Annotated in this window: 48 protein-coding genes and 1 pseudogene (2 of these 49 only partly in view); 24 read left to right on the top strand and 25 right to left on the bottom strand. The window is 75.5% G+C overall.

From position 1 onward, the window contains the following. Both NPS70_RS09380 and NPS70_RS09385 read left to right on the top strand, forming a co-directional pair. Positions 1-498, top strand: partial view of a GNAT family N-acetyltransferase gene (locus tag NPS70_RS09380; protein WP_256523628.1) — the 3' portion only. The gene continues 96 nt to the left of window position 1, outside the view; only the last 498 of its 594 coding nucleotides appear in the window; the start codon falls outside the window, past its left edge; it ends in the stop codon at positions 496-498. Positions 499-738: 240 nt separating this feature from the next. Continuing rightward, positions 739-2184 (top strand): PP2C family protein-serine/threonine phosphatase, encoded by a 1446-nt coding sequence (locus tag NPS70_RS09385; protein WP_256523715.1) that lies wholly within the window; start codon positions 739-741, stop codon positions 2182-2184. A gap of 170 nt (positions 2185-2354) precedes the next feature. Here NPS70_RS09385 and NPS70_RS09390 read toward each other — a convergent pair whose 3' ends face one another. Beyond that, the gene (locus NPS70_RS09390) at positions 2355-3845 is read right to left on the bottom strand and encodes a hypothetical protein (RefSeq protein ID WP_256523629.1); all 1491 of its coding nucleotides are present in this window, start codon (positions 3843-3845) and stop codon (positions 2355-2357) included. Between the two features lie 236 nt (positions 3846-4081). Here NPS70_RS09390 and NPS70_RS09395 point away from each other — a divergent pair, with 236 nt between their 5' ends. Both NPS70_RS09395 and NPS70_RS09400 read left to right on the top strand, forming a co-directional pair. Next, positions 4082-5209 (top strand): aminoglycoside phosphotransferase family protein, encoded by a 1128-nt coding sequence (locus NPS70_RS09395; protein ID WP_256523630.1) that lies wholly within the window; start codon positions 4082-4084, stop codon positions 5207-5209. A 336-nt stretch (positions 5210-5545) separates the two neighbouring features. Then, positions 5546-7744 carry a terpene synthase family protein gene (locus tag NPS70_RS09400; RefSeq protein ID WP_256523631.1) on the top strand — a complete coding sequence of 733 codons (2199 nt, stop codon included), beginning with the start codon at positions 5546-5548 and terminating at the stop codon, positions 7742-7744. Between the two features lie 73 nt (positions 7745-7817). Here NPS70_RS09400 and NPS70_RS09405 read toward each other — a convergent pair whose 3' ends face one another. After that, complete coding sequence (locus NPS70_RS09405) at positions 7818-8318, bottom strand: hypothetical protein (RefSeq protein ID WP_256523632.1); 501 nt, start codon at positions 8316-8318, stop codon at positions 7818-7820. Between the two features lie 235 nt (positions 8319-8553). On the opposite strand from NPS70_RS09405, the gene NPS70_RS09410 reads away from it, so the two are divergent. After that, the gene (locus NPS70_RS09410) at positions 8554-8937 is read left to right on the top strand and encodes a hypothetical protein (RefSeq protein ID WP_256523633.1); all 384 of its coding nucleotides are present in this window, start codon (positions 8554-8556) and stop codon (positions 8935-8937) included. 159 nt (positions 8938-9096) lie between these two features. On the opposite strand, the gene NPS70_RS09415 is transcribed toward NPS70_RS09410, so the two are convergent. After that, complete coding sequence (locus tag NPS70_RS09415; protein WP_256523634.1) at positions 9097-9630, bottom strand: VOC family protein; 534 nt, start codon at positions 9628-9630, stop codon at positions 9097-9099. Between the two features lie 261 nt (positions 9631-9891). On the opposite strand from NPS70_RS09415, the gene paaK reads away from it, so the two are divergent. From paaK to NPS70_RS09430, 3 genes are all read left to right on the top strand, one after another. Continuing rightward, positions 9892-11187: a phenylacetate--CoA ligase PaaK gene (gene paaK / locus NPS70_RS09420; protein WP_256523635.1), complete on the top strand. Its 1296-nt coding sequence runs from the start codon at positions 9892-9894 to the stop codon at positions 11185-11187. A gap of 300 nt (positions 11188-11487) precedes the next feature. After that, the gene (locus NPS70_RS09425; protein WP_256523636.1) at positions 11488-12075 is read left to right on the top strand and encodes an SMI1/KNR4 family protein; all 588 of its coding nucleotides are present in this window, start codon (positions 11488-11490) and stop codon (positions 12073-12075) included. A gap of 362 nt (positions 12076-12437) precedes the next feature. Beyond that, positions 12438-12722, top strand: coding sequence for a hypothetical protein (locus NPS70_RS09430; protein ID WP_256523637.1), 285 nt, complete (start codon positions 12438-12440; stop codon positions 12720-12722). A 336-nt stretch (positions 12723-13058) separates the two neighbouring features. On the opposite strand, the gene NPS70_RS09435 is transcribed toward NPS70_RS09430, so the two are convergent. Then, positions 13059-13547, bottom strand: coding sequence for an excalibur calcium-binding domain-containing protein (locus tag NPS70_RS09435; protein ID WP_256523638.1), 489 nt, complete (start codon positions 13545-13547; stop codon positions 13059-13061). Positions 13548-14221: 674 nt separating this feature from the next. On the opposite strand from NPS70_RS09435, the gene NPS70_RS09440 reads away from it, so the two are divergent. The 3 genes from NPS70_RS09440 (at position 14222) to NPS70_RS09450 (ending at position 15157) form a co-directional block, all read left to right on the top strand. After that, a complete protein-coding gene (locus NPS70_RS09440; RefSeq protein ID WP_256523639.1) occupies positions 14222-14398 on the top strand; it encodes a hypothetical protein in 177 nt (58 codons plus the stop codon). A 35-nt stretch (positions 14399-14433) separates the two neighbouring features. Continuing rightward, positions 14434-14685: a hypothetical protein gene (locus tag NPS70_RS09445; RefSeq protein ID WP_256523640.1), complete on the top strand. Its 252-nt coding sequence runs from the start codon at positions 14434-14436 to the stop codon at positions 14683-14685. A 157-nt stretch (positions 14686-14842) separates the two neighbouring features. Next, positions 14843-15157 (top strand): nuclear transport factor 2 family protein, encoded by a 315-nt coding sequence (locus tag NPS70_RS09450; protein ID WP_256523641.1) that lies wholly within the window; start codon positions 14843-14845, stop codon positions 15155-15157. 44 nt (positions 15158-15201) lie between these two features. Here NPS70_RS09450 and NPS70_RS09455 read toward each other — a convergent pair whose 3' ends face one another. After that, positions 15202-16365 (bottom strand): calcium:proton antiporter, encoded by a 1164-nt coding sequence (locus NPS70_RS09455; RefSeq protein WP_256523642.1) that lies wholly within the window; start codon positions 16363-16365, stop codon positions 15202-15204. Positions 16366-16669: 304 nt separating this feature from the next. Here NPS70_RS09455 and NPS70_RS09460 point away from each other — a divergent pair. Then, positions 16670-18507 (top strand): annotated as a pseudogene (locus NPS70_RS09460) (serine hydrolase). 84 nt (positions 18508-18591) lie between these two features. Here NPS70_RS09460 and NPS70_RS09465 read toward each other — a convergent pair. The 7 genes from NPS70_RS09465 to NPS70_RS09495 all read right to left on the bottom strand — a co-directional run bounded on the left by NPS70_RS09465 (position 18592) and on the right by NPS70_RS09495 (position 30639). Beyond that, a complete protein-coding gene (locus NPS70_RS09465; RefSeq protein WP_256523643.1) occupies positions 18592-20139 on the bottom strand; it encodes an NAD(P)/FAD-dependent oxidoreductase in 1548 nt (515 codons plus the stop codon). Between the two features lie 145 nt (positions 20140-20284). Continuing rightward, positions 20285-22657, bottom strand: a complete 2373-nt coding sequence (locus NPS70_RS09470; RefSeq protein WP_256523644.1) for a serine/threonine-protein kinase — start codon at positions 22655-22657, stop codon at positions 20285-20287. Between the two features lie 328 nt (positions 22658-22985). Next, positions 22986-26432 carry a phosphodiester glycosidase family protein gene (locus tag NPS70_RS09475; RefSeq protein WP_256523645.1) on the bottom strand — a complete coding sequence of 1149 codons (3447 nt, stop codon included), beginning with the start codon at positions 26430-26432 and terminating at the stop codon, positions 22986-22988. Between the two features lie 402 nt (positions 26433-26834). Then, positions 26835-27440, bottom strand: coding sequence for an LAETG motif-containing sortase-dependent surface protein (locus tag NPS70_RS09480; RefSeq protein WP_256523646.1), 606 nt, complete (start codon positions 27438-27440; stop codon positions 26835-26837). A gap of 228 nt (positions 27441-27668) precedes the next feature. After that, positions 27669-28172: a DUF6328 family protein gene (locus tag NPS70_RS09485; protein WP_256523716.1), complete on the bottom strand. Its 504-nt coding sequence runs from the start codon at positions 28170-28172 to the stop codon at positions 27669-27671. A gap of 211 nt (positions 28173-28383) precedes the next feature. Further along, positions 28384-30246, bottom strand: a complete 1863-nt coding sequence (locus NPS70_RS09490) for a transketolase (RefSeq protein WP_256523647.1) — start codon at positions 30244-30246, stop codon at positions 28384-28386. A 168-nt stretch (positions 30247-30414) separates the two neighbouring features. Next, positions 30415-30639, bottom strand: coding sequence for a DUF6458 family protein (locus NPS70_RS09495; protein WP_256523717.1), 225 nt, complete (start codon positions 30637-30639; stop codon positions 30415-30417). Positions 30640-30910: 271 nt separating this feature from the next. Between NPS70_RS09495 and NPS70_RS09500 the strand changes: the two genes are divergently transcribed. The 4 genes from NPS70_RS09500 (at position 30911) to NPS70_RS09515 (ending at position 36706) form a co-directional block, all read left to right on the top strand. Further along, positions 30911-32794, top strand: a complete 1884-nt coding sequence (locus NPS70_RS09500) for a methylmalonyl-CoA mutase family protein (RefSeq protein ID WP_256523648.1) — start codon at positions 30911-30913, stop codon at positions 32792-32794. Continuing rightward, positions 32794-35001 carry a methylmalonyl-CoA mutase gene (gene scpA, locus NPS70_RS09505; RefSeq protein WP_256523649.1) on the top strand — a complete coding sequence of 736 codons (2208 nt, stop codon included), beginning with the start codon at positions 32794-32796 and terminating at the stop codon, positions 34999-35001. The genes NPS70_RS09500 and scpA overlap by 1 nt, the downstream gene beginning before the upstream one ends. A gap of 6 nt (positions 35002-35007) precedes the next feature. Continuing rightward, on the top strand, positions 35008-36039 hold the full coding sequence (gene meaB / locus NPS70_RS09510) for a methylmalonyl Co-A mutase-associated GTPase MeaB (RefSeq protein ID WP_256523651.1): 1032 nt from the start codon (positions 35008-35010) through the stop codon (positions 36037-36039). Between the two features lie 127 nt (positions 36040-36166). Further along, on the top strand, positions 36167-36706 hold the full coding sequence (locus NPS70_RS09515) for a type 1 glutamine amidotransferase domain-containing protein (RefSeq protein WP_256523652.1): 540 nt from the start codon (positions 36167-36169) through the stop codon (positions 36704-36706). Positions 36707-36799: 93 nt separating this feature from the next. On the opposite strand, the gene NPS70_RS09520 is transcribed toward NPS70_RS09515, so the two are convergent. From NPS70_RS09520 to NPS70_RS09535, 4 genes are all read right to left on the bottom strand, one after another. Continuing rightward, positions 36800-37066 carry a DUF6158 family protein gene (locus NPS70_RS09520; RefSeq protein WP_256523653.1) on the bottom strand — a complete coding sequence of 89 codons (267 nt, stop codon included), beginning with the start codon at positions 37064-37066 and terminating at the stop codon, positions 36800-36802. Between the two features lie 134 nt (positions 37067-37200). After that, the gene (locus tag NPS70_RS09525) at positions 37201-37524 is read right to left on the bottom strand and encodes a plasmid stabilization protein (RefSeq protein WP_256523654.1); all 324 of its coding nucleotides are present in this window, start codon (positions 37522-37524) and stop codon (positions 37201-37203) included. A gap of 113 nt (positions 37525-37637) precedes the next feature. Further along, the gene (locus NPS70_RS09530) at positions 37638-37871 is read right to left on the bottom strand and encodes a hypothetical protein (RefSeq protein WP_256523655.1); all 234 of its coding nucleotides are present in this window, start codon (positions 37869-37871) and stop codon (positions 37638-37640) included. Between the two features lie 89 nt (positions 37872-37960). Next, positions 37961-38407, bottom strand: coding sequence for an ATP-binding protein (locus tag NPS70_RS09535; RefSeq protein WP_256523656.1), 447 nt, complete (start codon positions 38405-38407; stop codon positions 37961-37963). A 126-nt stretch (positions 38408-38533) separates the two neighbouring features. On the opposite strand from NPS70_RS09535, the gene NPS70_RS09540 reads away from it, so the two are divergent. Continuing rightward, positions 38534-39436: a SigB/SigF/SigG family RNA polymerase sigma factor gene (locus NPS70_RS09540; protein ID WP_256523657.1), complete on the top strand. Its 903-nt coding sequence runs from the start codon at positions 38534-38536 to the stop codon at positions 39434-39436. A gap of 36 nt (positions 39437-39472) precedes the next feature. On the opposite strand, the gene NPS70_RS09545 is transcribed toward NPS70_RS09540, so the two are convergent. Together NPS70_RS09545 and NPS70_RS09550 are read right to left on the bottom strand one after the other, a co-directional pair. After that, on the bottom strand, positions 39473-39925 hold the full coding sequence (locus NPS70_RS09545) for an ATP-binding protein (protein WP_256523658.1): 453 nt from the start codon (positions 39923-39925) through the stop codon (positions 39473-39475). Positions 39926-39957: 32 nt separating this feature from the next. Next, positions 39958-40335 (bottom strand): STAS domain-containing protein, encoded by a 378-nt coding sequence (locus tag NPS70_RS09550; protein WP_256523659.1) that lies wholly within the window; start codon positions 40333-40335, stop codon positions 39958-39960. Between the two features lie 354 nt (positions 40336-40689). Between NPS70_RS09550 and NPS70_RS09555 the strand changes: the two genes are divergently transcribed. Beyond that, positions 40690-41490 carry a SigB/SigF/SigG family RNA polymerase sigma factor gene (locus NPS70_RS09555; protein ID WP_256523660.1) on the top strand — a complete coding sequence of 267 codons (801 nt, stop codon included), beginning with the start codon at positions 40690-40692 and terminating at the stop codon, positions 41488-41490. A 31-nt stretch (positions 41491-41521) separates the two neighbouring features. Here NPS70_RS09555 and NPS70_RS09560 read toward each other — a convergent pair whose 3' ends face one another. The 3 genes from NPS70_RS09560 to NPS70_RS09570 all read right to left on the bottom strand — a co-directional run bounded on the left by NPS70_RS09560 (position 41522) and on the right by NPS70_RS09570 (position 44135). Next, a complete protein-coding gene (locus NPS70_RS09560) occupies positions 41522-42799 on the bottom strand; it encodes an aromatic acid exporter family protein (protein ID WP_256523661.1) in 1278 nt (425 codons plus the stop codon). Between the two features lie 83 nt (positions 42800-42882). Continuing rightward, positions 42883-43128, bottom strand: coding sequence for a DUF5133 domain-containing protein (locus tag NPS70_RS09565; RefSeq protein WP_308314992.1), 246 nt, complete (start codon positions 43126-43128; stop codon positions 42883-42885). 170 nt (positions 43129-43298) lie between these two features. Continuing rightward, positions 43299-44135, bottom strand: coding sequence for a VOC family protein (locus NPS70_RS09570; protein WP_256523663.1), 837 nt, complete (start codon positions 44133-44135; stop codon positions 43299-43301). 267 nt (positions 44136-44402) lie between these two features. Here NPS70_RS09570 and NPS70_RS09575 point away from each other — a divergent pair, with 267 nt between their 5' ends. Next, positions 44403-45305 carry a LysR family transcriptional regulator gene (locus tag NPS70_RS09575; protein WP_256523664.1) on the top strand — a complete coding sequence of 301 codons (903 nt, stop codon included), beginning with the start codon at positions 44403-44405 and terminating at the stop codon, positions 45303-45305. Positions 45306-45359: 54 nt separating this feature from the next. Here NPS70_RS09575 and NPS70_RS09580 read toward each other — a convergent pair whose 3' ends face one another. Continuing rightward, positions 45360-46598: a cation:proton antiporter gene (locus tag NPS70_RS09580; protein WP_256523665.1), complete on the bottom strand. Its 1239-nt coding sequence runs from the start codon at positions 46596-46598 to the stop codon at positions 45360-45362. A 3-nt stretch (positions 46599-46601) separates the two neighbouring features. Further along, on the bottom strand, positions 46602-47072 hold the full coding sequence (locus NPS70_RS09585) for a cation:proton antiporter regulatory subunit (RefSeq protein WP_256523666.1): 471 nt from the start codon (positions 47070-47072) through the stop codon (positions 46602-46604). Positions 47073-47314: 242 nt separating this feature from the next. Here NPS70_RS09585 and NPS70_RS09590 point away from each other — a divergent pair, with 242 nt between their 5' ends. Together NPS70_RS09590 and NPS70_RS09595 are read left to right on the top strand one after the other, a co-directional pair. Next, on the top strand, positions 47315-48421 hold the full coding sequence (locus NPS70_RS09590; protein WP_256523667.1) for a LysR family transcriptional regulator: 1107 nt from the start codon (positions 47315-47317) through the stop codon (positions 48419-48421). Positions 48422-48491: 70 nt separating this feature from the next. Continuing rightward, positions 48492-49859 carry an alpha-lytic protease prodomain-containing protein gene (locus NPS70_RS09595; protein ID WP_256523668.1) on the top strand — a complete coding sequence of 456 codons (1368 nt, stop codon included), beginning with the start codon at positions 48492-48494 and terminating at the stop codon, positions 49857-49859. 125 nt (positions 49860-49984) lie between these two features. Here the strand turns inward: NPS70_RS09595 and NPS70_RS09600 are convergent, their stop codons facing one another. Both NPS70_RS09600 and NPS70_RS09605 read right to left on the bottom strand, forming a co-directional pair. Continuing rightward, positions 49985-52003 (bottom strand): SpoIIE family protein phosphatase, encoded by a 2019-nt coding sequence (locus NPS70_RS09600; protein ID WP_256523718.1) that lies wholly within the window; start codon positions 52001-52003, stop codon positions 49985-49987. A gap of 291 nt (positions 52004-52294) precedes the next feature. Continuing rightward, positions 52295-52738, bottom strand: coding sequence for a hypothetical protein (locus tag NPS70_RS09605; protein ID WP_256523669.1), 444 nt, complete (start codon positions 52736-52738; stop codon positions 52295-52297). 218 nt (positions 52739-52956) lie between these two features. Between NPS70_RS09605 and NPS70_RS09610 the strand changes: the two genes are divergently transcribed. From NPS70_RS09610 to dhaK, 3 genes are all read left to right on the top strand, one after another. Next, positions 52957-54417, top strand: a complete 1461-nt coding sequence (locus NPS70_RS09610) for a chloride channel protein (RefSeq protein WP_256523670.1) — start codon at positions 52957-52959, stop codon at positions 54415-54417. Continuing rightward, positions 54414-54974 (top strand): potassium channel family protein, encoded by a 561-nt coding sequence (locus NPS70_RS09615; RefSeq protein WP_374211969.1) that lies wholly within the window; start codon positions 54414-54416, stop codon positions 54972-54974. The genes NPS70_RS09610 and NPS70_RS09615 overlap by 4 nt, the downstream gene beginning before the upstream one ends. A gap of 242 nt (positions 54975-55216) precedes the next feature. After that, positions 55217-55890: the 5' portion of a dihydroxyacetone kinase subunit DhaK gene (gene dhaK, locus NPS70_RS09620; RefSeq protein ID WP_256523671.1), read on the top strand. 319 nt of this gene lie beyond the right edge of the window; 674 of the gene's 993 nt are visible here — the first part of the coding sequence; it begins with the start codon at positions 55217-55219; its stop codon lies beyond the right edge, outside the window.

Below are 55890 nucleotides of genomic sequence, written 5' to 3' on the forward strand. Positions count from 1 at the left end.
CCCGCGGGGGACGCGGAACTCGTCCACGGATGGGTCACCGAGGAGAGGGCCCGCTTCTGGGGGATGCTCGACCACACGGTGGAGCAGGTGCGGGAGGTCTACGCCTACGTCGAATCCCTGACGACCCATCACGCCTACCTGGTGCGGCGGGACGGCGTCCCCGTGTGTCTGCTCCAGACCTACGCCCCCGCCGCCGACCCGGTGGGCGAGTGCTACGACGTGGAGCCGGGAGACTGCGGACTGCACCTGCTACTCGGTCCGGCCGGGGAAGGGCATACGCAGCCGGGGTTCACCGCCGCCGTCCTGCTCGTCGTGTTCGGTTTCTGCTTCCAGGACGAACGCCACCGGCGCCTGGTGGCGGAGCCCGACGCCCGCAACCGCAAGGCGGTGGACCGGCTGCTGCGCGCCGGTTTCACCCTCGGCCCGGTGGTCGACAAGCCCGAGAAGCGGGCCCAGCTCGCCTTCCTGCCGCGCGCGGCGTACGAGCAGATGTTCTGACGCACGAACAGGCACGCACCCCGGACAGCGGCACTCCTCCCTCCCCCGACAGCCGGTTCGCCCGGAGGAGGGGGGCGGCCGCACGGGCGGACGGGACGAGGCCGAGCCTCTGGCATATGCCTCAAGCACCACCGGATCGAGTGTCGCCAAACGGCACACGGCACTTCGCCGCCTGTGCGACAGTCATAGCCGGTCCCTGTTCCAGTCCTGGCCGTGGCCGCGCCTGTATCGGAGTACGAGATGCCGTCCCATCTGTCCGCGGACCGTCCCGCCCCACCGCCCGAGCCGGGCGGCGTCGACGCCCTCATCTCGAGCACGCGCAGGCTGCGCGGGGACGTGGAGGCGGTGCGGCAGGGCGCCGAGGCGGCGGACGACGACGCCCGCAGCCGCTGGCGGCGTGCGCTGTACGACCTGGCGGTCCATCATCTCGACGACCTCGGCAGCCATCTCGACCAGCTGCGGGAGGACCGCCCGGCCGACGCACCGCTGCCCCGGGAGCCCGCCGAGGACCCCCTGGCGCCCCACGCGGCGGACCGTGCGGCACGCCCCGGCTCGCTGCTGAGCCGGGTGGGCAGCGCCGAGTGGAACCTGCTCACCGACGAGGTCAGCTGGTCCGGGGAGCTGTTCGGCATCCTGGGCCGGTCCCCCTCGGAGGGGCCGATGTCCCTCGACGAGCTCCCCTCCCTGGTCGTCGCCGAGGACCAGCCAATGCTCACCGCCATGGTGACGGACTGCCTGGTCGACGGCCGCCCGATCGACGGGGAGTTCCGCGCGGTCCTCGCCGACGGCCGGGTGCGCACCCTGCACATGACCGGCGAGCCGGTCCTGGACGCCGACGGGTCGACCGCCGCCATGTGGGCCGTCCTGCGCGACGTCAGCGAACTGCGGCGCAGCCAGCGGGCGGTCGCCGAGAGCCGGGACACCCTGCGCCGCCGCCAGCACGCCGAACGCACCGAGCGCCGCCTCGCGGTCGAGATGCAGGAGGCGGTGCTCCCGCCGTGGCGGGGCCCCCTGAGCTTCCCCGAGGAGGGTCCCGCCCGCGTGGACGTCGCGGCGCACTACCTGCCCGCCGCGGACGGCGGCCTCATCGGCGGCACCTGGTACGACGCACTCCAGCTCCCGGACGGGTCCTTACACCTGAGCACCGGGGACCTGGCCGGGCACGGGGCCGCCGCGACCTCCTCGATGGCGATGCTGCTGGGAGCGCTGCGGGGCATGGCCGTCGCCGGTCTCCGGCCCGGGCCGCTCCTGGGCCACCTCGACACCCTGCTGGGCGCCGCCACCCAGCCCGCCCTCGGCAGCGCCCTGTGCTGCCGCTACGAACCCGGCCCCCGCAGACTGTCCTGGGCCCGGGCGGGCCACCCCGCTCCCCTGCTCTTCCGCGGCGGGGCCTGCCGCCCCCTCACGGCCGAGGACGGCGTCCTGCTGGGTGCCACGGGCAGCGCGGCGTACCAGGAGGCCGGGACCGTGCTGGAGCCCGGCGACGTCCTGGTCCTGCACACCGAGGGCCTCTTCCCCGACACGGCGGAAGGCGGCCGCGGAGGGGCGCGGCGGCTCGCGGCCTCCGCGGCCGAGGTCACCACGGCCCGCGACGCGCAGGAGTGCGTCCGGCTCGTGGTGGAGACCGCCGGACGGGGGGAGCACGAGGGCGACGCCTGCGTCCTCGTCGCCCGGGTCACGGCCTAGCGCGGCCGCCCGGACCGCGCCCGACGGACCCGGCACGGGTGCGCCGGCGCACGGTGTGCACGGCGCCGCGCCCGGGGGCGGAGCACGCCGCACCGCGGTCGCCTCCTCCGGTTCCCCGGTGGGCACGGGCGGAGGGCAGGTCTCCTCGGCGCCCCGGGCCCGCAGCGGTTTCAGGCCTCCGCCGCCCCGGTCCGCGGGCCGGGGACGCCCGGCAGCGCGGACTGGATCTCCTCCCGCAGGTCCTCGATCTTCGCGTAGCCCGCGTACTGGCCGGTGAGCCGGTACATCTCGCGCAACCGGTCCCAGGTGCGGTGCGAGGACGTCTCCCCCATCGACACCAGTGCCAGCCGGGCGTAGCGGTCGGCCTGCTCCGGGTCGTCGGCGATGAAGCAGGCCGAGGCGAGCGAGATGTAGTCGAAGATCTTGGACCGCTGCCGACCGCCCTCCCGCAACTGCAACGCCTGCCTGGCGTGGCTCTGGGCGATGCCCGCGACCGAGGGGTCGTGCTCGGCGAGGGTCCGGTAGGCGAGGGCCTGCATGCCGTGCATGTCCGCCTCGTCGAACATCTGCATCCAGCTCGGGGGCGGCACGTCGCCCCGGTCCGAGACGAAGAGGTCCTCCGCCTCGCCCAGGGTGCGGCGCATGGCCTGGCCCTGGCCCATCGACGCCTGGGCCCACGCCTCGATGGTGTGCAGCATGGCCTGCGTGCGGGGCAGGATCTCCTCCCCCGAACCGGACTTGGCGAGCTTCATCAGGTCCAGGGCGTCGTCGGGCCGCCCGAGGTGGACCATCTGCCGGGCGGCGCGGGAGAGCGCCTCCCCGGCCCGCGGGCGGTCCCCGCCCTCGCGGGCCGCATGGGCGGCGATCACGAAGTACTTCTGCGCCGTGGGCTCCAGGCCCACGTCGTGCGACATCCACCCGGCGAGCACGGCCAGGTTCGCCGCCACTCCCCACAGCCGGCGCTGGAGGTGGTCGGGGTGGCGGTAGGCGAGCATGCCGCCCACCTCGTTCAGCTGGCCGACCACCGCCTTGCGCTGGAGGCCGCCGCCGCGGGCGGCGTCCCAGGCGCGGAACACCTCCACGGAGCGCTCCAGCGCCTCGATCTCCTGGGAGCCGATGGGCGCGGCCTCGTAGCGGTCGTAGCCGACGGGGTCGGCCTGGTGCGGATCGGGTGCGCGGGCGGGGCCCCGGGGGGCGGGGGGGGTGGTGAGCCAGTCGTGCATGGCGCTGCTGAGTACGGAGCCCGCGGCGAGTGCCGCGCCCGCTCCCACCAGGCCGCGTCGGTTGAGCATGAGGTCCATTCCCGTGAATTCGGTGAGGACCGCCGCCGTACGGTCGGGCGCCCACGGCAGGCCGTCGGGGTTCTGCGTCCCCGGCGACTCCCGCCGTCTGCCTGCTCGCCCGCTCCGTGCGAACCCGAGGTCCTCGATGGTCACGACACGACCGAGCCGCTCGGTGAACAGGGCAGCCAGCACCTTCGGCACGGGATCACGGGGGGACTCCCCCATGTCGATCCACCGCCGCACCCGCGAGGTGTCGGTGGCCAGCTGGGGGTGGCCCATGGCCGCCGCCTGCCGGTTCACCAGTCTCGCGAGTTCGCCCTTGGACCATCCGGTCAGACCGAACAGGTCGCTCAGGCGGGTATTGGGTTCCCTGCTCACGTCAAGCCCCCAGGTTCTCGGCTGAGTTGACAGTAACGGCCAGTCATGGGCCCCGCGACTATTCGCCAGGGTTCGCCAGGGTGCGCCAGATGGTGTGCCACCCGCGACGGGGTGTCAGGTAGGAATGCGCCACCCCGCCCCGTCCGCCGGGGCACATTCCCCAGGGTGCTGCTTCTGGCATATGGGGGCGGGGCGCGCACGCTACCTGTCGGCGCACGAAGGGATCTGTATCGCCCATGTACACAGCATCGTCCTCCGTGACCGCCCCGCCCCGGATCCGTCAGCGCACCGGCGCCCCGATCGGCTCCGGCCCCTTCCTCGACCGCTCCCAGGCCGGACGGCCGCGCAGGCCCGAGGCCGCTGCGGCGGGCCGGTCCGTCAGCGGGCGGCTGGACCTCTCCGGCCCGCAGGGGGCGCAGCTGCGCAAGGCCGTCGCCTCCGTCCACCGCATCTGCCCGGAGTTCCAGCCCGTGCAGGTCCTGCGCCGCAGCGGGCGCTCGGTCCTGATCGTGGGCACGACCGGGCGGACGACCGCGGTCGCCAAGTGCTTACTGGACGACTCGCCGGCCTGGGCCGAGCGGCTGAGGCACGAAATAGCGTCATACCGGGCGTTCGTGCGGCACCGGCCTCCGGTCCGGGCGCCGCGTCTGATCGCCGCGGACCCGGAGAACTGCACCCTCGTCGTGGAGCGGATGCCCGGACGCCCCGCCGCGCTGACCCGCCACCCGGTCGAGGCCCCGCCGCGCGCCGACGTGCGCGCCGCGCTGGGAGCGATCGTCCGGCTCAACTCCTGGCGGCCGCCCGCCGGGATGTTCGACGCCCCCCTCGACTACGGCTCGCGGATCACGCGGTACCACGAGCTCGGCCTGTTCACCGACCGTGACCTCGGGGACCTGCAGAAGCTCCTCCACGGCCTGGCCCAGGCCGGAGGACGCCAGGGCATGGGGCAGTTCTGCCACGGGGACGCGCTGCTCTCCAACATGCTGCTCGCCCCGACCGGGCCGGTGCTGGTGGACTGGGAGCACGCCGGCTGGTACCTGCCCGGCTACGACCTGGCGACGCTGTGGGCGATCCTGGGCGACGCGCCCATGGCACGGCGCACGATCAGCCAGCTGGCGCACCGCCAGGGCCCGGCCGCCCGGGACGCCTTCCTGGTGAACCTGATGCTGGTGCTCACCCGGGAGATCCGGACGTACGAGACGGCGGTGCAGCGGACCATCCGCGAGGCCCCGCCGGTGACGACGGGCCGCCCGGCCACGGCCGGTCCCACCGCGGGCGAGGAGCAGCGGCTGCTGCTGCGCCGGCTGCACGACGACTGCGCCCTGGCCCGCCAGGCCGTGCGTGCGGCGGTGGGCACCCGCTGACACGCCGGCGGGCGGCGCCGTGCTCCCCGTGCCGACACACCGGGGGCACGGCGCTTCGCCGTGCCCGGACGGGCCGGGCCGGGCCGTACGGCGGCGGGCCCCACGGCCCGGGGCGCCGGGTTCCGCCGCCGGTCGGGACGTTCGACACCTCCCCCCGCCGGGTGACGCGGGACGGGCCTCCCCCACCGGGCACGGGCCCCTGCACGGCCACCCAGACCGCCGTTCATATGACTATGAGTCCTGATGCGTGCACCGTCGGGGGGACGGGTAGGGCTCGGCCCACCACCAGGGCCCGCGCCGTCGTGCGCGGCCGTCGTCGAAAGGCGCTCAACTCCCATGGCACAGCCCTTCGTCCTGCCGGACTTCTACGTCCCCCATCCGGCACGCCTGAATCCGCACGTCGAGGAGGCCCGGCGGCACACGACCGGCTGGGCGCGGCGGATGGGCATGCTGGAGGGCTCGGGCATCTGGGAGGAGAGCGACCTCCAGGCGCACGACTACGCACTGCTGTGCGCGTACACCCACCCGGACTGCGACGCGGAGGCCCTCAGCCTCGTCACCGACTGGTACGTGTGGGTCTTCTTCTTCGACGACCACTTCCTGGAGGTGTTCAAGCGCAGCCAGGACCGGGCGGGCGGCAAGGCGTACCTGGACCGGCTGCCGGCCTTCATGCCGCTGGACGACGACGCCGGGGTGCCGGAGCCGCGGAACCCGGTGGAGGCGGGGCTCGGGGACCTCTGGGCCCGGACGGTGCCGAGCATGTCCTCCGCGTGGCGGGCCCGGTTCGCGGAGGCGACGGAGCACCTGCTCAACGAGTCGTTGTGGGAGCTGTCCAACATCAACGAGGGCCGGATCGCCAATCCGGTGGAGTACGTGGAGATGCGGCGGAAGGTCGGCGGCGCACCCTGGTCCGCGGGGCTGGTGGAGTACGCGGCGCGGGCGGAGGTGCCGGCCTCGGTCGCCGCCTCGCGCCCGCTGCGGGTCCTGCGCGACACCTTCTCCGACGGGGTGCACCTGCGCAACGACCTGTTCTCCTACCAGCGGGAGGTCGAGGACGAGGGGGAGAACAGCAACGGCGTCCTGGTCCTGGAGACCTTCCTGGGGTGCACGACTCAGGAGGCGGCCGAGGCCGTGAACGACCTGCTGACCTCGCGCGTGCAGCAGTTCGAGACCACGGCGCTGACGGAGGTGCCCGCCCTCTGCGCGGAGCGGGGCCTGTCCCCCGCCGAGTGCGCGGCGGTCGCGGCCTACGCCAAGGGCCTCCAGGACTGGCAGTCCGGCGGCCACGAGTGGCACATGCGTTCCGGCCGCTACATGAACGAGGGCCTCGGCACCGGCCCGGCGCCGCTGCCCGGCGTGCTCGGCACCTCCGCCCTGGACATCCGCAACCTCCTCGGCCGGCCCGCCGCGGCGCGGCTGCGCTCCCACACCCACCTCCCGCGTCCGGTGGGCCCCTCGCAGCTGCCGGAGTTCCGGCTGCCGTTCCCGCTGTCGCTCAGCCCCCACCTGGAGCGGGCGCGGGCCGCCTCGATCGCCTGGGCCGGGCGCATGGGGCTGCTCGCGGACATCTGGGACGAGAACAAGCTCAGGGGCTTCGACTTCGCGCTGTGCTCGGCCGGGCTCGACCCGGACGCGACGCCGGAGGAGCTGGAGCTGAGCGCCGAGTGGCTGACGTGGGGCACCTACGGCGACGACTACTACCCGGTCGTCTACGGCAGGAGCCGGGACCTGCCGGGGGCCAAGGCCGCCACCGAGCGGATGAAGCAGTGCATGACACTGGAGGACCCGGAGGCGGGCGCGGCGCTGGCCGTGTCGCCGCTGGAGCGCAGCCTGGCGGACCTGTGGGCACGGACCGCCGGGCCGATGCCGCCCCCGGCCAGGTCCGCCTTCCGCCGCGCGGTCGCGGTGATGCTCGACAGCTGGGTCTGGGAGCTGCACAACCAGGCCCTCCACCGGGTCCCCGACCCGGTGGACTACATCGAGATGCGCCGCTGCACCTTCGGCTCCGAGCTGACGATGTTCCTGGCGAGGCTGCGCCACGAGGGGGAGCTTCCGGCCCGGCTGTTCGCGAGCGGGCCGATGCAGAGCCTCGAACACGCGGCCATGGACTACGCCTGCCTGCTGAACGACCTGTTCTCCTACCGGAAGGAGATCGAGTACGAGGGCGAGATCCACAACGCGGTCCTCGTCGTGGGGACCTTCTTCGACTGCGACCACCCGACGGCCGCCGCGATGACCGCGGACCTGATGGACGCCCGCCTGCACGAGTTCCTGCATGTGAAGGAGCACGAACTGCCCGTGCTGTGCGAGGACTTCGGCCTGGACGGAGCCGCCCGGTCGGCGCTCGGCGCCTATGTGAGGGAGCTGGAGGACTGGCTGGCGGGAATCCTGAACTGGCACCGCAGGGCGCGGCGCTACCGCGATGAGGACCTCGGGGCCGGGGCCGCGCCCTGGCGGCCGGGCGGGCCGACGGGGCTGGGCACCTCGGCGGTCCGGGCCCTGCTGCCCGAGCGGGGCGCGGGGGTGCGGGTGTAGCCGTGCGGACGGCGCCCGGGGTCCCCCGCACGGCGTGCGGGCGGCCTCGGGGCGCCGTCGCCCGGGGCGGGTCTCAGCCCTGCTGGAACAGCTCGGCCGGCAGCGGCTTCAGCAGCGCGTACAGGTCGTCGGTGATCGGCCTGTCCCAGCTGGCGATGGTGACCAGCACCCCGTCGCTGCGGTCGAACTGCACGCAGGAGATGCGGCTTTCGGAGAGCTTGATCCGCCGGACGATGAGCAGGTTGTCGCCCTGCATCACGGGCGTGTCCTCGGCACCGGTCACCTGGACGGGCTCGTCGTTCTCCAGGGCGATCATCAGCTGGGCGACCTCGAAGGGGACCTCGCCCTCCCCCACCTCGCGCGCGGGCGAGCCCTCGGGAAGGTTGCCGATGATCATCGCGGGGCCACGGCCGCCGAAGAGGTCGTAGCGCAGGAACACGCCCTGGCAGCTGCCGTCCGGGGCGGGGAGCAGACCGGCGCCCAGGTTGCCGGGCCAGTCGCCCGGGTCCATGGCCAGGACATCGAAGTCCGGGCCCGCGGGTGTGGCGGCGCTGCGGCGGCGGAGAAACGACATAACCGCCATGGTACGTGCACGGACCGGCCCGGCCGAGCCGGGGCGCCCCGCGCCGCGGGCTCCGTCGCCGTCGCGGGACCGGGGTCCCGCGGGCGCCGCCGGAGGGGGATGAACGCCGGCGGACCGGCGGCCGTATCCCTGGACGCATCCGTGCTGTGTACGGACAGGTGTTCCCGGACCCGCCGGCCGGGGGCGCTCCGTGCCGGGACGCCGTACCGACAGGTGAGGAACAGCCATGGACGACAGCGCCATCCCCGCGTTGCAGGCACTTCCCGACGGCGAGGCCGAACTCCGCCTCACGGTCCGCTTGGGGTGGGAGGATCTGGCGGCCCTGGGACAGGAGGCCGGGCGGCTCTCCGCCCGGATGCAGCGGCCGGTGACCCTGGACGAGGCCGTGGCGCACCGGCTGCGGGGACGGGCCGCGGCCGGGCCGAAGACGGCCGGGGCCGCGGCGTCCGCCCCGGGCGTCACCGCGGAGCGCGGCCAGCAGCTGCCACAGGCGCCGTCTCCGGTGTCCTCGCTCACGGCGCGCTCGCCCGGGGAGCACGCCCGCCAGGCCATCGAGAAGATCAACGCCACGGGGACCGCGGGCCAGGACGCCCGCCCGACCTCCGCCTGACCGGACACCGGCGGCGGGCCGGACGGCAGGGGGCGGCCGTCCGGCCCGCCGCCGGATCGCGACCGCCTCTCGGGCGGGCGCGGGCGACCCTCCGCCCTCCCCTGCCGGGTCCGCGGCCCGCGCGTCCCGACGGCGCCCGCGCACCGCCCCCGGGGCGGCTCAGTCCTCGCCCAGGGCATCGAGGATCTGCTCGCCGCCGAAGATCCCCAGGCGCTCGCGGTACAGCTCCAGGGGAACCCCGTTGGGGTCGCGGAGGTACAGGCTGTCCTCCACCCCCCGGTCCGGACCCGCGTAGTCGACCCCGGCGCGGTCGAGCGCCGCGCGGGCGGCGGCGAAGTGCTGCGCGTCCACCGAGAGGGCCAGGTGCTGCACCCCTCCGATCGTCTCGTGCGCCTCGGGGTGCTCGTGGCCGGGGAAGTCGAAGAAGCCGAGCAGGTTGCCGTGCCCGAGGTCGAAGAAGAAGTGGGTGGAGCCCCGGTAGTCGCGGTTCTCCACGATCTCGACCAGCGGGAAGCCGAGGAACTCCTGGTAGAAGCGGATGGTCTCCTCCACGTCGCGGCAGATGAAGGCGGCGTGGTGGATGCCGCGCGCGGTCGTGGCCGGACGCTCGGCGGGCGCGTGGAGGTAGCGCCGCCTCAGCTCCTCGCGCCGGGCGCGGACGGCATCGAGGGCGGCTCCCTGGGGCTGCGGCATGGCGGACTCCTTCGACGTTGCGGCGGGCGGTGCCGGTCGGCCGCCGGGCGGTCGGGAAGCCCGCGCAGCCATCTGATTGAGGCGTCAACTTTCCTGGGCATTCTTCCCCAGCGCGGAGCGCCGCGCCCGCACTTCCCCGGACGGCCGCGCGCCGCGGCCGGGGCCGGGCAGCCCCCTTGACGGACTCGCGGCCGGGCTGGGTTACTTGCCCGGGAGAACGACCGAATGATCGGTCGTCCGTTTCGGGACGGGAGCTGGCGGATGGCGGACCTGCTGGACGCGGGGGAGCGACTCGGACGCGACGAACTGGCCGCCCTCCAGCGGGAGCGGCTGCGGGCCACCCTGCGCCACGCGTACGAGAACGTCCCCTTCTACCGGAAGTCCTTCGACGACGCGGGGGTGCGCCCCGAGGACCTCCGCGCCCTGGAGGACCTCGCGCGCTTCCCGTTCACCACGAAGGCCGACCTCAGGGACAACTACCCGTTCGGGATGTTCGCCGTCGACCGCTCCGAGGTACGGCGGATCCACGCCTCCAGCGGGACGACGGGGCTCCCCACGGTGGTCGGCTACACCGAGCGCGACCTGGACACCTGGGCCGACGTGGTGGCCCGCGCGCTGCGCGCGGCGGGCGTCCGGCGCGGCCACACCGTCCATGTGGCCTACGGGTACGGGCTGTTCACCGGCGGGCTGGGCGCCCACTACGGCGCGGAGCGGCTCGGCTGCACGGTGGTCCCGGCCTCGGGCGGCATGACGGCGCGCCAGGTCCGCCTGATCCTCGACTTCCGCCCCGAGGCCATCATGGTCACCCCCTCCTACATGCTGACCCTGCTGGACGAGTTCGAACGCCAGGGGGTGGACCCGCGCAGCACCTCCCTGAAGGTGGGCGTCTTCGGCGCGGAGCCCTGGACGGAGGCCATGCGGCGGGAGATCGAGGACCGCTTCGCGCTGGACGCGGTGGACATCTACGGGCTGTCGGAGGTCATGGGCCCGGGCGTGGCGCAGGAGTGCGTCGAGACCAAGGACGGTCTGCACGTGTTCGAGGACCACTTCCTGCCCGAGATCGTGGACCCGGTCACCGGTGACGTGCTGCCCGACGGCGAGCGGGGCGAGCTGGTCTTCACCTCGCTCACCAAGGAGGCGATGCCCGTCGTGCGCTACCGCACCCGCGACCTCTCCCGCCTGCTCCCGGGCACGGCACGCACCTTCCGGCGGATGGAGAAGGTGACCGGGCGCAGCGACGACATGGTGATCCTGCGCGGGGTGAACCTGTTCCCCACGCAGATCGAGGAGCTGGTCCTGCGCACGCCGTACGTGGCACCGCACTTCGAGCTGCGGCTCACCCGGGAGGGCCGGATGGACGCGCTGACCGTGCGGACCGAGGCGCGGGCCGGGGCCACGGCCGACCAGCGCGCGGAGGCCGGCCGCCTGCTGGCCGACGCGGTCAAGGACGGGATCGGGGTGACGGTCCGTGTGGAGGTCGCCGCCCCCCACACGCTCGAACGCTCGGCGGGCAAGATCCGGCGCGTCGTCGACCTGCGCGACGCGCCGGGGTCCTGAACACGGGAAGGCGGCGGCCTGCCGATACTGGTGGGCGGGTGGCCGCCCTCGATGTTGCGTAGACGGAGCTTGGGAATCGCCGTGCTTCGGCGGCCTGATACGCGTCCTGACCAGACTCAAGGGGCGCCGGAGCCGAGCCCGTGGGAGACATGATCACCCCGGATAGATTCCACGTAACTTTTAAGATGCTCAAACGCCGGATGTTCGGCCGAGCCGGCTTCGCGCTCCTGCGGAAACGGGTTCTCCTGGCCAGCCGACCACAGCCACCCATATGGTGACGGGGACGAGAGAAGATGCACCATGGATCCCCGCATACCCCGCCTGCGTCGCAAGCTGGCCGCGATCCCTTTCCAACCACTGCGCAGCCACTCCTTCGGAGAAGAGCAACACAAGTTCCGCCTCGGTCCGAAGCTGGCAGAAGCACGCGTCGCTGCGTTCGAGACCGAGCACGACATCGCCCTGCCCGACGCCTACCGGCAGTTCCTCACGCACATCGGCGGCTCCGGCGCCGCGCCGTTCTATGGCCTCATGCCGCTGGAGCGGTGTTCCCTGCTGGTCATGAACCCGCGTGAGGAACCGGGGGCACCCCGCGGATTCGACGACGCAGAACCCGGGGGACACGAACGCGACCTCTTCCTCCACGTCATCGAAATGGGCTGCACCGACGTATGCGTCATCACGGTGACCGGTCCCCTCACCGGCCGCGTCCTCATCGGCAACAGCGACGGATTCTGGGGTCCCAACGTTTCCTCCGCCACCGACTTCCTCGACTGGTACGAACGCTGGCTCAACCACATGAGCGCCGGACGCGACAACCGGGCCCTCGAACTCACCTCACCCCAACTTCGCGCCCATCCAAACCGCCATCGCATGGCCCCGAAGATCTGACTCTCCGTAACCGCTCCACGGAAAGTGAGCCAGAACCCACAATCGGGAGACCGAGGAGCGGTGGGCACTGACACGCTGCGCGCGTGTCGAAATCGTACGCACGGCCGATCTTGAGGACCGGGGATCTGGCCGAGGCACTCCAAGTGGTCCGACCGGCTGCCGGAGTTGGCCGACACCCGTAGCGTCGAGTGGACCTGGAGGCCGTTGCCCGGACACCTGCTGAGTCGGCAAGGCTGACGGCAGTCGTGCCGGAGGCTGACCGGTGAACGCGAGAGCCAGGCAGGCCAGGTTCTTCACGCGAGAGTGGAACCGCCGCTGACCACCTACCGGCATTCCCGTCCGCCTGGTGTCGACCGCTCGACGTGGCGGAGGCGTTCCTGACTGCCGCAGGAAGCGCATCGGCCATGGTCCGCTGGGACTTCGACGTTTGGCCGGCAGCGCCGGAAGTCAAGCTGTGCCGCGGCGGGACCAGGGGCGCGTACATCACGCTGGCGCCCCGTGCCCTTGACCTGCACCTGGATGAGCCCGCCGATGTTCACACCGTGTTCGTCCACGAAAGGCAGGCCGAAGCCGAACGTGCATCCTGGCTGGCCGCGACGCAGGCCGGTTTGCGGGTGATCGGCGAGTTGGTCGTGGCACCGCTCTGACGGAGTACGAGATGGCAGCCCGACCCACGGCGCCGGAGTAGCAGGCCGATTGCATGGCGAAGCAGCTGCCCGGGGAATCCGGGCTGTGGCACCCCTTTCAGGAGAGCGGCGCTGAAAGCGGAAGTAGGTCAGCACGTCTCGGCGACGTGGAGCCGGTGGAGAGCGACAGGTCGGCAGGACACGGGGAGACTGCCAGTCAGGTCTGGCAATGAGCCTCGGAGTCGGGCGCGAAGCCTGTCGGCGCGGCGCAACAGCCCGGCGCCGGCTCCGGAACCCCGGCAAACGGGGTGCCCGGGTTCCGTCCACCGCTTCCTACACTGCCACTCACCGCCCGAACTACGGCTCGCACGCCACGCCGTCGTCATCGCGGTCGAGATGCGGTGCATACCCAGGCTCGCCCCGGAAGAGCGGTGCGGCCCCGGCCGCCCGCGCCTCGTCGCAGTTGTCGTAATACACGTCCGGTGCCGGTTCCTCACTCGTCGTCTCGGGCGCGGCGGTCGTCGTCTCCTGTGTCGGTGAGGGTGTCGCTGGCTCGGGCGATGCGGGCGACGGAGTCGTTGTGGGCGTGGGCGTCACCTGCTCGGGTGGCCGCGCTGAGGGCCGTTGAAGGGGATCCGGGTCCGGGGAGTCCGATACGGCCGGCGGCGGCGTCACCGGCGGCACCGCGGGCTCTTCGCCGACACCGAGCGCGCCGAGGATCAGGCCGAGAACGAGGAACGACACCAGCAGTGCCCCAGCAGTGGCCAGGGTCCGGCGCACCCAGCCCCACGCCGCCCACCGCCGCCGCAACCGCCACACCGGGCCCCGCCTGCCACCGCCTGCCATCTCGACTCCAGCCGCTCGATACTCCCGCTTTCAGTGCATCACCAGCGCCCCAGCCACGCACGTCGGTGGCAGGGGTGGACTAGGAACTCCCTTAACAGATCACTGACGGAGAGATCGCAGGACCTGCTGGTGGCGACGAAAGCGCTGCCTGGGACGATGCGCCTGTGAGCTACGACCTTGCTGTGCGGAACGGCAGCCGTCCATCGGCAACCGTGCTGCGAGCTCGACGTGTGACGAGCTCTACGAGCGCTGCCTGAAGTCGGACGATAGAGCCGGGGCAGTATCCGAGTACGCCGCTGCACTGGCCCGCGAGCACGGACTGGTCTGCTTCGATCCGTAGGGAGAGTACCTTCGGCCGTGAGCTGCCTGTTCTTCAGCGAGCGGACCAGAGGAAGATGTCCGCGATGAGGAGACCATCACGGTAGACGGCGGCGGTCGTCTCACAGCGGGTGGCCAGGCCACGCCAATCCCTGAGGCGGTTGGGGAGTTTCTTATGGATCACTGGACGACTACCGAGGTACTGATGATGTGATGGATCCATGCGACCTGGGCACTGTCTGACCAGGAACCACAGCGAGGTGTGGCACGACCGTGCGCTGCCGTCGGGCACTGAGCGGATCGGGTTCTGGACGGTGCTGCGTGGCTCTCTCCTGCCGGTCCTTGTCTGGACTGGGGTGGCATGCTTCATGTACTTCGTCTCCGACCCGATCGCAACCACGGTCCTCGGCGGACTCTCCGCCTTGTCGTTCAGCGTGGGATTCGCGCTGCGCCGCAGGGAAAAGCACTCTGTTCGCTGCAGCGCCTACGGTTCGCCGGGCGGAGTACTCGACACGTCCATGGCCGGGTTCTGAGCGTTGCGGGGCGGGCGCCTGCCATTGTCCTGAGCATGTTCACCGACGCCCCGTGGGCGCCCGAATCGAGCCCCTGCTGCCGGACCGGGCTCCGCCCGAGGAGGGCGTTCCTCAACGGCATCTGCCTGAGCCAACCCGGCGGCGAACGCACGTGCCCAGGTCCCGTCAACCGGCGCTGCATCCCCACCCGCTACGAGAAGACCTCCACCGTCGGCCTCGCCGGGCTCGAACGCTCGGCGGGCAAGATCCGGCGCGTCGTCGACCTGCGCGACGCGCCGGGGTCCTGAACACGGGAAGGCGGCGGCCTGCCGATACTGGTGGGCGGGTGGCCGCGGCGCGCGCCGGGGCGGCGGGGCCGGTCCGCGTCGCAGGCGGGCGGGTGGCACCGTGCGCGGCCCGCAGTCGGCCGGGCGCGTCCGCCCGGCCCCGCCGAAGGAGGACCACGTGCCCGAGCAGCCGACCCGCCCCGCGGTGGCCGCGTTCGTCGAGGCGCTGAACGCCGGTGACAGAACCGCGTTCCGCGCCGCCCTGACGGACGACGCCACGATGGCGGACGACGGGACCGAACGCGATCTGGAGGCCTGGACGGAGAAGGAGATCTTCTCCTCGAACGGCCGTCTGGAGGTGGAGAGCGTCTCCCCCGACGGGCTGTCGCTCACGGCCCGGTACACCAACTCCACCTGGGGCAGCATGCGCACCTCGTGGCGGTTCACCGTGTCCGACGGGAGGATCAGCCGCTTCGAGACCGGCCAGGCCTGACGCGCCCGCCCCGGCCGGTCCGGCGGGCACCCCGCCGGACCGGCTCAGGGGCTGATGGCCAGGAAGACGAAGGCCGCCAGGATCGACAGGTGGACACCCCCCTGGAGCAGGGTGGCCCGGCCGGGGACGACCGTCAGGGCGCCGGTGACCACCGTCAGCGCCAGCAGGACCATATGGGTGGCCGTCAGACCGAGCACGAGAGGGCCGTCCAGCCAGACGGTGGCGACGGCGATGACGGGGATGGTCAGGCCGATACTGGCCATGGCGGACCCGAGCGCCAGGTTGAGGCTCTGCTGGACCCGGCCCCGGCGGGCGGCGCGGACGGCGGCCAGCGCCTCCGGGAGCAGCACCAGCAGCGCGATCACGATGCCGACCACGGCCTGGGGCAGGCCCGCGGAGGCCACGGCGGACTCGATCGTCGGCGACACGGCCTTGGCGTCGCCGACGACGGCCACCAGAGACACCACCAGCAGGGCCAGGCTGGCGGCGGCCGCCGACCGCGAGGGCACGCCGGCGTGGTCCTCCTCCGTCTCCGCGGGGCCCTCCGCCGTCTCCGCGGGGTCGGCGGCCGGCTCGCGCCCGCCGGTGACCTGCTCGCGCTCGTGGGTGACCGGCAGGAAGTGCTCGCGGTGGCGAACGGTCTGCATGGTGACGAACAGCGCGTAGAGGGCCAGCGAGGCGACCGCGGCGAAGGCGAGCTGCCCGGTGGAGAACTCGGGCCCCGGCCTGCTGGTGGTGAAGGTCGGCAGCACCAGGCTGAGGGTGGCGAGGGTGGCGACCGTGGCGAGCGCGGCGCCGGAGCCCTCCGCGTTGAACACCGCGAGGCGCCTGCGCAGCGCGGCCGTGAGCAGGGACAGGCCGACGATCCCGTTGCAGGTGATCATGACCGCCGCGAAGACGGTGTCGCGGGCCAGCGTGGCGCCCTTCGGGCCGCCGTCGACCATCAGGGTGACGATGAGCGCGACTTCGATGACGGTGACGGCGACGGCGAGCACCAGCGAGCCGAACGGCTCGCCGACGCGGTGCGCGACGACCTCGGCGTGGTGCACGGCCGCCAGCACCGCCCCGGCGAGGAACACCGCGACCACCGCGACGGCGGCACCGGGCAGGGTCCGACCCCAGCTGAGCACGAGGGCGACCACCGCGAGCACCGGGACCCAGTCCGGCCACCGGCGCACCGCCACCGTCCTGATCTTCGTCACGCCCATGCAGGCCAGGCTGCCAGCGCCGGGCCTCCGGCGCGCGCCGGGACCGGGGGCGCGGGCCCCGTCCGGGACCCGGTGGCGGGCGCGGGGAGCGGGTCGCCGGGTGCGGGCGGCCGGGACCTTCCGCCGGCCGTCCCGCCGCGCGGTGCGCCGCCGTGTCCGCGGCGTGCGGCCGGTGCCCGGAGCGGAGTTCCGGTCACCCGAGGACGCCCGGCTCCCGGCGCGTGGTTGACAGTGGCCGTCCGCCGGAAGGACAGTGCCACGTGTCGCGGCCCCCCGAAGGACTCCTTCCGGAAGGATTCCGAGCATGACCGCCGGTACACCGGACGCAGGGAGCAGCCCGATCGGCAGACGAGGAGTGGGGAAGGGGGCCCTCGCCCTGGGCGGCGCCCTGGCGCTCGCCTGCGCACCGTTCGCGGGAACGGCGGCAGGCGCCCCGGGGGGCGGTTCCGCCTCCGGTGCGTCCGGCCCGCCGCCCGCCTCCGGTGCCGGGCGCGGGCCGGTCCTGCGCCACGGGACACCCGAGCGGCGGGACTGCTCGCGCCGCACCTCGCGCGGTTGGCCGAGGACGCCACGCGGTTCCTGGACCCCTCCCCCGACCGTCCCTGGTACGCGGGGGCCGTCCTGCTCGCGGGCCGCGGCGGGACGGTGGCCCTGCACCGGGCCCTCGGCTGGGCGGTGCGCTACGCGGCCTACGACGAGGTGACGGACACCGGTGTGGAACTGCCGGCCGCCGAGCGGATCCCGATGCGCGAGGACACGGTCTTCGACCTGGCCTCGCTCTCCAAACTGTTCACCTCGGTCCTGGCCGTGCAGCAGATCGAGAGGGGTGCGCTGGGCCTGGAGGAGCGGGTCGCGCGGCGGCTGCCGGAGTTCGGGCGGTCCGGCAAGGAGGCCGTCACGGTGCGGCAGCTGCTCACGCACACCTCCGGGCTGCGGTCCTGGATCCCCTTCCACCGGGAGCCGACGCGGGAGGCCCGCCTCGAACTGCTGTGGCGGGAGGCCCCGGTCGGCGCGCCCGGGTCCCGCTACCTGTACTCCGACCTGAACCTCATCACGCTCCAGCTCCTGCTGGAGGAGGTCACCGGCCGCGGTCTCGACGCACTGCTCCACGACGGGATCACCGCCCCGCTCGGGATGCACCGCACCCGGTTCAACCCTCCGGCCGCGTGGCGGCCGGAGATCGCCGCGACGGAGGACGCCCGGCCGCCGTGGTCCGGCCTGGATCGCGGCATGGTGTGGGGCGAGGTGCACGACGAGAACGCCTACGCCTTCGGCGGGGTGGCGGGTCACGCGGGGGTCTTCTCCACCGCCTGGGACCTCGCGGTGCTGGCCCGCACCCTGCTCAACGGCGGCGCCTACGGCCGCAGCCGGATCCTCGCCGCCTCCTCGGTCGAGCTGATGTTCACGGACTTCAACACCGGCTTCCCCGGGGACGGGCACGGGCTGGGCTTCGAGCTCTACCAGCACTGGTACATGGGGGCGATGGCCACCCCGCGGACCGCGGGCCACACCGGCTTCACCGGCACGAGCATCGTGCTCGACCCGGACAGCGACTCCTTCCTGATCGTCCTCGGCAACTCCGTCCACCCGGTGCGCCGCTGGCGCTCGGGCAGCGCCCCGAGGGTCGCGGCGGCCGACGCCATGGCCCGTGCGGTCCCGGTGCGCCCCGCCCGCGGCCGGACCGCGTACTTCGCGGGGATGGCGAGCGGCACGACGGCCACCCTCGCCCTGCCCGCGCTCGGCCCGGGCGCGCGCACCCTGCACTGCGCGCTGTGGTGGGACACGGAGCCCGGCGCGGACGCGTGCTTCCTGGAGGCCTCGGCGGACGGCGGGGGCACCTGGGACCCGGTCCCCTTCACCGCGCGGGCGCCGGACGGCGGGTGCCACCGGTACCCCGGCGGTGCGGTCGGCGGGTGGTCGGGCCGCCGCTGGCACCGCCTGTCGGCGGACCTGTCCGGGTGGCGCGGGGCACCGCTTGTGCTGCGCTGGCGCTGCACCACCGACGGGCGGTACGTGGGACGCGGGGTGTACGTGGACGGCATCCGGGTGGTCGGCGAACGGGGGCGGCGCCTCTTCGACGCGTCACGCCCCCGGGACGCGGCGAGGATCGCCGCGGACGGCTGGACGGCGTCGCCGGACTGACGCCGCCTCGCCTCCGCCGCTGGCTCGCGGCGCTCGGCCGGTGGCCGCCGGCGGGGGGCGGCCCGGCACCCGGGGGGCACGGGGTCAGCGGCCGAGGACCGCCATCGCCGCGTTGTGCCCCGGGACGCCGCTGACCCCGCCGCCGCGGACCGCGCCCGCCCCGCACAGGAGGATGTTGGGATGCGCCGTCTCCACGCCCCACCGGCCGGCGTCCGCCTCGTCGGCCGCGTACGGCCAGGACAGGTCGCGGTGGAAGATGTGGCCGCCCGGCAGCCGCAGTTCGCGTTCGAGTTCCTGGGGGGTGCGGACCTCGATGCACGGCGCGCCGTCGGCGTCGCGGGCCAGGCAGTCGGCGAGCGGTTCGGCGAGGTGGCCGTCGAGTTCGGCGAGCGTGGCGGCCAGCAGGCGGTCCCGTACGGTGTCGTGGTCCTCCGTGAAGAGCCGGGCCGGGGTGTGCAGTCCGAACAGGGTCAGGGTGTGGTGGCCCTCGGCGGCGAGCCGGGGGTCCAGGATGGTCGGATCGGTCAGGGAATGGCAGTAGATCTCCGACGGGGGCGCGGTGGGCGGCGTCCCCGCGGCGGCCTCGCGGTAGGCGGTGGCCAGTTGCCCGTACCCCTCGGAGACGTGGAAGGTTCCGGCGAAGGCGTCCGTGCTCGCCACGGCGGTGTCGCGCAGCCGGGGCAGGCGCCTGAGCAGCATGTTGACCTTCAGCTGGGCCCCCTCGGGCCGCTGACCGGGCGGAAGCGGCTCCTCGCCCAGCAGCCCGGCCAGTTCCTGCGGGGAGGCGCCCACCAGGACGTGCCGGGCCCCGACCCGGCCCTCGGCCTGCCCGGCGCGGAAGGCGACCTCGGCCCGGGTCCCGTCCGTGGAGATGCCCGTGGCCTCGTGCCCGGTGGCGAGTTCCGCACCGCCCGCCCGTGCGGCCCGCGCCAGGGCGTCGGTCAGGGCGCCCATCCCGCCCACGGGAACGTCCCAGTCCCCGGTTCCGCCGCCGATCACGTGGTAGAGGAAGCAGCGGTTCTGGCGCAGCAGGGGGTCGTGGGCGTCGGCGAAGGTCCCGATCAGCGCGTCCGTGAGGACCACACCGCGTACCAGGTCGTGGCGGAAGCGCCGCTCGATCTCCACACCGATCGGGTTCTCGAACAGGGCCGCCCACGCGGCGTCGTCTCCGATGCGGGAGCGCAGTGCCTTCGCGGTCGGCAGCGGCCGGGTGAGGGTGGGGAAGACGGCCTCGGCGACCCTGCGGGTCATGCCGTGGAACTCGCGCCAGGCGGTGTACTCGCGTTCGCCGCCGGTCAGGCGGGAGAAGGAGTCCGCGGTGCCGGGCCCGCCGACCAGGAGGCCTCCGCCGCCGTGGGGCGTGTAGGAGGAGACGGTCCGCTTGCGCACGGCGAAGGACAGCCCCAGGTCGCGGACGATGTGGGCGGGCAGCAGGGAGACCAGGTACGAGTAGCGGGAGAGCCTCGCGCCGACCCCGGCGAACGGGCGGGTCGAGACGGCGGCTCCGCCGGTGCTGCCGCGCCGTTCGAGCAGCAGGACGGAGCGTCCCGCGCGGGCGAGGTAGGCGGCGGCGACGAGGCCGTTGTGGCCGCCGCCGACGATGACGGCGTCGTACGAGGCGAGTGCGGGCATGGGCCGGACCCTAGCGGTTCGCGGCACGCCCGGCGACGGTGCCGGGCGGCGCCGCTGTCCGGATTCCGGCGGCCCGGGCGGACCGGCGCGCACCGGGCACGGCGCGGGGCGGGGCGGGGTCAGCGGAGCCGGGCGCGGGCCGGGGTCAGCGGGCCGCGGGTCCGGAAGGCGCTCCGCGCAGGGCGGCCACCGTCCGGTAGACCTCGGCGGCCTCCGCGCTCCGTCCGAGCTGTTCGAGGCAGTGGGCCTCGTCGTTGCGGCTGGCGAGGGTGTCGGGGTGGCCGGCGCCCAGGACCCGCTCCCGGTCACCGGACACCGCCCGGTAGACGGCGTGCGCCTCGTGCCAGCGGCCCAGCCAGCCCAGGCCCACGGCCACCTCGCGGCGGCTGATCAGCGTGTCCGGGTGGTCGGGCCCCAGCACCCGCTCGCGCAGCGCGCACACCTCGCGCGCCTCGGCCAGGGCCTCCTCCCAGCGCGCGAGGCGGCCGAGGTTCACTCCGAACGTGTGCCGGGCCCGCAGCGTCTCGGGGTGGGCCGCCCCGTTGACCCGCGTGCGGTCGGCGACGAGGGCCCGGTAGGCGTCGAGCGCCTCGGCGCTGCGCCCGAGCCGCCCGAGGCTGATCCCTGCCTCGTAGCGGGCGGCGAGGGTGTCGGGGTGGTCCGGGCCGAGCGCCCGGGCCCGGGCGGCGGCGACCTCGCGGTAGGTGCCCAGTGCCTCGTCCCAGCGGCCGAGGCGGCCGAGCGCGTGGGCGACCTCGTACCGGGTGACCAGGGTGTCGGGGTGCGCCGCGCCCAGGACGCGCGTACGGGCCGCGGCGACCTCGTCGGCCGCGAGGTAGGACTCCTCCAGGCGGCCCAGGCGCCCCAGGCTGAAGGCCAGGTTGTGCCGGCAGCGCAGGGTGTCGGGGTGCTCGGTGCCGAGCGTGCGCTCCCGGGCCGCGAGCACCCGGGCGTAGAGCCGGTGGGCCTCCGGGTGGCGGCCCAGCTGGCCGAGGACGTAGGCGGTCTCCTGCCGGGCCGCCAGGGTGTCGGGGTGGTCCGCACCGAGCCTCCGCTCGCGCGCCGCGGCGACCTCGGCGTGGAGGGCCAGCGCCTCGGCGGCGCGCCCGCCGCGGCCGAGGCCGACGGCCGCCTCGAAGCGGCTGGCGAGGGTGTCGGGGTGCTCGGCGCCCAGCAGGGCGGCGCGCTCGGCCGCCACGGAGAGGTGCGCCTCCGCGGCCTCCTCCCAGCGCCCCTGGCGGCCCAGGTGCAGGGCGGCCGCGTGGCGGTCGGCCGAGGCGGCCGGGCTCGCGGGGACCGGGAGGGTGCCGGGGTGGTGCCCGCGCGGGCCGGGACCGACGGTGCTTCCGGACGGCGGCGCGGACTGCTCCCGGGCGGCGGGGGCGGGCGGGAGGGCCGAGCCGTCGGGGGTGGCGGGCCCCGGCTGGTCGGGGACGCGCCCGAGGGCGGGCGGGCGGGTCCAGACCGCGGTGAGCGGCGAGGGCCGCCCCGGCCCGGACGTACCGGGGCGGGTGCCGGCCTTCGGCCCGGGGCCCATGCGGCGCGCCCAGAGCGGCAGTGCCGGGAGCGCGGGAGCGTGGAGGCGCGACGGCGCGGTGGCGGCTCCGGCGGGGTGGGGGCGCTGGAGGACGGTGGTGCCGCCGAGCGGGTGGGGGTGCGCCGTCGGCGCGCCCGCGGCGAGGCGCAGGCTGCGCAGCAGTTCGCCCGCGTCGGCGGGCCGGTCCTCGGGGGCCTTGGCCAGGAGCGACAGCACGGCCCGTTCCAGGAACTCGGGGATCTCGGACCGGACCTGGCGCAGGGGGGCCGGAGCGGTGTCGCGGTGGCCGACGAGGACGGCCCAGGTGTCGTCGTGGTCGAAGGGGGGCGCCCCGGTGGCCAGCTCGTACAGGACGCAGCCGAGCGAGTACAGGTCGCTGCGGTGGTCGACGGCACCGGCGCCGATCTGCTCCGGCGACATGTAGTGGGGGGTGCCCATGGCGATGCCGGTACCGGTGACACGGGAGCTGAAGCCGATGTCCGCGCCGAGGCGTGCGATGCCGAAGTCGCAGATCTTCACGGCGCCGCCGGTGAGCCGCATGATGTTGGCGGGCTTCAGGTCCCGGTGGACGATGCCCTGGTCGTGGGTGTAGGCGAGGGCGTCGGCGACCTGGTCGGCGATGTCGACGACGTCCGTGACGGGCAGCGGCGCCTGCCGGCCCGCCTCCAGCAGCTGGCTGAGGTTGCGGCCGTCGAGGAGTTCCATCACGAGGTAGAGCACCCCGTCGTCGTCCCCGAAGTCGTGGACGACGGTGACCCCGCGGTGCTGGAGGGCGGCGGCGACGCGGGCCTCGCGGCGGAAGCGCTCCTTGAGCGCGTCGGCGAGGGGGCGGTCGGGTTGCGTGCCCAGCGGCTTCAGGCACTTGACGGCGACACGACGGCCCAAGGACTCATCGTGTGCACGCCACACCTCGCCCATGCCGCCGCGCCCGATGCGTTCGAGCAGCCGGTACCGGCCATGGATCAGCCTGGTCTCCGCCATCTCGTGAAGTCGCCCCCGTCGTCGTTGCTCGCCCTCCCCTGGCCGTCCAGTATGGCGGCCTGTCCTCGCAGTTTGTACGGGGTGGGGCCGCAGGTGGAGGGGCGGCGCGCCATCGCATTCGGAATGTGACTTCCTGCGCGGCCCACGGGACGGGAGGGGCCCGGCCCGGCCGCCGCCTCCCGGCGTCCTGCGGTGCCCCGCCTCGGGAGGCGGCGGGGTCGCGGGGCTCCTCCGCGCACCCGGGCCGCCCTGACGGTGTGCCGGCTCCTCCCCGGCCCCGCTGCGCGGGGGCCCCGCGCCCCCGGGCCCCCGCGGGGGCCGGGTGCCGTCACGCGGCGTTTCGGGCGGCCGGGGCGGCGCGCTCCACGGTGAGTTCCGCGGTGGCGGTGGTGCCGCCCGCGGTGACGGCGAGGCGGACGGTGCCCGGTCGCAGGGCCGTGAGCAGCCCGGTGGCCGGATCGTAGGCGGCCGTGTGGCGCGGCCGGGCACCCTCGGGACTCCCGATGTGCAGGCGGGGCGATCCGGTCCAGTCGGCGCCGACGGGCCAGGCGACCGGGACCCTGCGGCCCGCCTGGACGATCTCCGCGCGGACCGGTGCGGCCTCGCCCGTGCGCAGCACTGCGGGGGCCGCCAGTTCCAGGGCGTCGGTGCGGGGGCGGGTCTGCACGGAGATCCAGTCCGGCCCGGGGCCCCACGGGGCACGCCGTACCGCGGCCTGCTCGTCCCGGTCGACCCGGTCGACGCCCACCAGCGACCAGCCGGTGAACCCGCCCGCTTCCGCGGGGCCGGCCGGGCTCTTGGCGGAGTTGCCGTTCACCAGGTAGGGGACCCCCTCGACACGGGAGGCGTGGAAGACCCCGGCGTGGGCGCCCACCAGGGCGGCGCCCTTGCCGGTGGTGCGCCGGAAGGCGGAGAGCCAGTCCTCGACCATGGCGGCCTCCTTGCGGTCGGCCAGCCGGCTGGCCTGCTGGGGCGCGGGGTCCCTCGGGGGGACGTGCTGGACGACGACCACGGAGGAGACGTCCGGGTCCCCGGCGGCCTCGTCGAGCCGGTCGCGGAAGTTGCGGACCTGTTCCAGTCCTCCCCCGCGCAGGGTGAGAGAGGAGGTGTCCAGGGTGATGAAGCGGGTGCCCCGGTGGTCGAACACCCGGTGCGCGGGACCGAACTCGGCGGTGAAGGCCTCGATGCTGCCGCCCATGACCTCGTGGTTGCCGGGGACGTACGTCCAGGGGAGGCCGTCGCCGAGTTCCTCGGTGAGCACCCGGCGGGCGAGGGCCAGGTCCGCGGGGCTGCCCTCGTCGACGAGGTCTCCGGCGACGACGAGGAGGTCGGGGCCCGCGGCCCTGATCTCGCGCAGCGTGCGCCGCGCCTGGCGTACCAGGGGGCCGTCGGGGTCCCGGGCGACGAACTGGGCGTCGGACATCACGGCGAAGCGCCAGTCGCGTGCGGCGGTGGCCGCCGGCCCGGCGATGAGCGGGTCGGTGACACGGGGCGGGTCTGGCAGCTCGACGGCAGGGGGCACCAGGGCGTCGAGGCCGTCGACGGCGACGCTGCCGGTGTACTGCCTGGCGGCTGAGGTCTCGGCCAGGTAGAAGCGGTGCACGGTGAGCGGGGCGGCCGCCGCGGCGGGGACGTCGAAGGACACCCGCCGCCAGCCGTTCCAGGTGATGTGCGGCCCGCGCAGCAGGTGGTCGGTGCCGGTGGCGTCCCTGAGGTGGAGGGTGGGCCAGGCGCCGCGGCCGTCGCCGCGGATCCACAGGCCGAGCCATCCGGGGTGTCCGGGCAGCGGCAGGGGGGAGGGAGGCGAGGCGTAGGCGGCACGGGTGGCGGTCGACCGGGTGAAGTCGTAGGCGAGTTCCAGGCCGGTGCCCTGGTGCCCGTGGGGCGTGGCGGTGACCGAACCGGTGGCGCGCGCCTGGCTGAACGTCCAGTCGGCGGCGTCGTCGCAGGTGCTGACGGACCGTTCGGCGAGGCCGACGGCGACGCCGACGACGGCGGTGCGGCCGCCGGCCCGGGCGGTGACGGTGCCGGAGGTGCCGGCACCCGCGCGGGCCGTGACGGTGAACGAGCCCTGCCCGTCGGGGCGCACGTCGAACAGGGCGCGGTCGTACTCCAGCCGGACGTCGGCCGGTTCCACGGGGGCGCTGTTGCCCTGGGCGTCGTGGCCGACGAGGCCGAAGGCGCCCGAGGCCGGGGCACCGGCGAGGCCGAGGCGCCGGACGGTGGGGGTGATCCGGGCGAGCGGCCCGAGGACGGCCAGGCGGAGGCTGCCCCGGGCGGGACCGAGTTCGGCGCGGACCTCGGTGGCGCCGGTGCGCAGGGCGTGGAAGACGCCGTCCGCGTCGACGCGTCCGACCCGGGGGTCGCGGGTGCGCCAGCGCGGGGTTCCCTCCGCGGGGCCGTAGGTCTCGTCGTACCCGGCGGCGGTGAGCGCACGGGTCAGCCCGGGGAACACCCGCTCCGGACGGCCCCCGCGGACCGGGCCGGAGGTCGGGGCGGTGTCCGCCGGGGTCGCGGTGGCCACCCGGAAGCCGTGCAGGCGGCCGCTGCCGTCGGGGGCGGTGAGGGCCAGGCCGTTCGGGACGGGCCGCTCGGCTCCGTCGGAGGGGCTGTTCTCGACGGGCAGCGCGTCGCTGCCGGGCAGCCGTGCCAGGAGTGTGGAGGAGCCGCCGCCGTCGAGGTTGAGCGCGTTGCGGGCACCCGCCGCGCGCATCATCCGGCCGAGTTCGGTGAGGGTGACGCCGCCGCTGTCGGCCTGTCTGCCGTCGACGGTGAGGACGTGCATCCGGCGGCCGTCCGCGGAGAAGCCGACGGCGGTGCGCGGCGCGGGGACGTTGTTGCCCGCGCCGTCGTGGTTCTGCGCGACGCCGTCGACGACCAGCAGTTCCCGTCCGCCGACGGCGGTGCGGGGCAGCGGCCCGCCGCCGGTGCGCGGCCGGAAGGCCACCGCCACCGGGTCGCCGGGGCGCAGCGCCCGCAGGACGGCGGCGCCGGCCTCCCGCCCGGTCAGGACCGTGGTCCCGGCCGGGACGGGGCCGCCGCCCGTGCCCTCGTGCACGGAGACGACCCTGCCGCCGCGGACGACGGCCTCGGAGGCCGGGGCCCCGTCGACGGTGAGTGCCCGGTCCGCGGTGCCCCAGGCCGGGGTGTAGGCGCCGATCCCTCCGGGGGGCACGTCGGCCGCGTTGTAGGCCGCCAGAGGGTGGGCGGATCCGTCGGGCAGGGTGAGCGTGCCCTCGAAGTACAGCTCCAGGACCCGTCCGGCGCCGCCGGGCCCGAACCCGGCCGCGCGGTGTGCGCCGGTGGCCGGCGAGTGCGTGGCCCGGCCGTCGCGGATGCCCGGGCCGAGCGGCGCGCCCGTCCCCGTGATGTCGAAGAAGTCCCCGTTGAACGCGGCCACGGTGCGCCGCCCGGGGCCGGGGTCGTGGCGGGCGGCGAGTTCGCCGAGGGTGGTGCGCTCGGCGACCAGGCCGGAGGAGAGGTAGTCGGCCCGCACGGTGCCCGCGCCGAGGTCGACGGTGAGTTCGTCCACCCGCAGCCAGGCGGTGGCCTCGTAGCGGTCGTAGGAGGTGAGGCGGATTCCGGGGGCGACGGGGCGGACCGTGCGCGCCGTCTGCACCCCCCCGGGTTCCGCGACCGCTGCGGGGGTGCCGCCGGCCGGGACGGGGGGCGGGCCGAGGGGGCGGGCGGCGGCGGGCGGGGTCGGTTCGGGGGTGAAGGCCGAGGCGGGGGTGGCGGCCCCCGAGGCCAGGGCGGACAGGACCACGAGCGGCACGAGGATGCGCCTTGCTCTGCCAGAGCCCACAACGTCTCCCGTGGATAGGCCGGTTGAGGACGTGGATCGCGCTGCCGGGACAGTGTCCCGGCGCGCCGGGGGCGGACGGCGCCGGTGGGGGCGGCTGCCGCCGTCGGCGTGCGGACGCTCTGGCATCCTGGCGGGCTCGGGCGCCGGGAGCGGGGGCACACGCCGGGGCCGGGGCGGCGGTTCCGCCCGACGACGCAGCGGCGGGGTCCGCGCGCCCGGTGCACGGGCGGCGGCGGTGGTGGTGGCGCGCGGCTGCACCGGGCCTCGGCCGGGCCGTGCCCTGGCGGAGGGAGGCGGCCGGGCCGTGACGGCCCGGCCGCTCGTCCCGCTCCGCCTCTGCGCCGCGGCGGGAGGAGCGGGGAGGCGCTGTGGTCAGCCCTGGGTGCTGCGGCGCCTGCGGGAGGCCCACATGATGCCGGCGCCGGCGGCGACGACCACGGCCGCAGCGCCCGCGATCAGCGGGGTGGAGCTGGAGGAGCCGGTCTCGGCCAGGCCGGGCTCCGAGGGGCTCGGCGCCGGGGTGGGGGCCTCGGTGCCCGGGGTCTCGCTCGGTGTCGCGCTGGGCGCCGGGCTGGACTCGCTCGGCGACGGCGTGGGCTCGCTCGGGCTGGGGGTGGGCTCCTCGCAGACCGGTGCGGTCTTGGTCTCGTCGCGCGAGAACTGATCGCCGTCCTGGGCCACGACGACGAGGCGGACCACCACCTCCTTGTCGTGCTCGGGCAGTTCGAGCACGCGCTCGAAGTCGTTGGCGAAGGTCTCGGTCGGCAGCAGGTCCTTGCCGTCCACCGTGACCGTCACCGTGTTCTCGGTGCGGTTGCCGTAGTTGGTCAGCTTGATGTCCACCTGCTCGCAGGTGACCGACCACGTCGGGGTGTGGGCCGCGGCGGGCACGGCCGTCAGGCCGACGCCGAGGGCACCGGCCGCGGCCGCGGCGACGAGGGCCGCCGAGCGCCGCAACGCCCTGTTCTTCTCTCTCACTTGGATCCTCCACGAAGACACGCCACCACTGCTGGCGGTCCGCGCACCCTACCGCCGTACGGGGGAGATAAAGCATCCGCCCCAAACATTCCCGGGGGGACGACGGCTGATTTCACGTCATGCGCCCACGGGCCCGACCGGGGCACCGCGCACCCCCGTTCCGCGCCGTCGCGGTGGCCCGGCTCGGGGCCCTCCGGCGCCTCGTCCGCCCGCCCGCCGCTGCGGGGCTCAGGTGTCCCGGTCGCCGCGCTCCCGCGCCCGCAGCCACAGCGGCAGCACGAACCAGCACAGGACGAACCAGGCGACCATGGCCCCGACCAGCCACAGCGCGTCCGCGTCGGCCACGGCGACGCGCAGGATCAGCAGCAGTGCGCACGCCATCGTGCACAGGAGCAGCAGGAGCGCGACGACGGTCAGGCGGGAGGCCCAGTCCACCGTCTGCGGCTTCAGACGGCGGCCCGTGACCGTGCGGTGGAGGGCGACGGGGGCGACCAGGGCGCCCGTGGTGGCCGCTCCGAGCAGCACGGTAACGGTGTAGATGGCCCGGTCCGTGCCGGAGAGTTCGGAGAAGCGTGGCTGAAAGGCCACGGTGAGCAGGAAGCCGAAGAGGATCTGCACGCCCGTCTGGGCGACGCGCAGCTCCTGCAGGAGGTCGATCCAGCGGCGGTCCGCCCGCTCCTCCTCGGTCTCGTGGCGGCCGCGTGGTCCGGCCCCGTGCGGGCCGCGTTCCACGTCGGCATCCCGGGCGGGCGAGGCGCCCTCGTGCGCGGGGCCCGTGCGGGCAGGTCCGCCGCCCCGCCCGGGCGGCTCCGGGCGGGCGCCCTCCGGGGGGCCGCCGTCCTGTGTCACCGCGCCACCTCCCGCGCCTGGTCCCCCGGCGGGCCGTCCCGCGGGGCGGCGCCGGGCCCGGGCGGTGCCGCCCGGGCCCCGGTCGCGGCGCCGGTCATGGACTCACCATCGCCTCCGCGACGAGCAGCCGCACGGCGGCGGCGATCGACTCGGCGTCGATCCCGACGGCGTGCCGCTGCTCGGCCCCGGTCGCCGACGCCGGGACGCCGCGCACCCCGAGGCGCACCAGCCGGGGCGCGGGCCGGCCGTCGGAGAAGACCTCGGCCACGGCGTCGCCGAGGCCGCCCTGCGGCCGGTGGTCCTCGGCGGTGAGCAGGCAACCGGTGTCGTCGGCCGCCTGCTGGAGCGTGCGGGCGTCGACGGGCTTCACCGAGTAGGCGTCGACGACGCGCACGGCGATGCCCTCGCGGTCCAGCAGGCGGGCGGCTCCGAGCGCCTCGTGGACGGTCACGCCGGCGGCCACGATGCAGGCGCGGTCGCGATCCGAGGAGCGCAGCACGCGGGATCCGCCGATCGGGAACGCGTCCTCGGGGCCGTAGAGGACGGGGGTGGCCGAGCGGGTGGTGCGCAGGTAGGCGACGCCCGGTGCGTCGGCCATGGCGGCGACCAGCCGTGCGGTCTGGGGCGCGTCGCAGGGGTAGAGGACGGTGCTGCCGGGGACGGCCCGCATCATGGCCAGGTCCTCCAGGCCCATCTGGGAGGGGCCGTCCTCGCCGACGGAGACGCCCGCGTGCGATCCGACCAGCCGGATCGGCGCATGGCTGACGGCGGCCATCCGGATGAAGTCGTGGGCGCGGGTGAGGAAGGCGGCGAAGGTGGCGGCGAAGGGGTTCCAGCCGCGGGAGGCCATGCCGACGGCGGCGGCGACGAGCTGCTGCTCGGCGATGTGGAACTGGAAGGCGCGCTCGGGGTGCTCCGTGGCGAAGAACTCGGTGCGCGTGGAGTCGCCCACCTCCGCGTCGAGGGCGACGACGTCGCCGCGTACGGCTCCGAGCGCGGCCAGGGCGCGGCCGTAGGCATCGCGCGTGGCCGCCTGCTCGCCCCGGTCGAAGACGGGGGGCCGGTGCTCCTGTGCGGGCGGGCGGCGGCGGATGCGCACCTCGGGCGGGGGTGCGACGTCGACGCGCAGGTCGGTGCGTCCGCCGAGTTCGGCCACCGCCGCCTGCGCGTCGGGCAGGGGCTTGCCGTGCCGGCCCTCCCGGTCCTGGACCTCCGCCACGCCGCGCCCCTTGTCGGTCCCGGCGATGACGGCCGTGGGGCGCCCGGCGGTGGCGTCGGCGTCGGCGAGTGCGGCGTCCACGGCGGCGGTGTCGTGGCCGTCGACGCGCAGGGTGTGCCAGCCGAAGGCCTCCAGGCGGCGGGCGTAGGCGTCGAGGTCCCTGCCGAAGCGGGTGGGTCCGCGCTGGCCGAGGCGGTTCACGTCGATCAGCAGGACGAGGTTGTCCAGCCGCTCCTGCCCCGCGTGCTCCACCGCCTCCCAGACCGAGCCTTCGGCCATCTCGCCGTCGCCCGAGAGGACCCAGACCCGGTAGGGGATCTGGTCCAGCTCCCTGCCCGCCAGGGCCATGCCGACGCCGACGGGCAGGCCCTGGCCCAGGGAACCGGTGGCCACGTCCACCCACGGCAGCCGGGGCGTGGGGTGGCCCTCCAGCCTGCTGTCGCGGGTGCGGAAGGTGAGCAGTTCGGCGTCGTCGACGGCGCCCGCGGCCTTGTACATGGCGTAGAGCAGCGGGGAGGCGTGCCCCTTGGAGAGGATCAGCCGGTCGTTGCCGGGGTGGTCCGGCCGGTCGAAGTCGTACCGCAGGTGGCGGGCGAGGAGCACCGCGGCGATGTCGGCGGCGGACATGGCCGAGGTGGGGTGCCCGGAGCCGGCGGCGTCCGCGGCGCGTACCGCGTCGACCCGCAGCTGCTGTCCCAGCCGGGCCAGGTGTGCGTCGTGGGGCGCTGTTGCTCGCATGTCTGCGCTCCTCGGGTTCGTGTCGCGCGGCGGGCGGGGTGCCGGTCGTCCCGCGGGCGGGCGCCGCGGCCCGTGGGCGGTGTCCGGGTGCCCGCGGGCCGGGGCCTCAAACCCCCGGCCGCCCTCGTCGGGCCGTCCCCGGGCCGCCGGGCCCGGGGAGGCCGGGTGTCAGCGGGGGTGCCGGTCGGGGTGCTCCTCGACCACGGCGCCCTGCTGGGGCATCAGCACCCGCCGCCGCTTGGCGATGCTGGTGAAGGTCGCCACACCGATCAGGCCCACGGCCATCAGGATGATCCCGACGACGTCGAGGTTCACCCCGTCGACCTGCCAGTCCGTGCCGAACGTGAGTATGGCTCCCGCGGCGATCAGGATGATGCATCCGCCGATCCCCATCTGGTCCACCTGCTTCCTTCTCCGCGTGCGTCGTGCCGCCCGGCAGGCCCTGCCCGCAAGCGGCACCCGGTCGTTCCCGGAGCGCCGTCGTTCCCGGCGCGCCGTGCCCCCCGGCTACCCGGCGAGGGCCTCCGCATGTCCCCGGCTTGCTGTCATGTCCACGGACTTCCGGATAGTGCACGCAGCGCGGTGGATCAAGTGCGGACCGAAGAGGGCAAGGTCACAGCCCTGTCCTCTCCGCTCCTTCGTGGCGCTGGCCTAGCATCTGAGCATGACGGTCCTCCCCGATGACGGGTTCTCCCTGGCCGCCGAGTTCCCGGATGCGACGCACGAGCAGTGGCAGCGCCTCGTGGAAGGCGTCCTCCGCAAGTCCGGCAAGGACGCACAGGGTTCGGCCGCCGAGGACGCCCTGTCCACGGCACTCGAGGACGGGATCACCACCCGTCCCCTCTACACCGCCGGCAGCGGTGCCGCGACGCCCGGCCTGCCCGGCTTCGCCCCCTACGTGCGCGGCGGCAGGGCCGAGGGCGGCGCGCTCTCCGGCTGGGACGTGCGCCAGCGGCACGACCGCCCCGACGCGGCGCGCACCAACGAGGCGGTCCTCGCCGACCTGGAGAGCGGCGTGACCTCGCTCTGGCTCACGGTCGGCTCCGCGGGCGTGCCGGTCGAGGCCCTCGGCACGGCGCTGGACGGCGTCCTGCTGGACCTCGCACCGGTCGTCCTGGACGCGGGGCCCCGGTTCGAGGCGGCGGCGGAGGCGCTGCTGGCGCTGTACGGGGAGCGGGGGATCGCCCCGGAGGCGGCACTCGGGAACCTGGGCGCCGACCCCTACGGCCTCGCGGCCCGCACCGGGGACCACGGGGCGCTGGCCGAGGGCGTCGCCGCCGCGGCCGGGCTGGCCGCGCGCTGCGCCGCCCGCCACCCGCAGCTGCGGGCGGTCACCGTGGACGCGCTGCCGTACCACGAGGCGGGCGCGAGCACGGCCCAGGAGCTCGGCTGCGCCCTGGCCACGGGCGTGGCCTGGCTGCGTGAGCTGACCGCGGCCGGGCTGGAGCCGTCGGCCGCGGCGGGCCAGCTGGAGTTCCGCTACGCGGCGACCGCCGACCAGTTCCTCACCATCGCCAAGCTCCGCGCGGCGCGGCGGCTGTGGTCCCGGGTCGCGGAGGTCTCCGGCGTGGCGGGCGGCGGGGCCGCGCAGCGGCAGCACGCCGTCACCTCGCCGGTGATGATGTCCCGCCGCGACCCGTGGGTGAACATGCTGCGCACGACGGTCGCCTCGCTGGCCGCCGGGGTCGGCGGCGCGGACGCGGTCACCGTGCTCCCCTTCGACCACGCGCTCGGGCTGCCGGACGCCTTCGCCCGCCGGATCGCGCGCAACACCTCCACGATCCTGCTGGAGGAATCCCACCTGGGCCGGGTCGTGGACCCGGCGGGGGGCTCCTGGTACGTGGAGCGGCTGACGGATGAGGTCGCCCGGGCCGCCTGGGCGTGGTTCCAGGAGATCGAGCGTGCGGGCGGGCAGGCGGACGCGCTCCGCGGCGGACTGGTCGGCGAGCGGATCGCCGCGACCTGGGAGGCCCGCAGCCGGCGGCTGGCGACCCGCCGGGAGCCGGTGACGGGTGTCAGCGAGTTCCCGCTGCTGTCCGAGGCGGCGGTGGAGCGCGACCCGGCGCCCGCGCGTCCCGCCGGAGGGCTGCCCGTGGTCCGCCGGGACGAGCGGTTCGAGGAACTGCGCGCCCGCTCCGACGCCCACCTGGCGGCGACCGGTGCCCGCCCGAAGGTCTTCCTCGCCGCACTGGGCCCGGCCGCCGCGCACACCGCCCGGGTGACCTTCGCGGCCAACCTGTTCCAGGCCGGCGGCATCGAGCCGGTCCAGGAGCCGTTGTCCGTGGACGCGGCCGCGGCCGGGCAGGCGTTCGCCGCCAGCGGCGCCGCGGTCGCCTGCATCTGCTCCAGCGACGCCCTCTACGAGGAGGGCGCGGCCGGGGTGGCCGAGGCGCTGAAGGCGGCCGGCGCGGTGCGGGTGTTCCTCGCCGGGCGGCCCGGCGGGCTGCGGGAGACGTACGAGAAGGCCGGGGTCGACGAGTTCGTCGTCGCGGGCGGTGACGCGGTCGCCGTCCTGGGCTCCGTCCTCGACCGGATCGGAGTGGCGTGATGGGCATCCCTGACTTCACCGGGATCGAGCTGGGCCCCGCCGAGGCGGGCCGGGCGACCGAGCGGGACTGGCGGGCCGCCGTGGAGGCGTCCACCGGCAAGGACGCGGGCGAGCTGGTGTGGGAGACGCCCGAGGGCATCCCGGTCAAGCCGCTGTACACCGACCGGGACCTGGAGGGCGTCGACTTCCTGGCGACCTACCCGGGCGTCGCCCCCTTCCTGCGCGGGCCGTACCCGACGATGTACGTCAACCAGCCCTGGACCATCCGGCAGTACGCCGGGTTCTCCACCGCCGAGGAGTCCAACGCCTTCTACCGGCGCAACCTCGCGGCCGGGCAGAAGGGCCTGTCGGTCGCCTTCGACCTGCCCACCCACCGCGGGTACGACAGCGACCACCCCCGGGTGACCGGCGACGTCGGCATGGCGGGCGTGGCGATCGACTCGATCTACGACATGCGCCAGCTGTTCGACGGCATCCCGCTGGACCGCATGAGCGTGTCGATGACGATGAACGGCGCGGTGCTGCCCGTGCTGGCGCTGTACATCGTGGCCGCCGAGGAGCAGGGCGTACCGCCCGAGAAGCTGGCCGGGACCATCCAGAACGACATCCTCAAGGAGTTCATGGTCCGCAACACCTACATCTACCCGCCCGGCCCCTCGATGCGGATCATCTCCGACATCTTCGCGTACACCTCGCAGCGGATGCCGCGGTACAACTCGATCTCCATCTCCGGCTACCACATCCAGGAGGCCGGTGCCACGGCCGACCTGGAGCTCGCCTACACCCTCGCGGACGGTCTGGAGTACCTGCGCGCGGGCATCGGGGCCGGGCTGGACGTGGACGCGTTCGCCCCGCGGCTGTCGTTCTTCTGGGCGATCGGCATGAACTTCTTCATGGAGGTCGCGAAGCTGCGCGCCGCCCGGCTGCTGTGGGCCAAGCTGGTGAAGGGCTTCGACCCGAAGAACCCCAAGTCGCTCTCGCTGCGCACCCACTCGCAGACCTCGGGCTGGTCGCTGACGGCGCAGGACGTCTTCAACAACGTCACCCGCACCTGCGTCGAGGCGATGGCGGCCACGCAGGGCCACACCCAGTCGCTGCACACCAACGCCCTGGACGAGGCGCTGGCGCTGCCGACCGACTTCTCGGCGCGCATCGCCCGCAACACCCAGCTGCTGCTGCAGCAGGAGTCGGGGACGGGCCGGGTGATCGACCCGTGGGGCGGCAGCGCCTACGTGGAGCGGCTCACCCGCGACCTCGCCCGCCGGGCCTGGCAGCACATCGAGGAGGTCGAGGCGGCGGGCGGCATGGCCGCGGCGATCGACGCGGGCATCCCGAAGCTGCGCGTGGAGGAGGCGGCGGCGCGGACCCAGGCGCGGATCGACTCCGGCCGGCAGCCCGTGATCGGCGTCAACAAGTACCGGGTGGCCTCCGACGAGCAGATCGAGGTGCTCAAGGTCGAGAACTCGCAGGTGCGCGCCCAGCAGGTGGAGAAGCTGCGGCGGCTGCGGGCGGAGCGCGACGAGGCGGCCTGCCGGGCGGCACTGGCGGCGCTGACGCGGGCCGCGCAGGACGGGCCGTCGCGGGGGGACTCCCTGGAGGGGAACCTGCTGGCGCTCGCCGTGGACGCGGCCCGCGCCAAGGCGACCGTGGGCGAGATCTCCGACGCCCTGGAGCAGGTGTACGGCCGGCACGCCGGCCAGATCCGTACGATCTCCGGTGTGTACCGCAACGAGGCAGGGGAGTCGCCGTCCGTGGACCGCACCCGCGCCCTGGTGGACGCCTTCGAGGAGGCCGAGGGGCGCCGCCCGCGCATCCTGGTCGCCAAGATGGGCCAGGACGGGCACGACCGGGGCCAGAAGGTGATCGCGACCGCCTTCGCCGACCTGGGCTTCGACGTGGACGTCGGCCCGCTGTTCCAGACGCCCGCCGAGGTGGCGCGGCAGGCCGTCGAGGCGGACGTGCACATCGTGGGCGTCTCCTCGCTCGCCGCCGGGCACCTGACGCTGGTGCCGGCGCTGCGCGAGGAGCTGGCGGCGGAGGGCCGCGAGGACATCATGATCGTCGTCGGCGGTGTGATCCCCCCGCAGGACGTCCAGGCGCTGCACGACGCGGGCGCCGCGGCCGTCTTCCCGCCGGGCACGGTGATCCCGGACGCCGCGCGGGACCTGGTGCACACCCTCGCCCGCTCGCTCGGCCACGACCTCTAGGAACCCATGCCGCCGACGATCGACCTCGATGCGTATGTGAAGGGCGTGCGGGAGGGCTCCCGGGCGTACACCGCCCGGGCCGTCACCCTGGTGGAGTCCACCCGGCCCGACCACCGGCCGCTCGCGCAGCGGCTGCTGACGGAGCTGCTGCCCCACAGCGGCCACGCCCGCCGGGTGGGTGTCAGCGGTGTCCCCGGCGTGGGCAAGTCCACCTTCATCGACGCGCTGGGCACGATGCTCACCGGCCGCGGGCACCGGGTGGCGGTGCTGGCGGTGGACCCGTCGTCCACCCGGACCGGCGGCTCGATCCTGGGGGACAAGACCCGGATGGAGCGCCTGTCGGTGGACCCGGCCGCCTTCGTGCGCCCGTCGCCGAGCGCGGGCACCCTCGGCGGGGTGGCCAAGGCGACCCGCGAGACGATGATCGTGATGGAGGCCGCGGGCTACGACGTGGTGCTGGTGGAGACGGTCGGCGTCGGCCAGTCGGAGACCGCGGTCGCCGACATGGTGGACTCCTTCCTGCTGCTCAGCCTCGCCCGGACCGGCGACCAGCTCCAGGGCATCAAGAAGGGCGTGCTGGAGCTGGCCGACGTCATCGCCGTCAACAAGGCCGACGGTCCCCACGAGCGCGACGCCCGCGCCGCGGCACGGGAGCTGGCGGGCGCGCTGCGCCTGATGCGCCCCCACGGGCACGCCTCGGCGGGGCCCGGGGAGGGCGGGGCGGCGGAGGCCGCCTGGACCCCGCCCGTGCTGTCGTGCAGTGCCAAGGAGGGCACCGGACTCGACACCGTGTGGGAGCGGCTGGAGCAGCACCGGGGCCTGCTGGAGTCGACCGGGCGGCTCGCCGCGAAGCGGCGGGAGCAGCAGGTCGGCTGGACCTGGTCGATGGTCCGCGACACCCTGATGGACCGCCTGCGGCGGCACCCGGAGGTGCGGGAGGTCGCCGCCCGGGTGGAGACCGAGGTGCGCGAGGGCCGGCTCACGGCCACGCTGGCGGCGGAGCGGATCCTGGAGGCGTTCGCCCGCCCGGTGGACTGAGGGGGCGGGCACGCGCGGGGCGCCCCGGGCGGAGCCCTGCCGCTCCCCCGCTGCCGCGTGTCGGCGCGCCCGCCGCGGGTACCCGGGGTCACCGCGGGCGGGAGTCCCCGCGGAAGGGAGCCGGACCATGCGGATCGCGTTTCTCACCGCCCACGAGGGCGTGGAGCAGATCGAACTCACCGGGCCCTGGCAGGCCCTGCGGGCCGCCGGGCACGAGCCCCGGCTCCTCGCCACCCGCCCGGGCACGGTGCGGGCCTTCCGCCACCTGGAGGCGGCCGACGCCTTCCCCGTCGACCAGGTCGTCGCGGAGGCGTCCCCCGCGGACTACGGCGCCCTCGTCCTGCCCGGGGGCGTGGCCAATCCCGACACCCTGCGCACGGACCTCCGCGCGGTGGCCTTCGCCCGGGCCTTCATGGAGGACGGCAGGCCCGTGGCGGCCATCTGCCACGCCCCGTGGCTCCTGGTGGAGGCCGACGCGGTCCGGGGCCGCACGCTCACCTCGTGGCCGAGTCTGCGCACGGACATCACCAACGCGGGCGGCATCTGGGTCGACGAGCCGGTACGGGTCTGCACCGCGGGTGCCGGGCCGCTGGTGACCAGCCGGCGGCCGGGAGACCTGGACGCGTTCCTCGGGGCCCTCGCCGGGGTCCTCGGTCCCGGCCGGTGACGGCGTCCCCGGCGGAGCGGGCCGCCGGGGAGCCCGGGTGACTCCGCCCCCGCTCGGCCTCGGGCGACGGGCGGGAGGCCGTGGCCGGGGTGCTCAGGCCCCCCGGGCGCGGGCGCCCTCCCGGGTGCGGCCCGCGGCGGGCGCCCGGTCGCGGTGGCGCCTGAGGTACTCGGCCTCCAGGTCGCCCATCCGCGTGTCGTGGGCCGCCAGCGCGGCGGCCGACCCGTGCAGCAGGGTGTCGTGGCGGCTGCGGTGGATGGCCTCCAGCTCCCGCAGCAGGTCCGGCTCGCTCAGCGTCGCGGGGTCCACCCCCCGGGGTCCGTCGCCGGTGCCCGGCTGCTCCTGCCCGTTGTCGGTCATGGGGTCCCGTCCTTCCCTGTGTGCGGCTCCGGCCTCCGCGGGCCGTCCCCTCTTCGAGGATCGCCGCCCCCGGTCCCGAGCGCAGGCCGGGACCGCGGGCGGCACGGCGGTCCGCCGCGGGGTGGGAGCCGGACTCAGTAGCCGAGGGAGCGCTTGAGCTGCTGCTTGTCCATGCCCGACCGGCCCTTGACGCCCCGCTTCCTGGCCTCCTGGTAGAGCTGGTCGTAGGTGGGGCCCTCGGCCCCGGTGCGGGAGCGCCGGCCCCCGCGGCGCGCGGAGGAGACGTCCTCGGTGGAGGTCCTGCTCGCGGTCCGGGACTCACCCGAACGGGCCCGCTCCTTGTTCACCGTGCGGGCCGCGATCTCCTTCGCCCTCCGGGTGCTCTCCCCCCGGTCCTCGGCGCTCTCCTTGATGTGCTCGTACTGCCGCTCCCGCTTGGGACTCGATCCGCGCGGCATGCTCCGCTCCCTTCCGCCGCCGGCCGCGGTGCCGGGCGGCCGGGTACCCCTGCGGTCCGCGCCCACACGGCGGTTCCGGCACCGCGGGCGCCGGGCCCCGGGGGTGCCGGGCCCTACTTCGCGTGCCGGCCGTGGTGGCGGGCGGACCTGGCCCGCGCGGCCTCCGCCTCGGCCCGGCCCTGCTCGGCCATGCGCCGCCCCTCCCGCTTCCGGCGCTCGTCCTCCAGCACGATGCCGTCGGACTCCTCCATACGGCCCCTGAGCTCCTTGGCCTTGGCCTTGAACCTTCCGAACATCGTGCGGTCCTCTCCGCTGTCGCCGACCGCCCGCTCGCGGGTGCTGCCCACGCGGCGCCTTCCGCTCTCCACTGTGGCACGCGTCCCCGGGCCCGCCAGCCGGAGCCGCGGCCCGTGCCGGGCGGCTGCCCGGCACGGGCTCAGCCGGGGAGGTCGACGGCGAACCACACCGCCTTGCCGTCGCCGCGGCGGGTCCAGCCCCACTCGGCGGCAAGCCTCTGGAGCAGGTACAGGCCGTGTCCCGAGACCTGGTCGGCACGGTGCCGGTCCCGCGGGCGCGGGCGGGCGGTGCTCGTGTCGCTGACCCGGACCCACAGGCGGCCGGAACCGCGGACCAGTTCCAGCTCCCGGGGCCCGCCGCCGTGACGGTAGGCGTTGGTCGCGACCTCGGAGACGAGGAGCAGCGCGTCCCCGGCCGCGAGGGCGCCCTCGGGGCCGGGGAGCGCGTACCAGTCGCGCAGCGCCCGGCGGGTCAGGTCCCGGCAGCGCCCCACGGCACCCGGTCCCTGCTCCAGCCGGAAGCGCCTGCTCTCCGCGGAGCCGGGCGGGTACCCCGTCCCGCGTGTCCTTCCCGGTGCGTGTCCCATGGCCCTGCGGCTTCCCCGGACCGGCGCTTCAACGCATCCGAACCGGAAAAGTTGCGAGAATAGGGATGAAACCGACGGTCCCGCTGCATCCGACAGCGCCGGCCCCCGCTCCGTCGAAGGAATCCGATGTCCAGCACCCTCCCCGCACCCCCCGCAGGCCGGGCGGCAGCGTCCGGCGGCGGGGTTCCCCCACGGGGCGCCGCCGGGAACGGCGGCGGCCCCGGCGCGACCCTCGCGGCCCTGCCGCCCGTCCCCTCGTCCGTCGGCCCGGCGGACGCCCGGCCCCTCTCCGCGGTGCTCTTCACCCGGCTGGCCGCGCTGGAGGAGGGCACCGCCGAGTACGCCTACGTCCGCAACACGCTGGTGGAACTGAACCTGAGCCTGGTGCGCTACGCCGCCGCGCGCTTCGCGCACCGCTCCGAGCCGATGGAGGACGTGGTCCAGGTCGGGACCGTCGGCCTGATCAAGGCGATCAACCGCTTCGACCCGGCGCGCGGGGCGGGGTTCACCTCCTTCGCGCTGCCCACGATCACCGGCGAGATCAAGCGCTACTTCCGGGATTCGAGCTGGTCCGTGCGGGTGCCCCGGCGCCTCCAGGAGCTGCGCATCGGCATGGCCCGGGCGATGGACGGCCTGGAGCAGGAGCTGGGCCACCGGCCGACGACCGCCGAGCTCGCCGACCGGCTGCACGTCAGCGAGGCCGAGGTGGTCGAGGGCGAGCTGGCGGCGAACGGCTATGCGGCGCAGTCGCTCGACACCGCGGTGGGCGAGGACGAGGGGGAGGGCCCGGTCGCGCGGCGCCTGGGCACCGAGGACCCCGCGTTCGCCCTCGTGGAGGAACTCCAGTCGCTGCGTCCGCTGATCGCCGAACTCGACGAGCGCGACCGGGCGATCCTGACCCTGCGGTTCCGCGACGAACTCACCCAGGCGGAGATCGGCGAGCGGCTGGGGCTGTCCCAGATGCACGTCTCGCGGCTGCTCTCGGGCATCCTGGCGCGGCTGCGGGCCGGGATGTCGGACGGCCGCTGACCTCCTCCCCCGCCGACGCGGTGCCGCCCCCGCCGGTCAGGGCCGGGGGCGCAGGACCTCCGCCCAGACGACCTTGCCGGCCCCGCGGCGCTCCGCCCCCCAGCGCCTGGCCAGCCGCTCCAGGACCATCAGACCGTGTCCACCCGGCTGGGCCGGGCCCGCGGTGGGCCGGCGGCGCGGGAGTTCCGGGCTTCCGTCGGCGACCTCGATCCGCAGGTGGAGCCCGCGCTGCTCCAGCGACAGCTCGCTCGGTCCCCCGGCGTGCAGGCAGGCGTTGGTGACGATCTCGGAGACGAGGAGCAGCACGTCCTCGGAGCACTCCCCCGCACCGTCCGCCCGGCCGGCGCCCGGCCCGGCGGCCCGCGGCCAGCCCCAGTCGTCGAGGGCGTCGTGGGTGAAGTCGCGGCACCGGCCCACGACCCCCCGGGTGCCGAACAGGGCGAGGCGGCGCCGCTGGCCGCTCGGGTCGGGGCGAAGGCCGCTGCTCATCGGTCGGCTCCCGTGGACGGAAGGGTGCGTCTTCAGGCGGGGTGCCCGCCCGCCAGTGCCGCGTCGAGGTCGGCGTGGACACGGAAGACGCCGTGCGCCCCCGTGATCTCGAACATGCGGGCGACCGGCTGGCGCAGGGCGGCGACCTCGACGGTGCACCCCGCCTCCTGGGCCTCCAGCCGTGCGTGGAGCAGGACGTTCAGCCCGGTGGAGTCGCAGAAGCCGAGCTCCCCGCAGTCGACGACGATCCGGGCGGGGCGCTGGGCCACTGCCTCCGCGAGTGCCTCCCGCAGGGGCTCCGCGGTGTCGTGGTCGAGTTCCCCGGAGAGGGCGAGGACGGCCACCTCGCCGCGCCACTCGCCGGTGACGGAGAACCGCCCGTCGGATGCCCCCGCTCCTGCCGAGTCCATCGGGTCCCGCCTCTCTGGCCGTGGGGTCCGCCTGCGGCACGTGCCGCGGGCGCCGACTCCTCGACTATTGCCCGGCGCGCCGGGCCCGGCCACCGGGTGCCGCGGAGCGGCCCGTCTGGCGGGTACCCGCGTCGGCCCCCGGTACGCGGTCCGGGTGCGGACTGTCGCGCGGCTCCTCCCCGGGGGCCGGGGGCGGAAGGGCGGAAGCGTGTGTTTCCGGGCGCCGCGGTCCGGGCAGGCGCGTCGTGTGCCCCGGAGCACACCGCCGCGGGGTCCGGGCCCGTGCCGGGGCACGCACACCCGGACCGCCGCCGCGGACGGCCGCCGCCCCGACCTGCTCGTTCGAGGTGTGCCATGGAACACCGCTCTTCGGGACCCGCCGACCGGCGGCGCCGCCACCCCGACACCCCGGACACCGCGGCCGCCTTCCGGAGACTGGCCGGCCTCGCCGAGGGGCCCGCGCGGCGGGAGCTGCGGGAGGAGATCGTGGCGGCCTGGCTGCCCGTGGCCGAGCGCATCGCCGGGCGGTACCGCGACCGGGGCGAGTCGCTGGACGACCTCCGGCAGGTCGCCGCCCTCGGGCTGGTGAAGGCCGTGGACCGCTACGACCCGGAGCGTGGCGCCTTCGAGAGCTACGCGGTGCCCACCATCGTCGGCGAGGTCAAGCGCCACTTCCGGGACCACCTGTGGGCCCTGCACGTCCCGCGCCGGGTCCAGGACCTGCGCAACCGGGTGCGCACGGCCCGCGGAGAGCTGGCCCAGTCGGCCTCGGGCCGATCCCCCACGGTCGCCGAGACCGCCGAGCGCGCCGGGCTCAGCGTGGAGGACACCCTGGTGGGCCTGGACGCCCTCGACGCCTTCAGCACCCTGTCGCTGGAGGCCGAGGCGCCGGGCGCCGACGACGGCCACGCGCTGGGCGACACGCTCGGCGCGAGCGATCCGGCCCTGGACGTCCTGGTGGACCGGGAGGCCGTCAAGCCCGGGCTGCGGCGCCTGCCCGAACGCGAGCAGCGCATCCTCTACCTGAGGTTCTTCCGCGACATGACGCAGAGCTCCATCGCCCGGACCATGGGCATCTCCCAGATGCACGTCTCCCGGCTGATCAGCCGCTCGTGCCACCGGCTGCGCACCGAGGTGACGGAGGACGCCGCCTGACCCGGCCCGCTCGCGGGAGGTCGCCGCGCCGTCAGCGGCGCCCGCTGCCGGAGGCCGCCGGGCGGCGGGGGCCGTCGCCGCCCCGCGGCCCGCGTCCGGTGGTGCGGGCGCGGTCGCGTAGCGCGGACAGCCGGGGGCGCCGGTCCCGCTGCTCCCGGGTGTGGCGGTCCAGCTCCTCCATCAGACGGCGGGAGCGGTGGTCGAGGTCCATCTCGTCGAGGATGCGGTCGATCTCGGTCAGCAGTGCCCCGTGCAGCTGCCACTGCCGCGGGGACCTTCGGACGCCTTCGAGCAGGAGGTCGGCCGCGGTGTCGCGGCTGGCGCGTGCCGCGGACAGGTCGCCGGCCAGCCGGGCCTCGGCGGCGTCGGCGTTCCCGCTGTCGCCGGAGGTGACCAGCACCGCGAAGCTGACCATGGCGTCCGCGACGTGCCCGAGGACGTCCTGGAGCGCCGAACCCACCCGGCGGGGGAAGAGGTCCTCGTCCCGGCGGTGCTTGGCCAGGTCCGTGACCGTGCGGGCGATGACCCGCAGGACCACGGCGCAGATCTCCAGGGTGTCCAGGCCCGTGCGGAGCACGATCCTGTTGAGCAGGCCCTCCTTGACCCGCGGGTTGAGCCGCAGGCTGTCCTCCGCCTGGCGCAGTGCCGCGTCGACCTCGGCCACGTCGTTGTCCAGGCGGCGGGCCTCGTGGAGCTTCTCGGCGGCCCGCTCGACGGGCGTGGTGCGCGTGAGCTCGTCCCCGATCCCCAGGAGCAGCCGGCGCATCCGGCGGGCGAGGTCCTCGATGGAGTCGCCCGCGGACGCCACCCAGACCGGCGGCACGAGCACCGTGTTGAAGAGCAGCCCGACGACGGCGCCGATGAGCGTCTCCAGCACCCGGTCCCATGCCGTGTCGGCGACCTGTGTGACACCGAGGACGAGCATCGCGCTGATGGCCACCTCGGGCACGAACTCCTCCACCCGCGCCAGCCGCCCGACGACGAGGGCGGCGAGAATGACGAGGCCGAGGCTCCACCAGCTCAGGCCCACGAGGACGCTGAAGCCGATGGCGATGAGCACCCCGACCACGACGGCGTTCACCCGCCGGATGCCGGTGGTGAGCGTGGAGTAGAGCGTGACCTGGACGACCAGCAGCGCCGTCAGGGGGGCGGTCAGCGGCACCGGCTCGCTGCTCAGCTGCAGGGCGACGACGTAGGAGAGGGTGGCCGCCGCGCTGGAGCGCAGGGTCTGGGTGACGACGGGGTCCCGGCGCCGCCGCAGGAGGCCGGCGACGGCCCCCGACCACCGTGGGCGCGCGTCGGGCACCATGCTCCTTCCCGGCCCCGGGCGGGGCCCTGCGTCCGCGCCCGTGCCCGGCGCGCACGGGGCGCGGACGGGCACGGGCCGGGGCGTCAGCAGCCCTCGGCGGCCGTCCGCCCGGTCACGTTCTGCGGGCCGGACGCCAGCTGCAGGCGCACGTACCGCTCCGCGGCGAGGACCGCCTCCCGGGCCGTGCGCTCGCACATCAGCACGCACAGCGTGTAGGCGGTGTCCTCGAACGTCCGGCGGGCCTGCTCGTCGTGCGGGGCGTGGAGGAGCCGGTGCTCCTGGGCCCGGTAGCGTGCGATGAGCCTGCTGACGACGCTCGTGTCGGGCATCAGCATCGTGTGTCTCCCGGTTTCTGCGAACCCCCGGCACACGGCGGAACGACGTCCGTCCGGAGCCTCATTGTGGTCCGGTGCGACCCCGTCCGCCAGACGGAGCGTCACCGTCCGTCACTACCGGCGCCCGGGGGCGGGTCCGGTGGGTGCCGTGCCGGACGGCGCGGTCAGTGGACCAGCGGGTGCGGCAGGTCGGGCACCATCCCGTCGTAGGAGGAGACGGTGAAGATGGCGCCGTCGGGGTCGCGCAGGCTCACCTCCGCCCCGGTCGACGTGGAGCGCTCGCCGAGCAGTGTCGCGCCGCACCGGCGGGCGGCGCTCGCGGTCTCCTCGACGTCCTTCACCGCGAAGTGGACGTGCCAGCGAGGATGCAGCAGCGGGTTGCCCGAGGTGGGGTCGGCACCGGAGGTGAGGCGGGCGAGGACGCGTCCGTCGCGGTGGAGCAGCACCGCGCCCTCGGCATAGGTCACCTCGCAGCAGCCCGCGCGGCCGCCGGCCCAGTCGAAGACCTCGCCGTAGAAGATGGCCGAGTCGAAGGCGTCGCGGGACAGCAGCCGGATCCACGCGGGGGCGTGGTCGCGCCAGGCGGGCCAGTCGTGGACCAGTTCGCCCTCCCACACGCCGAACACGGCGCCGTCCCGGTCGGCGGCCAGCAGCCCGCGCCCGGTCGACAGGGAGATCGGTCCCACGGCCACGGTGCCGCTGCGCTCGCGGATCCGCGCTCCGGCGAGGTCCGCGTCCTCGACGGCGAAGTAGGGCGTCCAGGCCACGGCGACGGTCAGCCTCGGCGCGAGGGCGCCGATCCCGGCGACGGGGACACCGTCGGCGAGGGCGATGGTGAAGTCGTCCCCGAGTCTGCCCTTGCGGAACTCCCAGCCGAGGACGGTGCCGTAGAAGTCCTGGGCGGCCCCGAGGTCGCGGGCCATCAGGCTGACCCAGCAGGGGGCGCCGTAGACGGATTCGCTGGTCGGGGCGGTCACGGACCGGGTCGTCTTGTCGTTCATCACCACGTCCGGCTGTCGGGGCTCCGGTGAGCCGCTGCGCGCTGCAGCGCCGCTCGCCGTGTGCGAGGCGCCGCGTCTGCGGAACCCATGTTCCTCCGTGCGCCGCGAACAGGCTAGCCGGTCGTCACGGCCGGTGACGGGACGGCTCGCCTGTGTCGTCACGGCGGGTCGGGGCAGGGGGCGGGCCCGGCCGCTCGGTGCCCCGCAGGGACGCGCCCGCGGGCATCATGGAGGACGTCAGCCTTCCCGCGGAGGAGGGGGCCGCCCATGACGGGCCTCGACCTGCTGTGGACCTTCCTGGAGGTGTACCGGCGCGGCGTCCCCGCGGCGGCCGGGCGCCTCGGGCTGTCCCCGCAGGAGGTGGGCGAGCGGCTGGACCGCCTGGAGGAGGAGCTCGGGCAGCGGCTGTTCCTGCGCGGTGCGGCGGGCACGGCGCCCACCGCTCCGGCGGCGCGCCTCGCGGCGCGGGCCGGGGCCCCGCTGGACGAGCTGCGGGCGGCTCTGGACCCGGCGGCCGCCGGCGGCCCGCCCGTGGGGACGGTCCGGATCGGCGGCCCCGCGGAGCTGGTGGCCCTGAGGGTGCTGCCCCTGCTGGCGCCCGCTGCCGCGCGCGGCCTGCGGCTGCGGGTGGCGGCGGCGCCGGGTGCCGGGCCGTTGGAGCTGCTGGCCGCCGGGGAGGTGGACCTGGTGGTGTCCGAGGTGCGCCCGGACCGTCGGGAGCTCACTGCGACACCCGTGGCCCGGGAGGGGTCCGTCCTGGTGGCGCCGCCGCCGCTGGCGGCGACCGTCGAGCCCGGGTGGCTGGCCGAGGACCCGGCCGCCGCCCTGGCCCATCTTCCCCTGGTGGGGTACGCGGCCGATCTGCCGGGCGTCCGGGAGTACTGGCTGCGCGAGTTCGGCGCGCGACCGGCCAATCCGGTGGCCGTGACGGTGCCCGACCTCAGGGCGGTGCTGGCCGCGGTGGTGTCGGGCGCGGGGGCGAGCGTCCTGCCCCGCTACGTCGCGGCGCCGGCGCTGTCGGCGGGCCTGGTGGAGCGGCTGCACACGCCCGCCGCGGCGCACCCGGAGACGCTGTTCCTCGCCGTGCGCGGCGGAGCGCTGGTGTATCCGCCGCTCGCGTGGGTCCACGAGCGGTTGCGCACCCGCCTGCCCGGAGGCGGCGGCGGGTGACGCGGGGCACGGCGGCCCGTCCCGGCTCCGGCGGGAGCCGGGAGGGGCGCGCTGTCAGTCGCGCGCCTCGACCCTCTCCCCGAGGGGGTCCGGCTCCGGGGCGACGGGCGGCGGGGACGGGGCGGCGCGGCGGGCGGCCAGCCGCGCGGCCAGCCGCGTGCCGACCGGCTCGGTGAACCGCGCGGCCAGCGGCCCGAGGACGACCAGGATGAACACATAGGCCGTGGCCAGGGGCCCGAGGGCGGGCTGGATGCCCGCGGAGACCGCGAGGCCGGCGATCACGATGGAGAACTCGCCGCGCGCGACGAGCGTGCCGCCGGCCCGCCAGCGGCCCCGCGGGCCGATGCCGGCGCGCTTGGCGGCCCAGTAGCCCGTGGCGACCTTGGTGAGGGCGGTGACGGTCGCCAGTGCCAGGGCGGGCAGCAGCACCGGGGGGATCTCCGCCGGGTCGGTGTGCAGGCCGAAGAAGACGAAGAAGACCGCGGCGAACAGGTCCCGCAGGGGGCTCAGCAGGGTGTGGGCGCCCTCGGCCACCTCGCCGGAGAGCGCGATGCCGACGAGGAAGGCGCCCACCGCGGCGGACACCTGGAGCTGCTGGGCGATCCCGGCGACCAGCAGGGTCAGGCCCAGGACCACGAGCAGCAGCTTCTCCGGGTCGTCGCTGCTGACGAAGCGGGAGATGACGCGCCCGTAGCGCAGGGCGGCGAAGAGCACCAGCCCGGCGACGCCCAGGGCGATGGCGAGGGTGACACTGCCCGCGGCCAGGCCCACACCGGCGAGCAGCGCGGTGATGATCGGCAGGTAGACGGCCATGGCCAGGTCCTCGAGGACCAGGATGCTCAGGATCACCGGGGTCTCCCGGTTGCCGACCCGTCCGAGGTCGCCGAGGACCTTGGCGATGACGCCGGACGAGGAGATCCAGGTCACGCCCGCGAGGACCACCGCGGCCACCGGGCCCCAGCCCATGAGGAGGGCCGCGGCCGCTCCGGGCAGCGCGTTGAGGGTGAAGTCCACCAGGCCCGCCGGGTACTGGGACTTCAGGTTCGAGACCAGATCGCTGGCCGTGTACTCCAGGCCCAGCATCAGCAGCAGGAGGATCACGCCGATCTCGGCGCCGATGGCCACGAACTCCTCGCTCGCGCCGAGCGGCAGCAGGCCGCCCTCGCCGAACGCCAGGCCGGCCAGCAGGTACAGCGGGATGGGCGAGAAGCGGAAGCGTCCAGCGAAGCGCCCGAGCAGGCCGAGGCCGAGGATGATCGCGCCGAACTCGATCAGGAAGACAGCGGAGTGCACCGATCACTCCCTTCCGAGGATCCCGGCGGCGGCGTCGACGCCCTCGCGCGTGCCGACGACGATCAGCGTGTCCCCTCCGGCGAGGCGGTAGTCCGGCCCCGGCGAGGGGACGGCCTCGGCGCGGCGCAGCACCGCGACCACCGACACCCCCGTCTCCGTGCGCAGCCGCATGTCACCCATCACCCTGCCGTTCCACACCGAGTGGGCGGACAGCTCGACGCGCTCCGCGACCAGCCCGAGGTCGGTGGTGTGCAGGACGTTGGGGTTGTGGTGGTCGGGCATCAGGGCGTCGATCAGCGAGGCCGCCTCGGCGCCGGTCAGGTGCAGCGACTGGGCGCAGGCGTCGGGGTCGTCGGACCGGTAGACGTTGACCGACCGGGTCCCGTCCCGGTGGGCGACCACCGACAGGTGCCGGTGCTCGCGCGTGGTGAGGTCGTACTGGACACCGATGCCGGGCAGCGGTGTCGTGCTCATCCGTGGAGCGGGCACGGCCCGTCCTCCTTGTGTGTGCGTGCGGCGTGTCCGCCCGCCCGGCTGGGCCGCCCGGCGGAGGTCACGGGCCGGTCGGCCGGTGGATCCGCGCCATCGTTTCATCCCCGTCGCCCCGGCCGGTAGCGGGTGCGGGCCCACCGGCCGGGGCGGGCCCGCCGGCCCTCCCGGTCACTGGTATGGACCAACTCCTTGCCGGGGCGGTCCCGCGACGTCAAGCTGCGTCCATGGAACTGGAGTTGCGGCATCTGAAGACGATCCGGGCCATCGCGGAGGCCGGCAGCCTGACCAAGGCGGCGACGGCCCTGGGGCTGGCCCAGCCGGCGCTCAGCGCGCAGCTGCGCAGGATCGAGCGGTCGCTCGGGGGCGCGCTGTTCGAGCGCGGCCGCAGCGGTGTGCGGGCCACGGCACTGGGCGAACTGGTGCTCGACCGCGCCCGGGTGGTCCTCCCCGCGGTGCACGAACTACAGGAGGAGGCGGTGCGGTTCGCCCGCTCCCGGGAGGGCGGCCGGCAGGGCTTCCGGCTGGGCGGGACGCACGGCCCGCTGCTCGGCGGGCTCGTCGACCGGCTCGCGGCGGCGCAGCCGGAGGCGAACGTGGCCACGCACACCTCCTGGTCCGAGCGGGAGATCGCCGCGCAGGCCGTGGACGGGAGGCTGGACTACGCCCTGATCGGCACCTGCGGGGAGAGCGCACCGCCCGAGGCCGGCCGGCTGGCGTGGACGGAGGTGGCCCGCGACCCGGTGTTCGCGATGCTCCCGACGGGGCACCCGCTCGCCGGCCGGGAGGAGGTGGCGCTGGAGGAGCTGGCGGGCGAGGCCTGGGCGGACGTCCCCGGCGACGGCTGCTTCGGCGACTGCTTCGCGGCCGCCTGCGTACGGGCGGGCTTCACCCCTGCACGGGTGTACGAGACCGACACCGCCTCCTGCGTCCATCTGGTGCAGGTGGGGCGGGCGGTGGGGCTGTGCCGTGCCACGTTCCCCGCGACACCGGGGCTGGTCACCCGCGCCCTCGCGGGCACGCCCCTGGTCTGGCGCCACCTGCTGGGGTGGCATCCCGCGTCCCCGGCCGCGGCGGACGCGCCCGCGGTCATCACCCATGTGCGGCGGGCGCACGCCGAGGCGGCCGGACGCAGCCCCAGCTACGCCCGCTGGCTGGCCGCGGGCGGCGGCGCGGCGCTGCGCCTCCCCGCGGGGCAGGGCCCCGCCCGGGCCCCGGCGGGCCGGGAGCCGCACGGCAGGAGCGGGGAGCCGCACGCGGGCGGTCCGCCCCGCGGGAGCGGCCGGCAGCACGGGGGCGGGGCACGCCATAACGCCGTGCAGGGGGCCGGTTGACAGCTGACGCACCGCCAGGGCCGCTCCCTACGGTTTCGGCACACCTCAACCGACACCGAGGGGACTCCCCATGTTCCACAGACAAGCCAGGGCGGCGTGCGCCGGCGCGGTCGCCGTCGGCGCGCTGGTGCTGGCCTCGCTCCAGGGCACCGCGGCGGCCCACCCGACCGCCGCGGACCCGGCGGTGGACACCGCCGCGGCCACGCTCGCCGTGGACGCCGCCCCACCGGAGCTGCTGCGCGCCATGGAGCGCGACCTGGGCCTGAGCCGGACGCAGGCCGAACGGCGGCTGGTCAACGAGGCGGAGGCCGGCACCGCCGCCGCCGTGCTCCGCCAGAAGCTGGGCGCCTCCTACGCCGGCGCCTGGGTGTCCGGAACCGAGTCGGGCACGCTGACGGTGGCCACCGCGCGGACCTCGGACCGCGCGGCGATCCGCGCCGCGGGGGCCGAGGCGAGGGTCGTGCCCCACACGCTCGGCGAACTCGACCGCGCCAAGGGCGCCCTGGACCAGGCGGCCGGGCGGCACGGCTCGACCGCCGTCCCGGTCTGGTACGTGGACGTGCGGGCGAACACCGTCGTGGTGCGGGCCTCCGACACCGCCGCGGCCGAGGCCCTGATCACCGCCAGCGGGGCCGACCGCGACCGGATACGCGTCGAGGGCACCACCGAGCGGCCGCGCCCGCTGTACGACATCCGCGGCGGCGACGCCTACTACATGGGCAGCGGCGGCCGCTGCTCGGTCGGCTTCGCGGTCACCCGCGGCACCCAGCAGGGCTTCGCCACCGCCGGGCACTGCGGGCGTGCGGGCACCTCGACGAGCGGCTACAACCGGGTCTCCCAGGGCTCCTTCCAGGCGTCCACCTTCCCCGGCCGGGACACCGCCTGGGTGCTGGCGAACAGCCAGTGGACCGCGACCCCGTACGTCAAGGGCGCGGGCGGGGCGAACGTGCAGGTGACCGGGTCCGTGCAGCAGCCGGTCGGCGCCTCGGTGTGCCGCTCCGGCTCCACCACCGGCTGGCACTGCGGCACGATCCAGCAGCACAACACCAGCGTCACCTACCCCGAGGGCACCATCACCGGGGTGACCCGGACCTCCGTCTGCGCCGAGCCGGGCGACTCGGGTGGCTCCTACATCTCGGGCAGCCAGGCGCAGGGGGTCACCTCCGGCGGCTCGGGCGACTGCCGCACCGGCGGCACCACGTACCACCAGCCGATCAACCCGCTGCTCCAGGGGTACGGGCTGACCCTGAAGACCACGACCGACCCGGGGCCGGGCGATCCGCCGGACGAGCCCGGTGGGACGTGGGCCGCAGGGACGGTCTACGCGGCGGGTGCCCAGGTCACCTACGGTGGCGCGACCTACCGCTGCATCCAGGGCCACCAGGCCCAGAGCGGCTGGGAGCCCCCGAACGTCCCCGCGCTGTGGCAGCGCCTGTGACGGGGTGACCGGCCCCGGGTGCGCCGCGGGCTGAGGGGCCGCGGCGCACCCGGCGGTGCCCGGGCCGGGGCCGTGGCACCCGGGAGGGCAGGTGACCGGCCGGGCGGCGGGGGCCGCCCGGCCGGTCAGCCCGTGGCACGGGCGATGAGCAGGGCGACGTCGTCGGGGGTGTCGGGGCGGCGCAGCGACCGCAGCAGCCGGTCGCAGGTGTCGGCGAGCGAGTCGTCGGCGGTTTGCAGCAGCGCGGTCAGCGAACGCAGGCGGATGTCGATGTCCTGGTCCCGGGTCTCGACGAGGCCGTCCGTGTACAGCACGAGGACGTCGCCGGGGTCGATGCCCACCGTGATGCTGCGCAGGGCGACCCCGCCGACGCCGCCGACGCCGAGCGGTGTGCCGGTGGGCAGGTCGAGCAGGCGCGGGGCGCAGCCGCGCCGCACCAGGACGGGGGGCAGGTGCCCGGCGTTGGCGAGGCAGACCTGGGCGCGGTGCGGGTCGTAGACGGCGTAGATGCAGGTCGCGATGTACGGGTCGAGGCCCGCGGTGATCTCGTCCAGGTGCCGCAGCACCACGGCCGGGTCGAGCGCGAGCCGGGAGAGGGTCTGCGTCGCGGTGCGCAGCCGCCCCATCGCGGTGGCGGCGTTGATGCCGCTGCCCATCACGTCGCCGACGACCAGCGCGGTGCGCTCGCGGTCCATGGGGATGACGTCGAACCAGTCGCCGCCGATCTCGCTGCCGGCCCGGGCGGGCTGGTAGCGGGAGGCGGCCTCCAGGCCCACCAGGCGCTGCGGCATCTCCGGGAGCATGCTCCGCTGCAGGGTGAGCGCGGTCTCGCGCTGCTGCCGGTACCAGCGGGCGTTGTCGATGCAGACCGCGGCGCGGGAGGCCAGCTCGGTGGCGAGCAGCACGTCGTCCTCGGTGAACGGCTCCTCGTTGCGGGCCCGCTTGAGGTCCAGCGCGCCGAGCACCTGGCCGCGGGCGGTCAGCGGCACCGCCAGGTAGGAGTGGACACCGGCGCGGGCGAGCAGGGCCGCGGCGTGCTCGTCGCGGGCGATGTCCCGCAGGTGGCCCTCCTCGACGCGCGGGACCAGCACCGGGCGGCCGGTCCGCACGCACCGGGTGACGAGCCGGCCGGCGACGTAGCGGGCGATCTCGCCCGGTGGGTCGGCCGCCCGGACGGCGACGGTCGGGTAGGCGGCGGCCACGGCCAGGGCCCTGATGAGGGCGGGGCCGTCGTCCCCCTCCGGGGCGGGACGGGCTTCGGGGTCGGTGAGGATGCGGTCGAGGACGTCGACGGCCGCCACGTCCGCCAGCGCGGGCACCGCGACCTCGGCGAGTTCACGGGCCGTCTGCTCCAGGTCCAGGGTGGTGCCGACGCGCACGGAGGCGTCGGCGACGAGCGTCAGCCGGCGGCGGGCCCGTTCGGCCTCGGTCGCCGCCCGGTGCCGGTCGGTGACGTCGATGACGGACACGGCCAGCCCGAGGACCCTGCCCCCGGGGTCGTCCAGCCGGTGCAGGGAGACCGACCACGCGTGCTCCCCGTCGGCGGCCCCCGGAGGCCGGCCGAGCACATGGCGGTCGACCAGCGGCCGGCCGCTGGCCAGCACCCCGCGCATGGCGGCCTCCAGCCTGTCGGCGTCGCCGAAGGGGAGCGTCTCGCGGATCGGGTGCCCCACGAGTTCGCCCGCGGTCCGGCCGCCGATGCGCTCCAGGGCGGGGTTGACGGCCACGCAGCGCAGGTCGGTGCCGAGGACCAGCACACCGATCGGGGACTGGTCGACGAGGCGGACCGAGAGCGCCAGGTCCCTCTCCACCCGGCGCAGGGTCGCCTGGTCGGTGGCGAGGCCCAGGGCGTAGTACCCCCCGAGGTCGTCCTGGAGGCGCATGTTGCGCCACTCCAGCGGCAGGGTCGTGCCGTCCTTGCGCCGGACCCGGAAGACCCCCTCCCAGCCCTCCCCGCTCTCCATGACCTCGCGGAACAGGTCGAGCACGAGGTCCAGGTGCTCGTCGGCGACCAGGAGCCGGGCCGCGTACTGGCCGAGGGCCTCCTGGGCGGAGTAGCCGAGCAGCTGCTCGGCCTGCGGGCTCCAGAGCACGACCCGGCCCTGGGCGTCGAGGACCACGGCGGCGACGCCGAGCACGTCCATCAGCCCTCCGGGCGGCGACAGCGCGGCATCCGTGGTGCCGTCGTCGGCGAGACCGGCACGGAACAGGTCGGCGCTGCCCACCGTCGCTCCTTCCCCTGTCGCGGTGCGCGGGGGCGTGCGACGGCTCGCAGGTCCCCGCACCGGGATGACGGGTACCCCCATACTCCCTCCGCCGCGGCCGGTGCCGCAGCCCCCGGGCCGGACGGGTTCCCGCCGGAGCGCACGCGTCCGGCGGGAGGGCACCCGCCCGGCCCCGCAGCCGCCCGCACCGGGGCGGGGACGGCACGGCGCTCAGGGGGCGCTCAGGGGGCTGTCGTGGGACTGGTAGGCGGCGAGCGCCCAGATGACGAACACGTCGATGGCGATCATGATCACCGACCAGATCGGCGCGTACGGCAGGAAGAGGAACTGGGCGATGAGGGAGAGCGAGGCGAGCACGATGGCCGTGTAGCGGGCCCACGGCGCGCCCTTGAGGAGCCAGGCGCCGACCAGGACCACCAGGAGGCCCATGATCAGGTGGATCCAGCCCCATCCGGTGAGGTTGATGCGGTACACGTAGTCGCCGACGCGGCCGTACCAGTCGTCCTCGGCGATCGCGGCGATCCCCTGCAGCGCGGCGAGGACGCCGCCGCAGATCATCAGGATCCCGGCGAAGACCACTCCGCCGGTGACCCAGCCGCTCCGGGGATCGGGGACCGGCGGCCGTGCTCCCGCCGGCGGTGTCTGCTGGCTCATGGACATGCTCCTTCTGCGGCCCGTGCCGTGTCGCGCGGGGCTTCGAGCGTCACGGGCGAGCGGGGATCCCACCCGCCGGCGGGGGCCGAACGGGTGATTCGCCCCCGCCGTCACGGGACGCGCGGCGGCCCGGCGCGTCACCCGGACCGGTCAGTCCGCCGGGCGCGGTGCCCGCGCTCCGGCGTTGACTGGGGCGGACGGCGACAGCGGGAGGGCCGATGGCCGAAGCGACCGGTCTGCGCGAGATGCTCCACAACCGGGGCTACGCGCGGCTGCTGGTGGCGTCCGCCGTCATCGGCGTCCCGATCGCGCTGGCCTGCTTCTTCTTCGTCAGTGCCCAGCACCAGCTCCAGCACTGGGTGTGGGAGACCCTGCCCGGGAAGGCCGGGTACGACCGGGCGCCCTGGTGGTGGCCGCTGCCCGCCCTCCTGCTGGCCGGGCTGATCCTGGCGCCGATCGTCACCCGGATGCCGGGCCGCGGGGGGCATGTGCCGGTGCACGGACTGGGCGGCCCCGTGCTGGGTCCCGGGAGCCTGCCCGGGGTGGTGCTGGCGGCGGTGGCGACCCTGCCGCTGGGCGTGGTGCTCGGCCCCGAGGCTCCGCTGATGGCCGTGGGGAGCGGGCTGGCGCTGCTGGTGCTGCGGCCCGCCCAGCGGGAGGCCGAGCCGCAGGCGGCGATGGTGCTGGGCACGGCCGGGTCCACGGCCGCCATCTCCACCATCCTGGGCGGCCCCGTGGTCGCCGCCGTGCTGATGCTGGAGGCCGCGGGACTCGCGGCCCCCCGGATGGTGATCCTCCTGCTCCCGTGCCTGCTGGCCAGCGGGGTCGGGGCACTGGTCTTCACCGGCTTCGGCAGCTGGACGGGGCTGTCCATCGGCGCGCTGTCGCTTCCCGAGGTCCCTCCGCCCGCCTCGCCCGACGCGGGGGACTTCCTGTGGGGCGTGCCGCTGGCGGTGGTCCTGGCCTTCGTCGTCACCTCGATGCACCGCGTCGGACGGGTGACCGCCGCCTGGACCGGCCGCCACACGGCCCTGCGCACCGTGCTGTGCGCCGCCGCCGTCGGGGTGCTGCTGACCGTGTACGCGCTGCTGACGGGCCGGGCTCCCACGGAGGCGGCACTGTCCGGACAGGCGGGGCTGGCCGAACTCGCGGCCGACCCCCACTCCTGGTCGGTCGGGGCCCTGCTGGTGCTGGTGCTGTGCAAGGGCCTGGCCTGGGGTGTGTGCCTGGGCAGCCTGCGCGGGGGGCCGATCTTCCCGGCGGTGCTGATCGGGGCGGCGGGCGGCGTCGCGGTGTCCGGGCTGCCGGGGCTGGGCACCACGCCGGCGCTGGCCGTGGGCCTGGTCACCGCGGCCGCCGCGATCACCCGGCTGCCGGTGACCAGCGCGGTGCTGGCGATGCTGCTGCTGGGCCCGGACGCCCAGCAGCAGATGCCGCTGATCACGGTGTGCGCGGTGGTCGGCTTCGTGGTCGCCGAGCTGCTGGAGCGCCCACCGGGCGAGCCCGCCGCCGGTCCCGGGGACGGGGGCGGCGCCCCGGGCGTCCCCGGGGCGGGGCCGACCCCCGCCGCCGCACGGGGCGCGGACGGCGGCGCTCCGGAGGGGGCCGGGCGAGGGCCCGGCACGGGCGGAGGAGCGGCCCCGAAGGGGGACCCCCGGGCCGAGGGCGGCGGACCGTGAGGCGCCCGCGCCCCCTGCGCCGCCTGCGCGACGCGGATCCCGCGGTGCGGTGGTCGATGGCGACGGCGGCCGTCGCGCTGATGGCGGTGGCCTACTTCCTCCTGCCCATCGACCACCTGGGGCCGCAGCGGCCGCTGCTCAGCTGGGGGGTGTTCTGCGTGGCGCTGGTGTCGATCGCCCTGCTGCTGCTGCACCAGATCCGCAACGTCATCCTGGACCGGCCCCACGCCCGCCCGGCGCTCGCGATCATGCTGCTGGTGAGCATGTCGGTGGTGGTCTTCGCGGGCGCCTACCAGGCACTGGCCCAGAAGCCGGGCGAGTTCAGCGGGCTGGCCACGCGGGTGGACGCGCTCTACTTCACGGTGGTGACCCTGGCGACGGTGGGGTACGGCGACATCGTCCCCACCGGGCAGACCGCCCGGGTGGTGGCCGTGGTGCAGATCCTCTACAACGTGGTCTTCCTGACCGCGGCGACGACCACCGTCTCCCGCCGGGTGCGCAGCCAGGTCAGCCGCAGGCTCGGGCGCCAGGCCGGGCCCGCGGAGGACGAGGGGTGAGGCTTCCCGCCCGCGCCGCCGGGGGCCCGGGCCTCGGCCGCGCCGGGTGCCGCCGTTGCGGCCGCGGCCCGTCCCGGGGATCCTGGCACCCGTCGGCACGGCGCCCGCCGGGCCGGCGTCCGCACCGCGGCGCACCGCCCGGGGCAGCCGCCGGCGCGCACGGCGCCAGAGTTCGTTCCGCCTCCCGGACCGGGCACCGCCCGGGCGGGGAGCACACCGGCGAGCCCGCCAGGAGGATTGCGTTGAGGATGCTCATCAATGTGCCGGAGACGGTGGTCCCGGACGCCCTCAGGGGGATGGCCGCCGCCCACCCCGAGCTGGCCGTCGACGTGGACAACCGGGTGATCGTGCGCGGCGACGCCCCGGTGGCGGGGAAGGTCGCCCTGGTCTCCGGCGGGGGCTCGGGCCACGAGCCGCTGCACGGGGGCTTCGTGGGGCCGGGGATGCTCGACGCCGCCTGCCCCGGCGAGGTGTTCACCAGTCCCGTTCCGGACCAGATGGTGCGGGCAGCAGCCGCGGTCGACAGCGGCGAGGGAGTGCTGTTCGTCGTCAAGAACTACACGGGCGACGTGCTGAACTTCGCGATGGCCGCCGAACTGGCCGAGGACGAGGGGGTGCGGCTGGCGACGGTCCTCGTCGACGACGACGTGGCCGTGACGGACAGCCTCTACACGGCCGGGCGCCGGGGCACCGGCGCCACTCTGCTGGTGGAGAAGATCGCCGGGGCGCTGGCCGAGGAGGGCGCCCCGCTGGAGCGGGTGGAGGCGGTGGCCCGGAAGGTCAACTCCTCGTCCCGCAGCTTCGGGGTGGCGCTCAGCGCCTGCAGCACGCCCGCCAAGGGCGGCCCCACCTTCGACCTTCCGGCGGGCGAGCTGGAGCTGGGCGTCGGCATCCACGGCGAACCGGGCCGCGAGCG

The sequence above is a fragment of the Streptomyces sp. C10-9-1 genome (genome assembly GCF_024497955.1).
Lineage (GTDB): Bacteria > Actinomycetota > Actinomycetes > Streptomycetales > Streptomycetaceae > Streptomyces > Streptomyces sanyensis.

Coding starts and splice junctions, on each gene's coding strand:
- NPS70_RS09455 (WP_256523642.1), bottom strand. CDS start 16,365: ATGGGCGTGACGAAGATCAGGACGGTGGCGGTGCGCCGGTGGCCGGAC.
- NPS70_RS09610 (WP_256523670.1), top strand. CDS start 52,957: ATGGCCGAAGCGACCGGTCTGCGCGAGATGCTCCACAACCGGGGCTAC.
- scpA (WP_256523649.1), top strand. CDS start 32,794: ATGGGCATCCCTGACTTCACCGGGATCGAGCTGGGCCCCGCCGAGGCG.
- NPS70_RS09465 (WP_256523643.1), bottom strand. CDS start 20,139: ATGCCCGCACTCGCCTCGTACGACGCCGTCATCGTCGGCGGCGGCCAC.
- NPS70_RS09400 (WP_256523631.1), top strand. CDS start 5,546: ATGGCACAGCCCTTCGTCCTGCCGGACTTCTACGTCCCCCATCCGGCA.
- NPS70_RS09600 (WP_256523718.1), bottom strand. CDS start 52,003: ATGGACGTGCTCGGCGTCGCCGCCGTGGTCCTCGACGCCCAGGGCCGG.
- NPS70_RS09555 (WP_256523660.1), top strand. CDS start 40,690: ATGGAACACCGCTCTTCGGGACCCGCCGACCGGCGGCGCCGCCACCCC.
- NPS70_RS09470 (WP_256523644.1), bottom strand. CDS start 22,657: ATGGCGGAGACCAGGCTGATCCATGGCCGGTACCGGCTGCTCGAACGC.
- NPS70_RS09560 (WP_256523661.1), bottom strand. CDS start 42,799: ATGGTGCCCGACGCGCGCCCACGGTGGTCGGGGGCCGTCGCCGGCCTC.
- NPS70_RS09500 (WP_256523648.1), top strand. CDS start 30,911: ATGACGGTCCTCCCCGATGACGGGTTCTCCCTGGCCGCCGAGTTCCCG.
- NPS70_RS09575 (WP_256523664.1), top strand. CDS start 44,403: ATGACGGGCCTCGACCTGCTGTGGACCTTCCTGGAGGTGTACCGGCGC.
- NPS70_RS09415 (WP_256523634.1), bottom strand. CDS start 9,630: ATGCCGCAGCCCCAGGGAGCCGCCCTCGATGCCGTCCGCGCCCGGCGC.
- NPS70_RS09590 (WP_256523667.1), top strand. CDS start 47,315: ATGGAACTGGAGTTGCGGCATCTGAAGACGATCCGGGCCATCGCGGAG.
- NPS70_RS09445 (WP_256523640.1), top strand. CDS start 14,434: ATGTTCACCGACGCCCCGTGGGCGCCCGAATCGAGCCCCTGCTGCCGG.
- NPS70_RS09595 (WP_256523668.1), top strand. CDS start 48,492: ATGTTCCACAGACAAGCCAGGGCGGCGTGCGCCGGCGCGGTCGCCGTC.
- NPS70_RS09495 (WP_256523717.1), bottom strand. CDS start 30,639: ATGGGGATCGGCGGATGCATCATCCTGATCGCCGCGGGAGCCATACTC.
- NPS70_RS09385 (WP_256523715.1), top strand. CDS start 739: ATGCCGTCCCATCTGTCCGCGGACCGTCCCGCCCCACCGCCCGAGCCG.
- NPS70_RS09515 (WP_256523652.1), top strand. CDS start 36,167: ATGCGGATCGCGTTTCTCACCGCCCACGAGGGCGTGGAGCAGATCGAA.
- NPS70_RS09570 (WP_256523663.1), bottom strand. CDS start 44,135: ATGAACGACAAGACGACCCGGTCCGTGACCGCCCCGACCAGCGAATCC.
- NPS70_RS09410 (WP_256523633.1), top strand. CDS start 8,554: ATGGACGACAGCGCCATCCCCGCGTTGCAGGCACTTCCCGACGGCGAG.
- NPS70_RS09395 (WP_256523630.1), top strand. CDS start 4,082: ATGTACACAGCATCGTCCTCCGTGACCGCCCCGCCCCGGATCCGTCAG.
- NPS70_RS09585 (WP_256523666.1), bottom strand. CDS start 47,072: ATGAGCACGACACCGCTGCCCGGCATCGGTGTCCAGTACGACCTCACC.
- NPS70_RS09550 (WP_256523659.1), bottom strand. CDS start 40,335: ATGGACTCGGCAGGAGCGGGGGCATCCGACGGGCGGTTCTCCGTCACC.
- NPS70_RS09605 (WP_256523669.1), bottom strand. CDS start 52,738: ATGAGCCAGCAGACACCGCCGGCGGGAGCACGGCCGCCGGTCCCCGAT.
- paaK (WP_256523635.1), top strand. CDS start 9,892: ATGGCGGACCTGCTGGACGCGGGGGAGCGACTCGGACGCGACGAACTG.
- NPS70_RS09545 (WP_256523658.1), bottom strand. CDS start 39,925: ATGAGCAGCGGCCTTCGCCCCGACCCGAGCGGCCAGCGGCGCCGCCTC.
- NPS70_RS09535 (WP_256523656.1), bottom strand. CDS start 38,407: ATGGGACACGCACCGGGAAGGACACGCGGGACGGGGTACCCGCCCGGC.
- NPS70_RS09540 (WP_256523657.1), top strand. CDS start 38,534: ATGTCCAGCACCCTCCCCGCACCCCCCGCAGGCCGGGCGGCAGCGTCC.
- NPS70_RS09520 (WP_256523653.1), bottom strand. CDS start 37,066: ATGACCGACAACGGGCAGGAGCAGCCGGGCACCGGCGACGGACCCCGG.
- NPS70_RS09435 (WP_256523638.1), bottom strand. CDS start 13,547: ATGGCAGGCGGTGGCAGGCGGGGCCCGGTGTGGCGGTTGCGGCGGCGG.
- NPS70_RS09565 (WP_308314992.1), bottom strand. CDS start 43,128: ATGCCCGACACGAGCGTCGTCAGCAGGCTCATCGCACGCTACCGGGCC.
- NPS70_RS09525 (WP_256523654.1), bottom strand. CDS start 37,524: ATGCCGCGCGGATCGAGTCCCAAGCGGGAGCGGCAGTACGAGCACATC.
- NPS70_RS09425 (WP_256523636.1), top strand. CDS start 11,488: ATGGATCCCCGCATACCCCGCCTGCGTCGCAAGCTGGCCGCGATCCCT.
- NPS70_RS09405 (WP_256523632.1), bottom strand. CDS start 8,318: ATGTCGTTTCTCCGCCGCCGCAGCGCCGCCACACCCGCGGGCCCGGAC.
- NPS70_RS09490 (WP_256523647.1), bottom strand. CDS start 30,246: ATGCGAGCAACAGCGCCCCACGACGCACACCTGGCCCGGCTGGGACAG.
- meaB (WP_256523651.1), top strand. CDS start 35,008: ATGCCGCCGACGATCGACCTCGATGCGTATGTGAAGGGCGTGCGGGAG.